At 37.0% G+C, this 57,671-nt stretch carries 41 protein-coding genes; 26 read left to right on the top strand and 15 right to left on the bottom strand.

Translation table 11 applies throughout. The features are described from left to right. Positions 1-156 precede the first annotated feature (156 nt). Complete coding sequence (locus tag QNJ50_RS01845) at positions 157-927, top strand: hypothetical protein (protein ID WP_300631403.1); 771 nt, start codon at positions 157-159, stop codon at positions 925-927. Positions 928-1,527: 600 nt separating this feature from the next. Beyond that, positions 1,528-4,965, top strand: a complete 3,438-nt coding sequence (locus QNJ50_RS01840; protein WP_300631401.1) for an ATP-binding protein — start codon at positions 1,528-1,530, stop codon at positions 4,963-4,965. A 334-nt stretch (positions 4,966-5,299) separates the two neighbouring features. Here the strand turns inward: QNJ50_RS01840 and QNJ50_RS01835 are convergent, their stop codons facing one another. The 3 genes from QNJ50_RS01835 to QNJ50_RS01825 form a co-directional block, all read right to left on the bottom strand. After that, positions 5,300-6,490: a glycosyltransferase family 4 protein gene (locus QNJ50_RS01835; protein WP_300631399.1), complete on the bottom strand. Its 1,191-nt coding sequence runs from the start codon at positions 6,488-6,490 to the stop codon at positions 5,300-5,302. A gap of 711 nt (positions 6,491-7,201) precedes the next feature. Beyond that, positions 7,202-8,806 (bottom strand): DUF2079 domain-containing protein, encoded by a 1,605-nt coding sequence (locus QNJ50_RS01830; RefSeq protein WP_300631397.1) that lies wholly within the window; start codon positions 8,804-8,806, stop codon positions 7,202-7,204. 608 nt (positions 8,807-9,414) lie between these two features. Then, on the bottom strand, positions 9,415-9,783 hold the full coding sequence (locus QNJ50_RS01825) for a group 1 truncated hemoglobin (RefSeq protein WP_300631395.1): 369 nt from the start codon (positions 9,781-9,783) through the stop codon (positions 9,415-9,417). Between the two features lie 829 nt (positions 9,784-10,612). On the opposite strand from QNJ50_RS01825, the gene QNJ50_RS01820 reads away from it, so the two are divergent. Next, positions 10,613-11,338 (top strand): TSUP family transporter, encoded by a 726-nt coding sequence (locus QNJ50_RS01820; RefSeq protein ID WP_300631393.1) that lies wholly within the window; start codon positions 10,613-10,615, stop codon positions 11,336-11,338. Between the two features lie 318 nt (positions 11,339-11,656). On the opposite strand, the gene cysK is transcribed toward QNJ50_RS01820, so the two are convergent. Then, on the bottom strand, positions 11,657-12,616 hold the full coding sequence (gene cysK / locus QNJ50_RS01815) for a cysteine synthase A (RefSeq protein WP_300631392.1): 960 nt from the start codon (positions 12,614-12,616) through the stop codon (positions 11,657-11,659). 1,027 nt (positions 12,617-13,643) lie between these two features. Here cysK and QNJ50_RS01810 point away from each other — a divergent pair. The 6 genes from QNJ50_RS01810 to QNJ50_RS01785 all read left to right on the top strand — a co-directional run bounded on the left by QNJ50_RS01810 (position 13,644) and on the right by QNJ50_RS01785 (position 17,675). After that, positions 13,644-13,976: a hypothetical protein gene (locus QNJ50_RS01810; protein WP_300631390.1), complete on the top strand. Its 333-nt coding sequence runs from the start codon at positions 13,644-13,646 to the stop codon at positions 13,974-13,976. Positions 13,977-14,097: 121 nt separating this feature from the next. Beyond that, positions 14,098-14,388, top strand: coding sequence for a hypothetical protein (locus QNJ50_RS01805; protein WP_300631389.1), 291 nt, complete (start codon positions 14,098-14,100; stop codon positions 14,386-14,388). A 2-nt stretch (positions 14,389-14,390) separates the two neighbouring features. Further along, the gene (locus QNJ50_RS01800) at positions 14,391-14,702 is read left to right on the top strand and encodes a hypothetical protein (RefSeq protein WP_300631387.1); all 312 of its coding nucleotides are present in this window, start codon (positions 14,391-14,393) and stop codon (positions 14,700-14,702) included. A 1,132-nt stretch (positions 14,703-15,834) separates the two neighbouring features. After that, positions 15,835-16,170, top strand: coding sequence for a hypothetical protein (locus QNJ50_RS01795; RefSeq protein WP_300631385.1), 336 nt, complete (start codon positions 15,835-15,837; stop codon positions 16,168-16,170). Positions 16,171-16,191: 21 nt separating this feature from the next. Then, the gene (locus tag QNJ50_RS01790) at positions 16,192-17,193 is read left to right on the top strand and encodes an LLM class flavin-dependent oxidoreductase (RefSeq protein ID WP_300631383.1); all 1,002 of its coding nucleotides are present in this window, start codon (positions 16,192-16,194) and stop codon (positions 17,191-17,193) included. Between the two features lie 113 nt (positions 17,194-17,306). Beyond that, complete coding sequence (locus tag QNJ50_RS01785) at positions 17,307-17,675, top strand: hypothetical protein (protein ID WP_300631381.1); 369 nt, start codon at positions 17,307-17,309, stop codon at positions 17,673-17,675. Between the two features lie 775 nt (positions 17,676-18,450). On the opposite strand, the gene QNJ50_RS01780 is transcribed toward QNJ50_RS01785, so the two are convergent. Both QNJ50_RS01780 and QNJ50_RS01775 read right to left on the bottom strand, forming a co-directional pair. Continuing rightward, positions 18,451-18,591 (bottom strand): alpha/beta hydrolase, encoded by a 141-nt coding sequence (locus QNJ50_RS01780; protein WP_300631379.1) that lies wholly within the window; start codon positions 18,589-18,591, stop codon positions 18,451-18,453. After that, positions 18,584-19,681, bottom strand: a complete 1,098-nt coding sequence (locus QNJ50_RS01775) for a RuBisCO accumulation factor 1 (protein WP_300631378.1) — start codon at positions 19,679-19,681, stop codon at positions 18,584-18,586. The genes QNJ50_RS01780 and QNJ50_RS01775 overlap by 8 nt, the downstream gene beginning before the upstream one ends. Before the next feature lie 318 nt (positions 19,682-19,999). On the opposite strand from QNJ50_RS01775, the gene QNJ50_RS01770 reads away from it, so the two are divergent. The 6 genes from QNJ50_RS01770 to QNJ50_RS01745 all read left to right on the top strand — a co-directional run bounded on the left by QNJ50_RS01770 (position 20,000) and on the right by QNJ50_RS01745 (position 27,937). Beyond that, complete coding sequence (locus QNJ50_RS01770; RefSeq protein WP_300631376.1) at positions 20,000-20,944, top strand: response regulator; 945 nt, start codon at positions 20,000-20,002, stop codon at positions 20,942-20,944. 41 nt (positions 20,945-20,985) lie between these two features. Then, entirely contained in the window at positions 20,986-21,675 is a 690-nt protein-coding gene (gene ubiE, locus QNJ50_RS01765) for a bifunctional demethylmenaquinone methyltransferase/2-methoxy-6-polyprenyl-1,4-benzoquinol methylase UbiE (RefSeq protein ID WP_300631374.1), read from the top strand. A gap of 615 nt (positions 21,676-22,290) precedes the next feature. Beyond that, positions 22,291-23,526, top strand: coding sequence for a DUF445 family protein (locus QNJ50_RS01760; protein ID WP_300631372.1), 1,236 nt, complete (start codon positions 22,291-22,293; stop codon positions 23,524-23,526). Continuing rightward, positions 23,526-23,681: a hypothetical protein gene (locus tag QNJ50_RS01755; protein ID WP_300631370.1), complete on the top strand. Its 156-nt coding sequence runs from the start codon at positions 23,526-23,528 to the stop codon at positions 23,679-23,681. Before QNJ50_RS01760 ends, QNJ50_RS01755 begins: the two co-directional genes overlap by 1 nt. An 888-nt stretch (positions 23,682-24,569) precedes the next feature. Continuing rightward, complete coding sequence (locus tag QNJ50_RS01750; RefSeq protein WP_300631368.1) at positions 24,570-24,854, top strand: hypothetical protein; 285 nt, start codon at positions 24,570-24,572, stop codon at positions 24,852-24,854. Positions 24,855-25,657: 803 nt separating this feature from the next. Continuing rightward, a complete protein-coding gene (locus tag QNJ50_RS01745; protein WP_300631366.1) occupies positions 25,658-27,937 on the top strand; it encodes a filamentous hemagglutinin N-terminal domain-containing protein in 2,280 nt (759 codons plus the stop codon). Between the two features lie 34 nt (positions 27,938-27,971). Here QNJ50_RS01745 and QNJ50_RS01740 read toward each other — a convergent pair whose 3' ends face one another. Beyond that, a complete protein-coding gene (locus QNJ50_RS01740; RefSeq protein WP_300631364.1) occupies positions 27,972-33,074 on the bottom strand; it encodes a chemotaxis protein CheB in 5,103 nt (1,700 codons plus the stop codon). A gap of 184 nt (positions 33,075-33,258) precedes the next feature. On the opposite strand from QNJ50_RS01740, the gene QNJ50_RS01735 reads away from it, so the two are divergent. Together QNJ50_RS01735 and QNJ50_RS01730 are read left to right on the top strand one after the other, a co-directional pair. Continuing rightward, on the top strand, positions 33,259-33,774 hold the full coding sequence (locus tag QNJ50_RS01735; RefSeq protein WP_300631362.1) for a hypothetical protein: 516 nt from the start codon (positions 33,259-33,261) through the stop codon (positions 33,772-33,774). 192 nt (positions 33,775-33,966) lie between these two features. Then, positions 33,967-34,761: an inositol monophosphatase family protein gene (locus QNJ50_RS01730; protein WP_300631360.1), complete on the top strand. Its 795-nt coding sequence runs from the start codon at positions 33,967-33,969 to the stop codon at positions 34,759-34,761. Positions 34,762-35,052: 291 nt separating this feature from the next. On the opposite strand, the gene QNJ50_RS01725 is transcribed toward QNJ50_RS01730, so the two are convergent. Together QNJ50_RS01725 and QNJ50_RS01720 are read right to left on the bottom strand one after the other, a co-directional pair. After that, positions 35,053-35,823: an ABC transporter ATP-binding protein gene (locus QNJ50_RS01725; RefSeq protein WP_300631358.1), complete on the bottom strand. Its 771-nt coding sequence runs from the start codon at positions 35,821-35,823 to the stop codon at positions 35,053-35,055. A gap of 177 nt (positions 35,824-36,000) precedes the next feature. Continuing rightward, complete coding sequence (locus QNJ50_RS01720; RefSeq protein WP_300631356.1) at positions 36,001-37,254, bottom strand: FtsX-like permease family protein; 1,254 nt, start codon at positions 37,252-37,254, stop codon at positions 36,001-36,003. Between the two features lie 209 nt (positions 37,255-37,463). Here QNJ50_RS01720 and QNJ50_RS01715 point away from each other — a divergent pair, with 209 nt between their 5' ends. The 3 genes from QNJ50_RS01715 to QNJ50_RS01705 all read left to right on the top strand — a co-directional run bounded on the left by QNJ50_RS01715 (position 37,464) and on the right by QNJ50_RS01705 (position 41,215). Then, complete coding sequence (locus QNJ50_RS01715) at positions 37,464-39,158, top strand: GH3 auxin-responsive promoter family protein (RefSeq protein WP_300631354.1); 1,695 nt, start codon at positions 37,464-37,466, stop codon at positions 39,156-39,158. A 272-nt stretch (positions 39,159-39,430) separates the two neighbouring features. After that, positions 39,431-40,405: a cupin-like domain-containing protein gene (locus QNJ50_RS01710; protein ID WP_300631352.1), complete on the top strand. Its 975-nt coding sequence runs from the start codon at positions 39,431-39,433 to the stop codon at positions 40,403-40,405. A 72-nt stretch (positions 40,406-40,477) separates the two neighbouring features. Continuing rightward, positions 40,478-41,215, top strand: a complete 738-nt coding sequence (locus QNJ50_RS01705) for an aspartyl/asparaginyl beta-hydroxylase domain-containing protein (protein WP_300631350.1) — start codon at positions 40,478-40,480, stop codon at positions 41,213-41,215. A 193-nt stretch (positions 41,216-41,408) separates the two neighbouring features. Here the strand turns inward: QNJ50_RS01705 and QNJ50_RS01700 are convergent, their stop codons facing one another. The 3 genes from QNJ50_RS01700 to QNJ50_RS01690 form a co-directional block, all read right to left on the bottom strand. Beyond that, a complete protein-coding gene (locus QNJ50_RS01700; RefSeq protein WP_300631348.1) occupies positions 41,409-42,692 on the bottom strand; it encodes a CapA family protein in 1,284 nt (427 codons plus the stop codon). A gap of 115 nt (positions 42,693-42,807) precedes the next feature. Further along, the gene (locus QNJ50_RS01695; protein WP_300631346.1) at positions 42,808-43,482 is read right to left on the bottom strand and encodes a tetratricopeptide repeat protein; all 675 of its coding nucleotides are present in this window, start codon (positions 43,480-43,482) and stop codon (positions 42,808-42,810) included. A 178-nt stretch (positions 43,483-43,660) separates the two neighbouring features. Then, entirely contained in the window at positions 43,661-44,836 is a 1,176-nt protein-coding gene (locus tag QNJ50_RS01690) for an MFS transporter (RefSeq protein WP_300631345.1), read from the bottom strand. A gap of 900 nt (positions 44,837-45,736) precedes the next feature. On the opposite strand from QNJ50_RS01690, the gene QNJ50_RS01685 reads away from it, so the two are divergent. The 6 genes from QNJ50_RS01685 (at position 45,737) to QNJ50_RS01660 (ending at position 53,643) form a co-directional block, all read left to right on the top strand. Then, positions 45,737-46,501 carry a hypothetical protein gene (locus tag QNJ50_RS01685; RefSeq protein ID WP_300631343.1) on the top strand — a complete coding sequence of 255 codons (765 nt, stop codon included), beginning with the start codon at positions 45,737-45,739 and terminating at the stop codon, positions 46,499-46,501. A 217-nt stretch (positions 46,502-46,718) separates the two neighbouring features. Continuing rightward, complete coding sequence (locus QNJ50_RS01680; RefSeq protein ID WP_300631341.1) at positions 46,719-48,005, top strand: aminotransferase class I/II-fold pyridoxal phosphate-dependent enzyme; 1,287 nt, start codon at positions 46,719-46,721, stop codon at positions 48,003-48,005. Positions 48,006-48,383: 378 nt separating this feature from the next. After that, the gene (locus tag QNJ50_RS01675) at positions 48,384-49,523 is read left to right on the top strand and encodes a hypothetical protein (RefSeq protein ID WP_300631339.1); all 1,140 of its coding nucleotides are present in this window, start codon (positions 48,384-48,386) and stop codon (positions 49,521-49,523) included. Between the two features lie 88 nt (positions 49,524-49,611). Next, the gene (locus QNJ50_RS01670) at positions 49,612-50,583 is read left to right on the top strand and encodes an NAD-dependent epimerase/dehydratase family protein (protein ID WP_300631338.1); all 972 of its coding nucleotides are present in this window, start codon (positions 49,612-49,614) and stop codon (positions 50,581-50,583) included. 131 nt (positions 50,584-50,714) lie between these two features. After that, entirely contained in the window at positions 50,715-51,221 is a 507-nt protein-coding gene (locus QNJ50_RS01665; protein ID WP_300631336.1) for a sterol desaturase family protein, read from the top strand. A 1,267-nt stretch (positions 51,222-52,488) separates the two neighbouring features. Beyond that, positions 52,489-53,643 (top strand): tetratricopeptide repeat protein, encoded by a 1,155-nt coding sequence (locus QNJ50_RS01660; RefSeq protein ID WP_300631334.1) that lies wholly within the window; start codon positions 52,489-52,491, stop codon positions 53,641-53,643. An 87-nt stretch (positions 53,644-53,730) separates the two neighbouring features. Here the strand turns inward: QNJ50_RS01660 and QNJ50_RS01655 are convergent, their stop codons facing one another. From QNJ50_RS01655 to psbB, 3 genes are all read right to left on the bottom strand, one after another. Further along, positions 53,731-55,041, bottom strand: a complete 1,311-nt coding sequence (locus QNJ50_RS01655) for a S1 RNA-binding domain-containing protein (RefSeq protein ID WP_300631332.1) — start codon at positions 55,039-55,041, stop codon at positions 53,731-53,733. A gap of 580 nt (positions 55,042-55,621) precedes the next feature. Further along, positions 55,622-55,723: a photosystem II reaction center protein T gene (locus QNJ50_RS01650; protein ID WP_300631330.1), complete on the bottom strand. Its 102-nt coding sequence runs from the start codon at positions 55,721-55,723 to the stop codon at positions 55,622-55,624. A gap of 204 nt (positions 55,724-55,927) precedes the next feature. Beyond that, positions 55,928-57,457 carry a photosystem II chlorophyll-binding protein CP47 gene (gene psbB / locus QNJ50_RS01645; RefSeq protein WP_300631329.1) on the bottom strand — a complete coding sequence of 510 codons (1,530 nt, stop codon included), beginning with the start codon at positions 57,455-57,457 and terminating at the stop codon, positions 55,928-55,930. Positions 57,458-57,671 lie beyond the last annotated feature (214 nt).

The following is a 57,671-nucleotide window of genomic DNA, read 5'->3' as shown; positions in this document are numbered from 1 at the left end:
CTACTGAAAAAGAATAAATTACAGAAGAATAAATTATCAAAGCATATAATGACTGAGCACGCAGTTGAGTATTTACTTGATTATGGTTGTTCAAGGGAGTCCGGCTGGGTGTAAGCTTGTACAAAGTTAAATTGAATTCGTCATAAACAGCGCCTTATGTCGATCATTGCTCTGAGAGGGTGGTATCTTCAAGACTATGAGCCAATTCAAGAGTTGGAAAAACGTCCTCCAGATATTCGTTTGAGCAAGAAAAGTCTTTTGAAATCAGGGTTGAGAGCAGACTTTTTGGAAGATAGCCAGGAAATCAAAAAATCAGCTTGGTTCTGGCGTTATCTGGATGGAGAAAATATAGAATTCTACATTGAGGGTAGTGGTAGTTATTGCGTATCTAATATTGATTTAATTAGTCACGAAATTTATTTTACTAAGCAATCGGTCTTATCACAGTTAGAACCAATTATTTTCTACTCCTCGCAAAATGAGTTTGAAGTAGCAGCTGACTCGCTACGAGATGGATTACTTAAAAGTCTAGAAAAATTGAATTTGCGATCGCGTTTACCAATTTCTTTGGTGGAATCGCCTCGACCAAAAGATAATCCTACAAGACTTAACCGAACCAAGTTACGAAAAATCCGGAAAAGTTTGCTATTTATTGCTGATGTGACGCCAATTACAAAGTTAGAAACACAGGAAAAAGTTCAATTAATTCCTAGTCCTAATGTTTGTATAGAAATTGGTTATGCGATTCAAAGTAAACGTATCGAACAAATCTTAATGGTTCAAATGCAACGTCCAGAATTCTCAGGAAAAATTCCATTTGATTTACCTCAAACTCAGATTCTACAGTTTAAAAATAGTAAGGAATTAAATAAAACTTTGCCAGAAGCCATAGAAACACAATTGATGCGGTTTAAGTTATTTTCTTAACACAATTTTAGTTCGTTATGAGTCGCATTAATTACTGGTGTTAGGACGAAATATATTATTCCAAAGCTATACTTAGTGGTATTAGTAATTAACTTACAACTAAAAATTCAGAGTCCTAACATCAATAATCGAAAATATGCATATAGGTAGATGTAGAACTGGGTGTTACGTAAAATATAATACAGGTGTTAAACGGTAGATATTTACCAAAAACACTTTAGTTTACGGCGATAGATAGATGCGTTAACAAAGATATTTGATGTCACACGCTAATCGCTTGCCTCGACGGAATTCAGATCCTTTCCCTTCGAGAATTACAATTACCCGAACAGCATGCGCCCTAGCGTTCGCTTTTAACTATTTAGGATTTATAGATAACTAATTTGGGTATGCAAGTGTAAGTTTATGATTTGAGATTTATGATTTTAAGTTTATGATTTTAAGTTTGTAATTTTAAATTTTTAATTTTAAATTTTTAATTTAAAGTTTTTAATTTAAAGTTTTTAGTCTTAACTTTGTAAGGTGAAGTTTGTAAGGTGAAGTTTTTAAGTTGAAGCTTAACTTGAAGTTTAAGTTATTCCAAGTGATTGGAGGATGATTATGGTGACAATAAAACAGGATATAGCACTTTGTTTTATGTTGTCCGGTATCTTGCTGTGGCTATCCGTTGTCACCTCCAAGAGTAAACTTACTGTTGATGGGTGGTTATGGGAAACTCCGACAAAGCGAACAATAGGCGGAAAACTCTATTTATCTTTGCTTAAGGTTTCTCGATCGCAGCTATTGTTGAGAAAGATTGCTAGATTTTCTGCCTGTGGAGTTTTAACAATAGCTTTATTTTCTATTGTTCAATATCTGTTTAACCCAACTCAAAGTATTGATTTGCCATGGACATGGGATAAGAGTTTTCAAACTTCATCAACCATGGAACTAACTTTGGCATTAAAATTTACACTTATTGGAATAATTTTAGAGCTTTTAAGTAGAAAAAATCGAAGTAAAAAGAATCAAAACCAAAATTATTGGTATCTCCAAATTTTGGCATTGCTCGCAATAATAGTTTCTTTTTTGGTATTAGTTAGCTATGCATATCAAGTTAAAAGACTTGATGGTAGGGTTGCCTATGCTTCTATGGTATTAGGTACAGTAGTTGGCTTTGCAGTCTTTTGTGCTGGTATTCTCTCAGCCCGTGCAGATTTAGGGATAATGCGGTTAATTACTAAAAATACCGATGAAAGCTCCCTTATACGTAGATTACTCGTACTTACCGCAGTTACTCCGGTTGGTGCTGGGTGGTTAATTTTGCAGGGTTATCATGCCAAAATGTATGAGGCAGAATTTGCCATATCCTTAGTTATTGCAACGATTATATTTGTATTTACTCTATTGATTTGGCAATATGCAATCCAAATCGAAAGAATTATTCATCAATGTGATCTACTTAAAGGAGAGGTGCAAAGCGAGCAAGAAAATAAAGCAAAACTCAAAACTTTGGTTGGTGCTAACATTATGGGTATTTTGTTTAGCGATAGTAATGGCGCTATCGAGCAAGCCAATACAGAGTTTCTGCGGATAATTGGTTATAAGCATTCCGATATAATTGCAGGTACAATTAATTGGCAAAAACTCACACCGCCAGAATACTTAAATTTAGATAGACAAAGGTTGAATGAAGCAAGGGAAAAAGGTGTTTGTACGCCCTATGAGAAAGAATTTATTCGCAAAGATGGGGCTTACATACCTGTCCTTATTAATCATGTACGACAAGGTACAAGTAAAAATAAATTCGTAACTTTTGTTTTTGATTTAAGCGAGAAAAAAAAAGCTCAAGCAACTTTAAAACATAGGCAAAAATGGCTAGAAGATTTATTAAATTTAATGCCTATACCTTTATTATTAATAGAACCGAAAACAGCAAAGATAATTTTTGCGAATCAAGCAGCAGAAAAATTTGTTATTCATGGATTTCTTAACTTTCATTTAAATTCTAAAAATACAAGTGAATATTACTTTACCGATGTATTCGGAAATTCTATTCCTCCAGAAGAAACGCCAGGATTTCAAATAGTTAGTGGTAAAAAATTAGATGGTTTGGAAATTAATTGGCATACGCCAGAAGATATTCAATCATTGATGATTTATGCTGATACTTTACCAGCGATAGATGGTCATAATTCTACAGGAGTAGTATTTATACAAGATATTACTAAGTTTAAACAGACAGAGAAAGCATTATCCTTAGACGACCAAAAACTCAAATTTTTAGCAGAAACTAGCAGTAATTTATTATTTAAGCAAGAACCAAAAGAATTTATCAATCAGTTATTCTTTAAATTGACTGAATTAATAGATTTAGATGCTTATTTTTATTATGCAGTTGATGACAAGTCTCAGATATTACACTTATTATCCCATAGCGGTATTAGCACAGAAATAGCGGAGGAAATTGATAATTTACCAATAGACAGAGGAATTTATGGAACCGTAGCAAAACAACGGGATACAATTGTATTAGATTGCGTGCAAACAGGAACAGAAATAGAAACAGAACAACTGAGGCAAATAGGTATTAAATCTGGTTATATTTATCCTTTAATCATCCAAAATAAATTATTAGGAATACTCGTATTAAGTAGTTACAGTTCCTCCAATTTTCAGCCAGATGAATTAGTAATGATGCAAACCGTATGCGACCAAATTACTGTTGCAATGGAGCGTCTACAATTAATTAATTGCCATCAACAGCAAATCGAACAACTAAAAGCCACCAACCGCTTCAAAGATGATTTTTTAGCTGTTCTTTCCCATGAGTTGCGATCGCCTCTTAACGCTATTCTCGGTTGGGCGCAATTGTTGCGTTCTCGACAACATTTAGATCCGAAGAAAAAAGCACAAGCGTTAGAAATCATTGAGCGTAATGCTAAAACTCAAACCCAACTAGTTGAAGATTTACTTGATGTTTCCCGCGCTCTTAGAGGTAAACTATGTTTGCGGGTAGAAGATTGTAATTTAGTTACTATCATTCAAAGAGTAGTTAAAACCCTAAGTGTTGCTGCTCAGGCGAAGAAAATTCAAGTTAAAACAATACTGGAAGATGATATTAGAACAATTCCAGGAGATTCAGATCGTTTAGAACAAATTATTTGGAATTTGCTTTCCAATGCAATCAAGTTTACCCCTCAAGGTGGTAAGGTGACGATTGAGCTTTCACAAATTAAAGTTTCTGAGTCTCTGGTAATAGGTCAAAAAGATGTCCTAAGTTTCCAGGAAGAAGAATTACCAGTTACCGAATATATCCAAATTCAAGTTATCGATACGGGGATTGGAATTAGTCGGGAACGACTCCCGCACATTTTTGAGTTGTTTTATCAAGGTGATATCTCCATTAGTAGGTCTTACGGAGGTTTAGGCTTAGGTTTAGCAATAGTTCGTCATCTAGTGGAACTGCATGGTGGTGTGATCAATGTGGAAAATCGCAGTGACATCAAAGGTACAATATTCAGTGTAAAATTACCACTACTACCAAGAAAAAAAGACCAAGTTAATGAGCGAGATACATGTATTAGTGATAGATCCTTAGCTGTTACCTACTGCAACTCTTCATTTGTCTCCTCTTACCTCAAAGAACTGAAAGTTTTGGTTGTGGATAGTGAATCTGAGAGTCGCGAATTAATCTACACTATCCTCAGAAAATATCAAGCTATTGTCAGAACTGTTGATTCAGTTTCAGAGGCTGTGCAACTTTTAAGACATTGGCGAGCAGAAGTCCTGGTTAGCGACATTAGAATGATGGATGGGGATGGTCTTACCTTGCTCCAAAAATTACGCGATCGCAAATTGGTTGATAATAATCTTCCTAAAGCTAATGTGGTTTCGGATATACCAGCAGCAGCTTTAACCATGTCTTGTAAGGCTGAAGATAGAATTCGCGCTCTGGAAGAAGGTTATCAGCTACATTTACCTAAACCTGTAGACCCTACTGAGTTAGCTACAGTTGTAGCAACTTTAGCCAAAAGAGCAAAAAATAATAATCGTTAATCTTATATGACGGTGCGTTATGACGCGGTTATAAAGCAATACAGTTCAGTTAAGACTTTTTTGAAAACAAATTGCACTGTAGAGACGCGATATATCGCGTCTCTACCAAGAAATGTAGGCTTATCTGAACCGTATTGGGTTATAAAGGCGAACAAAAAAAGATTTTTTTTTGCGCGCCTAATACACCCTACTTTAGCAACAAATTATATCCTTTCCGTTTACTTTGGAATGATTTAAAAGGTGATTGAAAAAACTCTGAACCTTTGTTCATACAAAATATATAATTCCGATGCTAACGGATTTGATATTACCATTACCAATTACCAATTATTAATTACAACCACTCTACTTCTTTTCTTTCTCCAACTAATTTACAATATACATCTTCAGTTTGTTGGGCGATTTTAGGCCAGTTAAACCGTCTTTCCAAATCCTCATAAGCATTATCTATCAACCATTTCTGATAACCAGGATTTTTCAAAACTTCTAAGATTCCCCAAGCTAAAGAATCTGGATTATTTGTATGGGTGACTATACCTGTTTTGGTGTGTTTGACCACTTCTGGTAAACCACAGGTATCAGATACTACTACAGGTACGCGAGCAGCAAAACTTTCTAATGCAACGATACCAAATGGTTCATAAAGACTGGGAAATACAGCACAATCAGCAATTGTCTGAAATTTATCTAAATATTCATCAGTGATAAAACCAGTGAAGTAGCATTTATGAGAAATACCTAAATTCCAAGCTTGTTGTTTGAGACGATCTGAGTTACCACCACCAATAATCACAAATTTGACGTAACCTCCCATTTCCCATAAAACTTTGGGGGCTGCATCTAATAATACAGATACACCTTTCTCATGGGTCATACGACCGACATAGTAAACTATTTTTTCACCATCTTCAGCAAACTGGCGACGAAAGTCTTGACGATGAAAGGTTTCTTGATGTTGTTTCTTTTCTGGGCGAATTCCGTTGTAAATCACATCCATTTTACCCCAAGGGCTATGGAGCGCTCTTTCTACCTCCCGACGCATGTAGTCGGTACAAACAATAATTCGCCAAGCTTCATGGGCTAATGATTTTTCTTTTCCGTTAATATAACGTTGAGTTGCTGTGTAAATACCGTTATGACGTCCTGCTTCTGTAGCATGAATTGTCACTAGTAAGGGAATTTTAAAATGATATTTGAGAGCAATGGCTGCATCTCCAACAACCCAATCATGGGCATGAATAATATCAAATTGACCTTCTTCGAGGATTACTTTACCACCATGAATACCCATACTCTGGTTCATGTTGTTTACCCAGTGGAAAAAATCATTACCATGAGCAACTGGAACTCGATGTACTTTAATTCCTTCCACCACTTCATACATCGGTGCATGACCAAATTCTGGTGTTATTAAATGAACATCATGTCCCAGCTTGACTATTTCTGGATATAGCTCTGCAACATGACGAGCAATTCCCCCAACAATACGTGGTGGAAACTCCCAAGTAAGTACTAGTATTTTCATATATTTCTTATCCCCTAACTTTCAAGACCTCTCATTCCAAGTCGAATAAATAATTTTTCCAGATAAACTCAAAACAATATCAATACAAACTAAAACAAGATTAGTTGCAAAGCTTGAATATTAAGTTTAAAAACGCCATTAAAAGGTTAAATTTTTAACTTCTATGAAAGCATTTTCTTCCTACGAATAAATAATCTTGCATAACTAAAAGTAGTTTTAACACTACTAAAAGTAATATTCTACTTTTCGCGATCAACGATTTGAGTTTTTTATCAGTTTTGATGGCTTTATTTTTCTAAGAAAACTACCAGTTTCTGTTAAATATGACCTACTTGTTTGTAGTCGAAACTCTCGGAGGTATGTAAAATGATTGCGCGCCCTTTCCTTCGGAACGAGCACGCAATACGGTGTCGGCGTCTTAGAACGCACTTTAGCCCACGCTAAAGCGAACAGTGAACACCACAGGGGGGCATTTTGCGTGTTTATTGACACGCTACGCGAACGCCGGATCCAACTGAAGTTGAAGTATAGCACTACGAAGTTACGTTAGGACATGTATTAACCCTAAAAGCCACACGTATTAGGCTTTTTACTTTTTACTTTTTACTTGCGCGTAGCGCTATAACGTCTAGGCTTAATGCTAGGCGCTAATACGTCTCTAAAATTCCTCAAAACTAATGGGAATAGAAAAATTACTAACAACTTACGTTATTAGACCGATAGTTTTTGACGGAAATCATTCCAAGCAGAGCGTGCTTGCTCGTTATCTACGGTAGCTTTTTTCAGTAAAATAACACCATCTTCAAAGCCAATTACCCCGTATTCCTGATCTGTTGTTACTTGATCAATAAGTTTAACTATTCTTTCTAGTAGATGGCGATCGCCTTTAAATGCTACTTGATATTTCTGCAGTCGCCCAATATCAGCTATGGCATAATCAACCTGTATTACTTTTCGCTCGTCGTTTTCCAGTTTAAGCATAGGTAAGCGTAAAATTTCTCGACGACTGGAAAGATGAGGAACAATATAAGTTGTAGCAGAAACGCTCGCCTCCTCAGGAATTTGCGCCATTAAAGGACGCATAGCAGCTACATGACGCCATTGTTCTGGTAGAGATACATACACCCAAGGTTTAATTGAGTCGGGGATAACAAAATAAAAGGTTTGGTTGGGGTTAGATGTAAAACTAAAAAATATGGATAAGGAAATACAAGCAACCCAAAAACGACGAAATGATGGTTTAAATTTATCTGGATGTTTTGACCACCAAATAATTGCACCATAAAATAAACCCGGAACCACGCTCAAAGCGTAACGAATAGTAATTGCTAATACTGACTGACCTTTACCCAAAAATAGTTTTAGTAATGGAAAACCGGCGATCGCCCAAGCAGGTGGAGATATTGCAGGGATAAAAGCTAAGGGTAACCATTGACCTAGTAAATATCTAATAGTTCTATCAACTGGAGTTACTAGTTCTACAATTAATCGCCAAGGATTACTAACCATTCCCCAGATAATGTCCAGAGTTGATGCTTCTTGAGCATCGGTATATTGTCCAAACCTTTCCAACATGAAGCGTTTGGAAATATCCTCGGAGAATATTGGCATAATTGCATTGGTCAGCAATAACATATAACCAAAACTAAGGGTACAAACAGCTAGTCCAGCACGGGGGAAGCGTTTGCTCAAAACCATGTAAACCCCAACGCCAAATAAGCTCACCCCAGCATCTTCCCGTACAGCCAAAATTAAAATTGCTAGGAGCCAAAACAACCACCAACAACGCTTTTCCATTGCTAGCAATAGGCTAAAAATAAATAGAGGAATCTGGCTAATATCATGGAAATTACATAAGGTCGGACCAATTACCGCGTTTGCAGCATAGTAACTAGCGGTAATCATTCCCGCTAATGGTGGTTCCAAATATTCCCGCGCCAAAAAATATAAAACCACACCCCCAGCAGTAATTAACACAACCAGTAATACTGCTAAGGTTCCTGCTGTGGGAAATAATGCATAAATTGGCCACCAAATCAATAAAGCTGGGGTAAAATGCTGTCCGAGACGATGGTAGTAAACCTTTGCTATTTCCCCAGCATGGACAACATTAGTGGAAAGACTTGAAGAGAGGGAACTCTGAAAAAAGCGACCGTGAAGATTATTCCAAAAAACCTGATTAAAAATTCCCTGATCGAAAGAAGCATAAAAACTGAAATAACGATGCACTGTCAAAATTAAACAGATAATGAAAAATGCGATCGTTGCACCCACCGCGAGTCTCAAACCCGGTGTTTTTTGCCATTTCAACAACATCACTCACACTCACATTTTTATAGCGATCTTGGATTATACAGATTTCATTCGTTAGTAACTATAGACCAGCGCGACATTTTTTAGTATGACAATTTTGGCGCACGGTTAAATCAACAAAAAACAAATAAGCACTTACTGGACAATATATTTTAATATTCAACCTTAATATTCAAGATTTTGTTAAACCAAAATTTATCCGAATCGATGTCGTAGAGAAATACGTATTACAGCAATAGGAGACTTTGAATATACACACCAAAGTACCTAAATTTCAAGCTTTGCTTTCACACTCATCTTTCAAACTTATAAAACATCAAGCTCATAGAATATCTTTTTATAAGTGAATTGTTCGCAAAGCAAATTCAACTCCAATAGAACAAAACTATAAGCTTATTTATATAATATTGAGAATCTATAGCAAGTTTTATTTTTGATGACTTTTCTCCAAATAATCAAGTGATAATGTTATTTTTACAAGTGACAATGTGATATTTAAGAGTAAATATTACTTTTTACTCTCGTTCTATTATTGATTATTTACTCAGCTATTTAATTAGCTTGCTTCTAAATTAATGCAAATATCCCTAAAAATTCTGGTTGAGTAATACTTATCTATTAAGTACGTAGCTTCTAGCTGACTGCAGGTTTTTACCAACCTCTTTAATTAATTCATCTGCTACACTTAACTCTTTTAAGGTTGCAACTAGATGTTCAAATACTAAATCAAAATGTTCATCTTTTAATCCACATTGTTCGACTAATTTTTTATGTGCAGTCCGTAAAGAACGACCTCTATAGTAAGCACTACCACCAAATGCAAAGATTAGGAAAGCTGCCTGATTTTCCCGCTGTTTCTTCATATCTACCCCAGCAAAAAAACGATTGATTCGCTTATCCTCCATAATTTTAAGATAGAATTTATCTACAGTAGCTTCCACTGCAGCTTCACCACCAATCCGTTCAAATAGTGTACTCATGTTATTGGTCAGTTTTTAAAAATCGTATCAAACACAAACGAATCAAACTATTTTACTATTTTTTATTTTTGTATACTATATTTTCTATTAACAGTCATGAATTCTATAATGGGACTGTAAATCACAAATAAGTATTCGGTAAAAACAGCAATATCTGCTTATTTATTAATAAATAAAGCGATTTTACCTTTTCATTATTATGAAAAATTACACCATATAATCTACTTCAAGCATATAAAAGCTCGAAGCTTCAGTTGACGATATAAACTTTTATTTACATTGCTGGAGATACTAATTCTCCAAAGAACATTTTTAGCTTAAGTACTTACTATTATTTATAGTAATACATTTTTAATATGAATCAATCAAAAAAATCAAATTAAATTTTGCACGCATGTTTCAAGGTAAATCCTGAATATTAGCAAACACTTTTAAAATCCACTCATAGATTTATTTTTTATATGTAGCCAGTACTAAGATATGTTTCTGGTATGTAGAAAATATCTGCTAATGATGTGTCATCTACCATCATCAATATTTCTTATTTCTTGATAGGTGTAAATTTATCTGTATAGAGATAATTAAATCTATGGAAATAAAAATATCAACTTCGGGCAATAAAGTATAAAATAGCCTCAAGAGACTTGTTTGACGAATTTGTTTGACAACTAAATTTCCAAAAAAATAATCTTGATAGTCTAGTGGTTTGGAGGAGTTTACTACTATTCTGTCTAGAATTTTTGGCTTATAAATATTATCAAAAAATCTTGATTTATTTGCCAAAGTATGATGGAAAAATTGTAATTTCTATAATTTTCAGAGGGGTTTTATGTTTACAACAGCAATTGTTGTGTTAGTTTTCTCTGCAATTCAATCCTTGTTTGGAATGGGTTTGCTAGTATTTGGTACTCCTACCATGTTGCTATTCGGGAATGACTTTTCATTTACTTTAGCCACTCTTTTACCTCCATCAATTACCATTAGCTCTTTGCAATTGTTTAAAGACCGCGACAACATAGATCGGAAAATGGCAATGAACTTTATAATATTTTGTCTTCCTTTTGTTGCCTTGTCTTTGGGTTATTATTTATACACAAAAATCAAATTAAAGCTAGAATTGGGAGTCGCGATTTTTCTGATTATTTCCTTATTGCTCAGAACAGTACCCTCTTTTGAAAAAAGGATGCAAGAAGTAGTTTTACAATTCCAAAAACCATTTTTGGTCGTGATGGGGGTTGTCCATGGTTTTACTAATATGGGTGGAGCATTACTTTCTGTTTTTTCCAGCAGTCAATATACCAGTAAAGAAAAAGTTCTTAACTGTGTAGCTTTTTGTTATTTATTTTTTGCGCTTTTCCAAATCATTGTCCTTGCAATATTTCAGCCAGAAGTTTTTTCGATTAATACATTATTATTTTCCCTAGCTGCTGCTATTATTTATTTAACTTTGGGAAGATTTTTGTTTAGCAGTACTTCGCAAAGTTTTTATAAGAATTTATTTTCTGGATTTATGTTGATCTACGCCATACTATTAGTTATCAAAGGTTTAGGTTAGTTATCAAAGGTTTAGGATTAATGCCTCATAAATGACTAGGACTGCTGGGCAGAAGTAAAAAGTAAAAAGTAAAAAGTTAGAAGTGCTGTATTATCTAGATTTTAGGCTTGATAAATGGTTGCTTTATTGCCCCAAGCTGCTATGGAACGGGGGAATGAAAAGGAAAAATTAAAAGTAGGAAGAAGATTTAATAAATTTATTTATTATCTACAATCATTAATTTTCTTCTTTTACCTATCTATTTTCCATCCCCCATCAGCAATTAGTAATTCTCAATTCTCAATTACCAATTACCAATTAATAATTACCAATTAATAATTAACCGACTCTAGTAACTTCTTTCCCTAAATCTTGAAACATTGGAGTACTAAGATAACGCTCCCCAAAGGATGGTTGAACCATAACAATCAAACGTCCAGCATTTTCCGGACGCTGACCTATTTTAATAGCTGCACATAAAGCAGCACCAGAAGAAATACCAGATAACAAACCTTCTTCTCGTGCTAGACGTCTACCCATAATCATTGCTTCTTCATCACTAACAGTGACAACTTCATCAATCAAATCTTGACGCAGCACTTCTGGAACAAATCCAGCACCAATACCTTGAATTTTGTGTGGTCCCGGTTGTCCACCGGAAAGTACTGGGCTATTTGTTGGTTCAACTGCAATAACTTTAAAAGTACTTTTGCGTTTTTTGAGTACTTCTGCAACTCCGGTAATTGTACCACCGGTACCGACACCCGCAACAAGAAAGTCTACTTCACCATCTGTATCGCTCCAAATTTCTTCTGCGGTGGTTTCGCGATGAATTTTTGGGTTTGCAGGGTTGCGGAATTGTTGCAAAATAAAAGCATTATCTGTCTTTTCGGCGATTTCTTGGGCTTTATTAATTGCACCGCGCATCCCTTCGCTAGCTGGTGTTAATTCTAGATCTGCTCCATAAGCACGCAGCATCGCTCGTCTTTCTATACTCATGCTTTCCGGCATTGTCAAAATTAAACGGTAACCCCGTGCTGCTGCAACCATCGCGAGTCCAATTCCGGTATTTCCAGATGTTGGTTCGACTAAAATATTTTTTCCTGGTTCAATTAAACCTTCTGCTTCTGCGGCGTTAATCATGCTTGCAGCAATTCTATCTTTGACGGAAGCCGCAGGATTCATACCTTCAAGTTTAATAACAATTCTGGCGACACATCCTTCACTTTGAGGAATTTTTCCTAACTCAACTAAAGGAGTTTTTCCAATTAGTTCTGTTACGTCTTTAGCAATGCGCATTTTTAGAACCCCTTAAATTATAGATTTAATAATCTAACTAATGTTCAAACGATTTTTATTTCATATCATTTTTTACATTACAGCAATTTCTACCAATAATAGAACATGTACAAGTAAGGATTACCTATAGTTTTTGAACATTTAAATTGCTTAACAGTTGACTCTTACCATTTAATCTAAAATATAAAGTACTTTCAATGCATATAAAAATTTGCGATGTCTCTCAGATATATTGGATTTAATATTTTGATTTACACTGTTTTTACTTCCAATATTATTCATATTTAATACTGTAATTTTACCGGAAAATAAAAATATATATTGTATTAAGAATTAGACTAAATACCATAATTCAATATTTTTCATAAAAGTTTAGATGTTTTTACTAATTATAGAGTGTATATTCACAACTTTGATTTATGCAATGAGTACACTTGATTTACGAATATAAAAAATTAGTAAGTATTTAAATAGCATGAGTTAGGTCTATTTAACTAGAGTACAGTAATTCTCAGACTCCCATCCAAAAAAACTAGTACCATAGCGATAAATTACTAGTACCCATACCCCATATTTTTTTTTCCTAGTTATCTAGTCAGAGTTTCCAACTTTGAGTACAAACTTAATAAATTTAATAATTTTAATCTGCCAACTGTAAAAAATTGTATTGTCATGCAGCTGATATAAAAACGTTAGGATTTACGCAGAGATTCCCCTCTACCCCCCTTTACGGGGGGGATTTCTTAATTCTCTTCTATAGTTAAGTTAAATCCTTGCAGGCATGGTTTAAGGCTTATTTATCTCTAAGAAGTCATATATGTTATTGACTAACATACCATTTTTTTGAACAATATAATTATTGTATATTGAATAGCAAGTATGGGCAGCAAGAAGCAGTATTTTAGTTTCATTAATTCTTGTTGTATTCGTATATTTCCAGATATTATATTTCAAGGGAAAATATTACTCATAATATTGCTCTCCATTATCAAGCCTATGAGTAAAAATACTTTGAGGTAGAGTCAGAATGAAATGTAATATTTTACAGCTTCTCAAGGTTGCATTTATCAGTTTTGTGGTGTGTATGCCAGGATTATTAGTATTTTCTGTCGTTTGGCAACAGCACCTCAAACTTGTTGCGAGTAATAGTTTACTTTGCAGTAATACTAATCTTTTAGAGAAGATATTTATGTGCTCGCAATATGCTCAATTTATTAATATTTTAGGATTAGTATTGGGATTTTCTCTACTTTTTTTCGGGATATTAGTATTTTTAGTTGATGGATATTTAGAATATCGTGCGACTGAACGGCAGAAAATAATTGAAAAATTAGAGAGAATTTATCATATTCATTATTAAGTTACTAACGCACATTTTCCAAAATGTAGAAATAGGATAATCAGTCATAATCGCAATTATTTATCTGGTCAATTACTCCATTTCAATTTTGACCCGGTAGTACTATAATGTCCCAAAACAAATGACACAAGAAAATCCAAATCTACAGATACCATCAGAACGTCAAAACGAATATTTTCAATTAATCGATAAATTACTTAAAGCTCCTAATGGTCAAGAACCAGAAGTATTGCAAGCTAATTCAGAATTAATTGATGCTGATTTTATTCGTACAGCCCTAAGAGTAGCCACAATATTTGCTCATGAAGGTAATCAAGAAGGAGCAAAATTTTTAATCCATGTTGCTCGCGAGCTCTCTAAAGAATTGGGGTTATATCCTGATGTTTCCCAAGGTTCTAAAAAAGGTAATTAGTAATGCTATTAAATTCAACTGACGCAGGAAAAATAGCATTAGAGTTTCTGATGTCTGAGTGGAGTATCCCAGAAAAATATCAGGGATGGTTCACCATATTTAGTTCTCGTCTTTTGGGTGTTAGTTGGTATGTTGTCGAGCTTGGAATCGAAGGTTTACCGGACAGGTGGTATTTGCAAGTATACGATACTGGAGAATGCGATCCAAACTATACATTCAATTCTCCTGTACCTGTCACCGAAAATAATACAGACCTTGAAAGCTTACCTGAATTAATTGCGCAAATGTTAGCAGCAGAACGTAATATGCGATAGTCTACAGTGGCTTGAAATTAGGTGAGATATCAAATGTTTTAATTTGGGGAATAGAGAATAGGGAACAGGGAATAACAAGAAAATAAAGTATTATATTAATTCCTTCAATAAATGATGAAATATAGAGCTTTAATTGGTACTTCATTAGATTGTAAATAAGCCTTGTACCTGACTTTCTCTACACAGTTATTTTGAAGCTTTTTATATCTATAATCAGAATAATTAATTAAATATTTTTAAAATTCCTCTTATTTAGGATTACTGTATACAATTTTAAACATCATAAAAGTTATTTTTATAGATATAAAAATATTACTTTTATTTTTGAATAAACTTATATAAGGACTTACGCACTCGTTACCTTAGCATAGCGAGTCCCGAAGGGACTTATTTCCATTAGCGGATCCGTAAGGCGCGTCTCAGGCTCTAGCGTGACCGCAAGGTCATTGGTTTGGGATTGCTATTTTCTTGAGTAAACGCTGAACCTCACCTACGGTGTTTGCACGCGCTTACAGCGTTTGTTGACGCACTCCGTGAATATCTCTGGTGCTCCTTGAACGCGCTTACAGCGAACACATCCGCTAGGATGCTTTCAAACGCCGACGCCACAGGCTCTAACTACGTTACCTTAGCTTCGCTACCTGCGGAACGGATCTGCTGTCGCCGCAGGCTCTGCTGTTTAGGCTTTATGCTAGTCTATTTTTGCAATGACTGTCTTTACGTTGTCAGCGCATAAGTCCTGAAGCTTTTTTAATAAATTCATTGAATAAGTTTAGGTGTTTTAAAGTATGTACCCTTTCATTCTCAAATACCAAAACATTAATAATATTTTTTTGAATTTTTATGTGTGATAAAGATTCACTTTAGTTGTAAAGTGTAAAACATGCAAAAAAAAGCTACATAAATACCATTTAATAGAAGATTTACTATTAACAAAATAGGAATTTAAATAAGAATAAATAATAGGTATTATTAGTTTTTGTTGTCACTTAAAAATTAAAAATAGAACAATTATTATTTAATAAATAATTTAGAAAAAAATAAGCATAAAGACATACTTAACTGTAGAGAAATCAAGATAATAATATGCTATATTAATATTGTGATAGGCGCTACATAAAGATGTTTTGTAATGATTAAAGAAGACATCCTAGCCAAAGAATTCACAAGACTTGTCTATCTGTATTATCCAAAAATTGGTAAGTTACTAGATAGCTGCTATGTGAAAGTAATAACTAGTTATTGGGGCAGACCAAGAAAACGTCTTCAATATATAGGGATTTACTGTTGTGAGGAAATATTACCCTATATAGAAACAAAGAAAAATATTCTCAGAGAAATCGCAGGAAATATGGGATTAGCTCAGGTAGTTTTTTTAAACTCTTCCCGCCTCTTGCGAGATCCAATGTCGAAACTAAAACATGCAGATCCGCGTTTATGGTTCGATTTGCATTTGCTTGAAGTCTAAAAAAAACGGCGATCGCAAATAATGAAAACCGGAATTTTCTGTAACTACGAAAATTATCATCAGGATACCCGTCGTGCCATAGAGGAGCAGGTGTCGCTGGTAAAATATGCCCAAACTCTAGACTTTGAAGAAGCTTGGGTCGCAGAACGTCATTTTAATGACTTTAATCTCAGTCCTTCTATTTTGGTGCTATTGGCTCATTTGGCGGGAATGACATCGACTATCCGGTTAGGCTCAGCAGCAGTGTTGCTAGCGTTTCATAACCCTATTCGTGTCGCCGAAGATATTGCTACTCTTGATAACTTATCCCAAGGAAGATTAGCCCTCGGTATTGCTAAAGGTGGACCTTTCCCCGAGCAATATAAACATTTTGCCACGGATATGAGTGAATCTCGTGCCAAAGCATTAGAAGCAATGGCGCTGGTTCATAAACTTTTATATGAAACTGAAGTAACCTTTAATGGGCAATATTATGAATGCGATCGAGTAACGGTTCATCCAAAACCCATACAAAAACCAATTCCGACCTATATAGCTAGCGGAGACGATCGGGCAATTACTTTTGCTGCAAAATATTCCTTTGGTTTGATGGGGGGACCTCCATTTGCATTGGAGAGATTAAAGCAAACCATCGCCAAGTATCGCAGTATTAATTCTAGTGGTGTGGAAAAATTCATCTTGGCGCGTTTCTTCTTTGTCGCTGAGACTCAAGAGGAAGCATTAAATCAGGCTTTACCTTTTATTCGCTCCTTCAGCAAAAAAATGCAAGCTAATGCTGCAGTAATGCAGCAAAACAACAAGAATCAATCCAAGTTATTCAACCGCAACAATATTTGTTACGACGAGGACTATTTACTTAGTAATTCAATTATTGGTGATGTCTCTCACTGTCGAGACCAAATCAAGAAGCTCAAAGATCAACTGGATCTAGAGACTTTACTGCTTAAACCTTGTTCTGCTAGCTTGCAAAAAAACCTTGAAAGCCTCCAACGCTATAACCAACAGGTACGGACTTATGTTTGATTGGGGACTGGGGACTGGGGACTGGGAAAATGATAGATATCTCGATCCAATTCCTAATCCCTAATCCCTAATCTCCAATTCCTAGTCCCTAACTCTACTAAGGGGTTATCAAGATGGAAAAATCTTTCCTTTCTCCGGACGATCTACCACCAGAGAGTAAGACTCTTAACGACCAACTATTGCGTCGAGAATTAGAAGAATTCACTTCCAAACTGTTCTTGCAAGCTTGCGATCGCATTACGCGAGTTTTGCTATCTCATTGTCGTTGGCGAATTGCAATCAAGTTATTACCTTTGACTCTGATAATTCACTGCCCAGATATGGAAACTTACTGGTATATACTCAACGATATCCCACAATTGGGTAATCGTCTTGAAAGATTTACCAATAAGGCTAAAATCCGAGTTTATCCTCCACAAGGTCAAGGAGCACCATTTGAAATCAAAGTGGATGAAATTCCACTTTATGGAGATTGGCTCTAGTACCGCTGCGCGGAAGTAAAAAGTCAAAATAGCTCCGCTGACAAAAGTCAAAATTACTATTTTTTTCTAGCTTTGACCTTTTAAAAATAGGTGCTTTATTTCCGCTGCGATGTACTGGTTAATTTCTAAGTACGTTTGAGCGTGAGGAGTTTCTAGAGTAACGAGTAAAGAGTAAGAAGTTGGGTTGATACGCGGATGGGTTCAGACTTTGGTGTGTAGGGGTTATTTATTACTGTGCGCAATACCTAGAGCTGCGCTACCTACGGTTAAGCCTTACAGCATGCTGCGCTAACGGCGTAAGCCGCGTGCAATCCAGTACGCTGACGCTATCTACGCTAACATTACTCGTTACTCAATTGAGTATATATATTTAATGTTACATCCTGTATGTCTCAGGGGAGATTTGCTTGGAATCGCTTTAATTTATTATAGGTGTGAGTATTGTTTTGCAAAGTCTTGATTTTAAAGGCTTCGCCCCGCTCTGCTAACATCTGTCAAGACGCGGTCTGTTCTGACTCCTGACTCCTAACTCCTAAAGGATAAAGCTTCTAGGAGAGAATTTTGAGAGAAAAAAAACCCAGTCTGGTGAGACTGGGAAGATGTCTTTGCTGTCCAGGGTTTCCATTCTATTTTAGTTATTTAATTATGCTATTTGTAGTAGTTTATATTACATTAATTACGTAGTTATATTAAAGTAAGGCTATATTTATTTAAACTATTCTTGAAGAAAACATTTTTATATTTCAAAGTTTGTAGATAATGTTTTTTGAAATACTTATTTGTGATTCATGGGTAATTGGTAATTGGTAATGGGTAATTGGTAATGGGTAATGGGTAATGGGTAATGGGTAATTGCTTGGAAATCACCAATACCCAATCTCCAATTCCTAATCCCCAATCCTTGATCGCTACTCATCTATTTGCCAAGCATCTTTGGTAATTTCTTCATCTAAAATTCTCTTAGGACGGATAATCACAACTATACGACCAAGTATCGATACTTCTGGCTGTGTTTCAAACCACTGAAAATCAATTTGTGAATTATCACCTGTAGAATTTTCTACAGCAAAATAACTATTAGCATCCCATTCTGTTTGGGCGCGATCAATTACTACTAGTACTGATTCGGGAGAAGTTTGAGTATCAGTTGGGAGTACATCGCTATTACAAATAATAACTACTGGATCTTGAGCATTTAATATTACTTGCCAACCAGGTAAAGCTACCCAAGTTTGTTCGCCACTAGATTTAACTATCCCAAAAACACCTTCCTCTTTAAATGAGGGAACTGCTTGTAATTCTGAAGGGGATAAAGGTAATTCCCCAACGACAGCGACTAACCGGGGTAAGTCAGATTCCGATTCGGGACGATACAAAGGTAAATGGGGAGCTGGTTTTTTTGGAACAACGGTAAAATCAGTTAATAATTGTTCTACTTGTTTTCTTGCACTATCTGAAGCAGCAAATTTTAAACCTTTAGCAATTAAACGAGAACGTTCTTGTAAATCAGATTTCTGACGAGCTAATTTCCAACATTGGTAAGCTACTGCATCCCCTGGATGTTGGGAAAAACCAACTGGTAACTTTGGTAAACGAGAAAAATCTTTGATTGCTCTAGCAACTTCTCGGGCTGAATCCATATCCAGTTGGTGATGGTGGGTTAACTCAGCTGCTGTTGCTCGCTCTTCTTGGGTAAGCATGCGTAATTCATATAATATATCGCTTCCCCTTTGCCAATAATGCGATCGCACTGCTTCTGATGCGTTCGCTTTTACTATAGAATGATAGACTTGTGCGCCAACAATCACTTGGTTTTGTTGAATTGGTTCAAAACCGGTTGCCTCAAAAATTATTTGGGGACTATAACCTGATTTTTGTAATTTGGCGATTTCTTCCCCCCATTCTACCCAGTTACCTTGTTTTTGCCGCAGTTTTTGCAGCAGTTGTTGAGATTGTGCTTCAGTTAAATTATCTGAATCTTGGGGATTAGGCGGTAGATTTGTCATAGAACCAATTTACAAGTTTTTTCCAATTTACAAGTTGTTTGGTTTTGGTAAAGCTTTGCTGTTTTTGCGATTACCTGTGAGGCTCAAAGCTTGTAGAACTCAAATGTGTAATCCACACCATTTTCTACTACCCGGTACATCGCAAATATTAAATTTTAATTAAGTAGTGACTAATGACATGCTTATAAAATCGGTTATAAAATATGTAACCAATATCTGTAGAGAATATGCTGTAATTCGCAAATTATACTAATTTCAAAGGTAAATTTAGTATGGAATGTCACAACGACAGCATAGATAAGTAAAGATTTATCTTTTATGGATAATTCCCCCGAACTCGATAAAATTAGTCGTCAATTAATGACTTCACCACGACGAAAAAAACAAAAAATACTTGTAGTAGATGATGAACCGGACAATCTCGATCTACTTTATCGAACTTTTAGACGTGATTTTCAGGTCTTAAAGGCTGATAGTGGTATCAGTGCTTTGGATGTTTTAGCTACAGAAGGAGAGGTTGCTGTTATTATCTCTGACCAAAGAATGCCAGAGATGAAGGGAACTGAGTTTCTGAGCAAAACATTACCCCAGTTTCCTGATACTGTCCGGATTATTCTCACTGGTTTTACTGATATTGAAGACTTGGTTGATGCTATTAATGCCGGTCAAGTTTATAAATATATCACTAAGCCTTGGGATCCGGATGAACTCAAAGCGGTGGTGCAGCGTGCTGCAGAAACTTACGATCTACTCAAACAAAGAACGGAAGAGTTACGACGCGCGAATGCTCAAATCGGTTTGCTGAAAAGTTTGGTAGAAATTACCAAGTCTGCAACTAATTTAGATACAACTCTCGATCCCATTGTCCAAGCTTGCGGGAGAAATTTTGCTGCTGATGGTTGTATTTTACAACTTGTAAAAGATAGTAAACTTCTCTCTAGTCAAGCGATCTACTCTCAATTAGGAACTATAAAAAACTGGCTTGATGCAGATCCTCTGACTGCTGAAGCGATCACAACTGGAACAATCCAAGTTTGTGCGAATATCTCGAAGGATGGAAAACTCAGTCAGCTAGAGCATTATGTTGCAACTGGAATCCAAGCTCATTTAATTGTTCCGATTACTTATAAAACCGAAGTTTTAGGCGTTCTTTCCCTACAGTGGAAAAAGCCCTCAAGTTTACCAGAAGAGGAACTCAAAATAATACATATATCAGCTCAACTACTGGCGATTGTTTTCGGTTGTGCTTGCGATCGTAAATAATGTAGACGCAAGTAAATCGCGTCTTTCACAGGTTTTATCGCATGTACGATCAAGTTCACTCTATTTTTGACCGCATTGCTCCAGTTTACGACCAACTTAATGATTGGTTAAGTTTGGGACAACATCGGATTTGGAAAGAAATGACGGTGAAATGGAGTCGCGCTAGTAGGGGAAATACTTGTTTAGATTTGTGTTGTGGTAGCGGTGATTTAGCTTTTCGTCTGGCGCGCCGGGTGGGAAAATCTGGAAAAGTCTATGCTGTTGATTTTTCTGCGCAGTTGCTAGGGATTGCTAAACAACGCTACCAATCTCAGTATCCTCAGCCTTCAATTACTTGGATCGAGGCTGATGTCCTTGATTTACCTTTTGAGGATAATCAATTTGATGCTGCGACCATGGGTTATGGTTTAAGAAATGTAAAGGATATTAGTCTTTGTTTAAAAGAAATTTATCGGGTACTCAAACCGGGTGGGACTGCGGCTATTTTAGATTTTCATCGTCCCCAGAGTCCTTTAATGAGAAGTTTTCAGGAATGGTATCTCAATAATATTGTGGTGAATGTTGCCACCAATATGAACTTAAAGGAAGAATACGCTTATATTAGTCCGAGTTTGGATTGTTTCCCCATTGGGTCGGAACAGGTAAATTTATCCCTTCAAGTTGGTTTTGAGCAAGCTGTCCACTACCCGATCGCAAATGGTGTTATGGGGGTTTTGGTGGTGAGGAAGTAAGGAGTAAGGAGTAAGGAGTAAGGAGTAAAGAGTAAAGAGTAAGAAGTAAAGAAAGAAGCAAGGAGTAATGAGTAGCGATCGCGTAACTTATCTTGTCTTTAACCTGTAATAAATTATTTTTTGTAATACCAATTTAGAAAAATAATGCGAAAAATAAATTTTTTTACAGACGTTCAACTGAACTTCTGAACTTCTCTACCGAGGAATGTGTTGCAATCATTTATTGAATTGGTATAAGTCACTTACTCTCAATTGCTTGCACCATTCTCAACTAGTCCAACGAACCACCTAGGAATAAATTCCCAGTCTCATAGATAAAGTCTGATAAATCAGACTGGGAAAGAGTTATATTCTGTGGACACGGTATGCTGAGAGTGCGTTTTAACGTACGCCGGATTACAGCAAGTTATCAGTTACTTCTTACTCATTACTGTGCGCAATACTTACAGTACGCTTACGCTAGGTCGCACCCCGCTACGCTAACATTACTCATTACTTATTACTCATTACTCCTTATTCTGTTACAGCGATACGTCAGAAGTTTTCCTAAAATAGTGTATATTCATGTGCTTTTTTTTGAGCGCATCTTACGTTTCTAAAAGATCCTGACATATTGTGGATTGGTCTAACATCTGGCTCTATATAACTCCCCCGGTTGCTGGGGGGATTATCGGTTATTTCACTAACGATTTAGCCATAAAAATGCTGTTTCGCCCTTACCGAGCGATTTATATCGGTGGTCGAAGGGTTCCCTTTACTCCCGGTTTAATTCCCCGCAATCAAGAACGGTTGGCGAAAAATATTTCCAACACGATCATGAATTCCCTGCTGACTCCGGATGAAATTCAAAATCTGGCGCGGCGATTATTACAAACAGAACGGGTACAAGCTGCTATTCTTTGGTTGTTAAGAATGGCGCTGGATCAAGTTCAATTAGATAAGGAACAAAAAACAGCCAGAATTGTTGCGGGAATTTTACGGGATTTGTTGGGGGAGTCTTTACCGCGTCTGTTAAAGGTTTTGGCGCGACGTGAAGATTTTTTGGAAGCCCAAATTAACCAGATTTTTGACCAGGTTCTGTTAGAGTTTACCCTGAGTGAGGAACAAGCTGATCGCCTTGCTGATTGGTTGCTTCATGTTGTTTTACCTCCAAATACTATTAGGGTGGCGATCGTCGATTTTTTGACCGATCGCACGATTCAAACCATTGATGACAGCTTTCGGGAAAAAACCAGTGGTACTTATTGGGTGGTTGCAAATTTATTTGGTTTGCGTAATAGTTTGACTCGTTTGCGTACCTATTGTTTGGATGAGAAGGACGCTACCAATAATCGCATCGAGGAATTAGTGAAGGATCTAAAGGTAAGGGAACGTCTGAAGGAATTTTTGCAAAATTTATCTTTACAAAATTTACCGGTAGGTACGGTTCGTCAATTACGAAAAACAACGCGCGATAGCGTTCGTCAATACATGCAAACCCGTGGTAGCGATGTTTTAAAGGGGTTTAGCGATTCTCTTAATTGGGAGCATATTGCGGTTTTGTTGGTGAAGCGTCTGAGTAATTCGGAGGTTGTTAATTCTTCTTTAGAAGTTGTCAGTAAAGAGTTGGCTTTAATTTTAGAAAGATATTTAGAAAAAGATTTAGAAAAAATTGTGATCCAGACAATTCCGATTTTGTCTATCGACCAAGTGATTATCAATCGCGTTAAATCAACTTCTCCTGCTGATTTAGAAAATGCGATCGAGGGAATTGTCAAAAATGAATTGCAAGCAATTGTCACTTTGGGGGGAATTTTAGGTTTGGTGGTTGGATCGATGCAAACCGTTTTATTACTGTTTAGGAATTTTTGATGGGGTTGGGGATTTGGGATTGGCGATTTGGGATTGGTGATTGGGGATTAGGTAGTAACGGATGCGGATTAACAACGGATGGAGGATTAGTAACGGATGGGGTGAAAAATGGATATCTATTTTCCCCTTATCTACAGGAATCAGAAATTAAGTGATAAAGATTTGTCAATTTAGCGAGTAAGTTGGGTTTAAGTGAAGGAACCCAACAAAAAAATCATTATACAGGTTTACACTCCACCAATCCTAGTGATTAACAATCAAACCAGATAAACAATTTCTTCCGATTAACCCAAAGTACAAAAACAAAACCTTACCTCCCTTCCCACCACACTCACATGACGGGGTGATTTTAGCATCTCTGTACACGAAAAATTTCTACACATAATTTTTTCTGGAACGATATTCCGCCAAATACCACTGCATTAATTGCTGTTCACCCCATACAGACTTATTTTCTCTCTTAAATTAATATTTTCTGTCGCAGACAGAATCATAATACTAAAAATAGTAGCTAAATCTAAACTTAGCTAATAATTTATAGTGACAATACACTAGTACTAAAAAATCTGTGAAAATAATTTTGTCAAACTTTCATGACAGAATTTAAATTATTGTATTTCAGCTATTCCGAACGACTAAATGTAGCCTAGAACTCTTGTATATAAAAGCTAAGAGCAATACATTAAGTATCAATCTAACAGATGAATTGCGTTTCGAGTAAAGTAAATTTGCTCGTGGTAGATAAATGTATGAATTATTGGTGCATAAGTTAATTATGGTCATACCTATTAATTATTGAAGGGACAAAAAACAATTGAAACCTAGTTTTCATAGGTTATATATTCAACTAATTCAAATAGTATTTGAAGTTGTAATTTGCTTTAACGCATATTTACAGTGATAAATTATCCTACTTGTTAATAGTGGGTTTGTTTTAAGTTGGGTATTTATTGTTTTATTTTTGTCTTATTGCTATTAGCCAATTTTATATAAATTGGTGCAATTTAAGTTTTCCAATAAGATTAATTCAAGGAGCAAATATTATGGATAATGCAACTTTAGAGCAATTCAGACAAGAAATGGTGGTTTTAATGGAGGATACTCTTAGTCAAGCTGAGTTCAGTGCTTTATACAAAAAATATGGATTTTCAGGTGAAGAATTAGAAATTCCAGTAGTAATTAATGTTGACAAAATCAACAAGATAAATAATACACAAGAATTGTCTACAAGTAGTGTTTCACAAACATTTATTGGAGAGGAAATAACTCTATTAGTTTGTTGTATTATGAATGGTCAATTATGTTGTAAGCCCAAGTCATATTGTTAGTAAGATTCTTATTATATAGGAATCATATTTGAATTTTGAAAATATACTGAGACTCAAAAGCTTATGTTGCAAGCCTAAAGCCTAAAAACTCTTTCAAGAATCAAACCGGATTCCTATATATTTGATTATGATATAAGGACCTTTATAAAATTCATACTGTTTAGCAAGCCCTATGTTCTAAATTAATTGGGCTTGATTTATTTAGGGAAATTATTTTTATTTGATATAAACAAGTTAGGCTCTTCGGTACTTAGTATGCTAAAAAGTTAATTTAAAAATCTGAAAACTAGGCTGTACAAGGAAAATTGACTATAAAAGCTAACATTTTAACCTTTTGACACGATTTCGGTATTTAAACCTTTATTTTGAAGTCTATCTATGATTTTTAACTAATAGTTTGGCATAACAGGTACTGAAGAACCACAAGTTATCATTTTTCGCTTTCTAGTAAGATTTATGTAAGACATTCACTCAAATGCATTAGTCCACTAAAATAGAATAAACCTTGTATTACAATTAGGTATGTCTATTAAATATGTGAGCCCAAAACACAAAACACTTGGCTATTTATTTACTTCTTGTAAAGCTAAGTATGCGTGCATGTGTACAATGTTTTTGATGATTGTCAAACGAAAAATTTTGTGTATTAATCTAGATTTGACAGTAATAGAATTAATGGAAAACTTCGTTATCTAACATTAATTTTTGATAAAGGTTAAATCTAAACTACTGATGTGAATATACTTTAGTACAAGTGTGGTTTATAGCCACTGCATTTTCCCTACAGGGATATAATATTCGAGATGAATACTTTTTGGAACTGGTTTCAAGACTTAGGAATTACAATTAGTAGTGTAATGCTAAGCGAGCTATTGATTGTTGCTTTTTATGCAAACTCTGCAAGTGCTCAAATCATACCAGACACGACTCTACCCAATAACTCTCGTGTTACACGACAGGGAAATGTCAGGATTATTGAAGGTGGAACCAATCTAGGAAGTAACCTATTTCACAGTTTTGAAGAATTTTCCATATCTAACGGTGTGACAGCAGACTTTAAAAATGCTATCAATATTCAAAATATTATTACTAGAGTTACAGGAAATTCTGTTTCTAATATTGATGGTAAACTTCGTGCCAATGGCACGGCAAATTTGTTTTTAATCAATCCCAACGGAATCATTTTTGGTCCTAATGCTTCTCTAAACATTGGCGGTTCATTTGTCGGGAGTACAGCTAGTAGTATCAATTTCGCTAAAGATATCGAATTTAGCGCTACGGAACCTAAAACTAAATCCTTGCTAACGGTCAATGTTCCTATAGGCTTACAATTCGGAGCAAAAGCTGCACCCATTGACAATCAATCTCAAGCAAGTCCTGATGGCGCAATTAATATTTTCGAAAAGCCTGTTGGTTTACAAGTACCCACCAGTGAAACTTTAGCACTTTTAGGAGGTGATATCACTCTACAAGGAGGAAATCTAACTGCATCAGAGGGGCGAATTGAATTAGGAAGTGTAGCTGAGAATAGTTTAGTAAGTCTGGACCTGACAAATCAAGGTTGGGTTTTCGAGTATGAAGGCGTGCAAGAATTTAAGAAAATTAGATTTATTCGACGAAATTTTGATGGATCTTTGATTTCATCTATTGTTGATGTCAGTGGTCAAGGAGGTGGTAATATCCGGTTACAAGGTCATTCTATAGAACTTATTGGTGAGGATGTATTGTTATTAAGTGGTACTACGGGTAATAAAGATGGTGGAGATTTAAAGATAACCGCTAAACAATTAATTATTCGGGATGGCGCACAAGTAAACTCATTTAATTTAGGAGAAGGAAAAGGAGGAAATGTAATTGTAAATTCTTCTGAGTCTGTAGCATTGATTAATACTACAACTAACCGCAGCACTGTACTATCTGCTGCAAGTTTTGCTACTGGAGATGCAGGTAATCTTACTATTAATACTACCAAATTGCTTGTCCAAGACGGAGCTGTAATTACAGTAAACTCTGGAGGAAAACGTGATTCTAGAGATACCCCATTTATACAAGGTACAGGCAGAGGAGGAAACTTGATCATAAATGCCTCTGAGTCTGTGGTGTTAATTGGAACTTCAGCAGATGGTTTTTCAGCTAGTCGCTTACTTACTTCAACTCAAGGTTCTGGAGGTGCTGGAAACTTGAAAATAAACACAAAGGAATTGATTGTTAGGGATGGGGCTGAAATCAATCTAAACAGTCAGATACCAGATCCCGAAAATGTTGTTTTAGGGGAAATAGAAAGTTTTGGAGAAGCAGGTTCTTTTACAGTTGACGCTAACTCTATCCTTTTAGATAAAGGAAAAATCAGTGCTAACACCGTAGGAGGCGGAGGAAATATCACCCTCAATTCACCACTTTCAATCCTACGCAATAACAGCAGCATTACCACCAACGCTGAGGGAACTAATATCCCTGGTGGTAACATCACAATTAATGCTAAAAATGGCTTTATCATTGGCAGTGGAAATAGCGATATAACAGCAAATTCCCGAGATTTTCGTGGTGGTAATATCAGAATCTTCAATAGCCAAGGTATTTTTGGAATTGAACCTCGAGATCGAGAAAACCCAAACACCAGTGATATCACTGCAACAGGAGCAACCGATCGCGAAAGTGGAACCATCACAATTGATAACGCTGATGCAGAACCCGACCAAAATCTACTCAAGGTAAATGATAATTTGGTCGATGTGAGTCAATTAATTAACCGGGATTTCTGTGCTCTCAGAGGTAAGAGTCACTTCATAATTATTGGAAGGGGCGGTTTACCACCTTCACCCAACACAGTGTTAGATCGTCAAAACCTATGGGAAGATTGGCGACTCAACTCAGTACCCAGGGAAACCGCGCAACGCAAAGGTAAAGAAGAGATTATAGAAAATAATATTGAAAATAATATTACTGTTAGTGAAACTGTTAATAAACCCATTAATAAAATAGTCCAAGCCCAGAGAGCGGTAATCAACAAAGCGGGAGAAGTGATGCTTGTTGCTGATGCAGCAACACCGCCAAGTTTTCAGGCTTCAGGGCGTTGTGAGTGATGGGAATTGGGGATTAGCAGCGATTGGCTAGAGTCTAAATTCTACTTCTAACGAACTCTTTAAGCTTTTTCAACTGACAAGCTTCTGCTAGTTGACGGATTTGTTGTAAAAAGGGAACTAATTCTGGTTCTTCCTGTTCCCAAAAATCTATCTGGGATAAAACTCCCCGGATGTCTCCCTGCATTACCAGTTTTAAAATTTGATTTAATTGTGCTGGTGATGGGGTTATTAAAGATATATTTTCACCATTGCTTTCTGTTGGTACTGGTGTTGATTTTTGATTCAGCAGGGAATGAGTTGAACCATTTTGAGTGACCCATTCTAGATCTAGATACTCTTCTAAAATCTGCAGCAATTTCTCAAAATTTAGGGGTTTTGCAAGAAATCCATTTGCTCCCACTTCATAACACTGGGATTCATCGGCTGGAAGTGTGCTAGCTGAAACAATTATAATTGGTAAATCTTGAAAACCTGCTTCTTGTCTTAAGATTCGGGTAACTTCCCAACCATTCATCTCTGGCATCACTAAATCTAGTACGATTAGATCTGGCTGATGTTGTCGAGTTTGGGCGATCGCTCCTGCTCCCGAACTAGCTTCAATGATTTCAAAGCCAAGGGGTGCAAGGAAACTAACTAAAACTTCCCGATTATTATCTAAATCATCTATTACTAAAATTTGACGTTTTTGTCCCGTATAACCAGTAATGTCAAGATTGGAATCTTTACTTGGAATAATCGCTACGGGGGTTTCTACAGTGGGAAAATCTAGATCGAACCAAAATATACTACCCTCACCCAAAATACTATGAACTTGAATTTGACTACCCATCTGTTCGACGAGATTTTGGCTGATAGTTAAACCCAGTCCAGTTCCTTCTTGGGGAGATTGATGACGATCTAACTGGTAGAAGGGTAGAAAGATTTCTTTTAATTTATCTATAGGAATACCTATTCCTGTATCTTCAATTTGGAAACGGATTTTATCTGCAACCGCTTCTTCCAAATGCTTTGCTGTTGACTCAAATGTGTTTTCGCCAGGAAAATTTTTCCTATAGCCAACTTTAAAAGTAACCTTACCTGTAGGAGTGAATTTGACTGCATTACTAAGGAGATTAAGTAATAATTGGCGTAGACGAGTTTCATCTCCCCGTACTATTGTCGGTAAGTCGGACAGAACTTGATATTGGAATTCTATTCCTTTCTGTTGACAACGTACTCGAATAATGGCTACTAAACTATCTAAGAATGAAGGTAAAATAAAATCTCTTAATTCTAGGGTAAGTTTACCTGCTTCAATTTTGGCAATGTAAAGAATATCATTAATCAGGGTTAGCAAATGCTGACCAGACTGTTGAATTACATCAATCCCCCGTTGTTGATTTGGAGTATTACTTGGTTCTCGCTTGAGAAGCTGGGCAAATCCTAAAATGGCATTAAGGGGTGTTCTTAATTCGTGACTGGTGTGAGCGATAAAAGCACTTTTGGCTTGATTTGCAGTTTCTGCAGCTTCCTTTGCTTGTTGTAGTTGCAAAGATTGGTTTTGAATTTGGGTAAATAAGTCAACTTGGGCGATGGATATACCTAATTGAATTCCAGTTTGGCTTAGTAAGCGAACTTCTCCTTCTTTCCATTCCCGAGGAAGTTCATTTTGGTAAGCAGCGAGTAACCCCCATAACTTATCCCCTTGAAAAATTGGGGTGATACAAAAAGCTCTGACCTGAATCTGTTCGTACATTTCGCGGTGACAGTCACTCAAATCCGCAGTCTGAATATCATTTACGGTAAAAGCTTCATGCTGATTACAGCGACCACCTCGAGTTTCCTGCAAACAAGTATCTTTCCAACCCGTTTGCATCGTATTTCTCAACAGTGGTTCCCAACCTTCAACTACAGATTCAGCGACAAATTCACCACTCCAATCGGAGTTAAAAGAGTAAAGAACTAGGCGATCGCATTTTAAAGTTTTCCGCAATTCATCGGTAGTATCTTGGAAAATTTCTTGTAAATTTAAGCTTTTGCGGATTTTTTCTACGACCTTACGAATTGCTCTTTCCCGTTCGGCGCTTTCCCTAAGTTCGACTTCAGTTCGTTTCTGTTGGCTGATATCGGTTGAAATCCCACAAATAGCATAAACTTCACCATTAGCATCGAGCAGAGGTGCTTTGGTGGCAATATAGGTGTGAAGGCTACCGTCGGAGATGGGAAGTTGTTCTTCAAATATTAAAACTGATTTAGTTTCTAAAACCTGGCGATCGTTAGCGATTAAAGCTTCAGCAATGTGTTGAGGAAAAATATCCCGAGTGTTCTTACCTAATAATTCAGTTTCAGTTACACGAAATAGTTCTGTATACTGCTTATTAACTAAAAGATAACGCCCTTCAAGGTCTTTAAGATAAATTAGTGAGGAAGTTGTTTCTAAAATTGCCCTCAGTCTAGTTTCCGATTGCTGCAGAGCTAAGGTACGTTCTTCTACCCTGGCTTCCAATTCCTGATTTAGTTGTTGTAATTGAGACTGAGATTGTTGCAGGTCTTGATTGACCAAACGAATTTGTTCTTGGATTGTTTTAAGTTCGTGGATATCAACAAAAGTAATTACTAATCCATCCAATCTACCGTCTTCTAGTAAATAGGGATTAATCCGCATCAACAGGTGAAAATCCTGTTTGACTAACTTAACTTCCTGATCTAATAATTTTTGGCTGTCAATTACCGAGCGCAGTAATTCGATCAGGTTGTGGCAATCTAAGTTGTGGGTAATATGTTCTAATGGGCGATCAATATCCGCTTCCACTAGGTTAATTGCAACTGTTGCTGCAGGAGTAAATTTACGAATTTTTAGATGTCGATCTAAAAAGACGACGCCAATTTCCGTACTCCGCAACAAGTTATCAATGTCATTATTTAATTCGGTTAACTCTTCAATTTTTGATTGATATTCGGCATTTACAGTGTATAGTTCTTCATTAACTGAATGTAGTTCTTCGTTAGTACTTTGTAACTCCTCATTGGAAGCTGTTAACTCTTCATTAGTTGCTTGTTGTTCTTCATTGGTAGTTTCAAGTTCTTCAATTACAGCTTGGAGATTTTCACGGGTTTGCTGTAGCTCATACTCCAATTCCATAATTCTTTGTGATGCTTCGGCATCGGCTTCAAAGCGCTCCCCTGAAAACTGTTGTGGAGTCTCATCTTCTTGGATAAAAATCGTAAAGAAATCATCTGCTAATTTATTACTTTCATGATAGATAACTTCAAGTTTTACATTATTAACCGTTTGTTTTCCCGATTTATCTAATTGGTCTAATTCATTTAATTTTATACCGGTATAAGAGACTGCAGAGCGCTCTCTTTTTGCACGGTGAAGGGCAGTAATTAAAGGTAATTGTAAACTGGGAATGATTAGTTTTGTAATTTCTGTAGTCGTTCGACCTGAAGGTACTTTTATAACTTCAATTCCATCATTAAAAGTGTGAAAAAGTTTATGTTCTCGATCTACTAATAAACAGGTCGCTTTATATTTAGCTAAAAAAGCAATAAATGCTTTATCTAGCATTGGCTCGAGACGATTCTCATTTGGATTTTTAGGTAGGGAATAGGGAAGAAATTGACGAGAATTTTTCTCTATCCCCTTAATAGGCATAGTTAATCTAATATCTCTGCGTTTTTGGTAGATTTTACCTTTTTTATGGAGTGGTTTAAATTCAGGTTCAATTCGACCGAGAGTTTCTGCTTCTCCTAAGAATAAAACACCCTTAGAAACTAAAGAAAAATGAAGATTTCGTAGTACTTGTTGTTGCAAATCTGATTGTAAATAAATCAAAACATTGCGACAAGTAATTAAATTCATGCGGGTAAAACCAGCATCTTTAGTTAGATCGTGGGGGGCAAACAATAGCTTTTCTCGCAGCTTGCGCACCACTTGCAAAGAATTATCTTTGCGAACAAAATAACGTTCTAAACGTTGGGAACTAACGTCATTGGCGATGGTTTGGGGATAAATCCCTTGGGTTGCTTTTTCCAAAGCCACTTTGTCAATATCTGTGGCAAAAATTTTAAATCTTACCGGTTTGTCTGATTTGGCTACGGCTTCATCTAATAGGATAGCTAAGGAATATGCTTCTTCTCCTGTGGCGCAAGCAGTCACCCAACAGCGTAACTCCTCCTTCGGCTGAGTTTGAGCAATTAGTTGGGGAATTACATCAGTTTCTAAGAAATCCCAAGCAAGGCGATCGCGAAAGAATTGGGTAACACTAATTAGCAAATCATGACGGAGAATCGCCCGCTCTTCAGGAGAGGTTTCTAACAAGCAAATAAAATCATTGAGATGATTGCAACCGCTAATTAGATAACGGCGATGAATGCGCCGCGACAAAGTGCTAGTTTTGTAGTGGGAAAAATCAATTTGTTCGTGTTGGGCGAGAATTGTGGCAATCCGTTGTAAGTTGTAGGAATTAAGAAATGTAACTGGATCTTGGTTCGATTCGTTTGGGGATTTTGGGATTAACCCTGGAGGGTTTGCATAAACCGATCGCACCAATTGATTGATCACTTGGGCTAGCTCCTTGGGAGATAAAACTCGGTCTACTACTCCCGTTGCGATCGCAGTACGGGGCATTCCATCAAATTCGGCTGTGGCTGGGTCTTGTACCATTGCAAAGCCACCAGCTTCATTAATGGTTCGCAAACCGTTGGTTCCATCGCTACCAGTACCAGATAAAATCACTCCGATGGAGCGATCCACATAATTTTTTGCGAGAGATTCAAAAAAGATATCGATGGGAAAGTTAAGTCCGTGGCGATTTCTTTCCTCTTGTTCGAGTAAATGTAGTTTTTGATTTTCTACCACCAGGTTTTTACCTGGAGGGATTAAATATACTGAATTTGGTTCCAACTCCATCCCTTCTGTGACCCGATATATTGCCATACGGGTGCGTCGTTCCAGGAGTTCCTTCATCAGGCTTTTGAAATCTGGGGATAGATGCTGAATTACGACAAAAGCAGCCCCACTGTCGGTGGGCATATTTTCGAAGAACTCCTCCAAAGCCCGGAGTCCCCCTGCCGATGCACCAATACCAACAACAAAGAAGTTATACTCCCGTTCGGGAATGGAGCGACCGAAACCAGATTCACTTTTTGACATATAAGAAATGGGGCTGCATTATTTCTAATTTAATTGTTTATTAGCAACTATGGATGCTACAAAGCATAAATATAGCGGACTTAATATTAGTTATTTTAAACTAGCTAACACCTAGAGAACAGAGAGTTTTATATGCTGGTTATCTGATGCATGCAAATATTTTAGAAGAGGTTAAAATTAGCCCGTGGCAGTATTAAATATTTCTTATGAATTAATTGCCGATAACGAAGAAATAGCTCGAAGAAAAGCCTTACCTAAGTTAAGACAGTTGTGCGAAAAAGTAGAAAGTGCTACTAAATTTGTAGAACAAGACTGCTTAACACGATTTCCTAGTTTCTTATTTGAGATTAACTTCTGGCTTGATTGTGTAGATGTGGATGAGTTGGAAAAGCTTGAGGAAGGTATTATTTGGGAGTTCCATTGTTACGGAGAAGCTAAAACAATAGATCCAGATAAAGAAATCACAGAATACCAAGATAAAAGTTTTAACGAGTACGATATTTGGCATAAATTAGGTGAGCCAAAATATCAAGATATTTGTGAACCGTTGTATTACTGCGATTGGTCAGCCGTGCAGCCCTTATGTGATGGGACTATTGAAAGCACGGGTTGTACTATTTCTGTGGAATTCTCCGGGATTAAAGCAGTTGACAGCTACCACGGTGGAATTCATTTTTATCATAATCCTAGGTGGCTTTGAGGTCGAATATTGATTTTTTTGGAGGTAAGGAAAAAATTCAAATGATTCATCTGTGGTTTGCACAAGCCTGGCGTTAACCACAAACAAATAATTGTGAAGGTTTATATTACATTACGATTGTCGAATCTTCTTACTTTTGAGTCTAAACGCTACAAAGTTTATCCAATATCATAATTTCCCATTATTTAGCACATGACTGATTTTTGGACTACGGTTGTTGAATTTTCTCAAAAAACTGCTTTGAGAGTCGGTAAGCAGTTAATGCAAGATTTCGGTCGAGTACAAGCTGATGCCAAAGCTGATGGTAGCTTAGTTACTAAAGCTGATAAATGGGCAGATCGAGAAATTGTCAGTGCGATCGCCAATACTTTTCCCGATCATGGCATCCTTTCTGAAGAAGGAGAAAAAGTTTTCCCTTCCAAACAATGGTGTTGGGTAATCGATCCATTAGACGGAACGACTAATTTCACACGCGGTCTTCCAATGTGGGCAATTTCTTTAGGTTTACTGTATGAAGGAACACCTGTTTTTGGATACGTGTATGTACCAACTTTAGACCAAGCATTTTATGGATTTTGGCAAGGTTCGTCTGGTTTAGATATACCGATTGGAGCATTTCGCAACGGAGAAAAAATTCATACAAGTCCTGATGAACCTAGTAGCCAACATTTTTTTAATCTTTGTTCCCGCAGTACTTCAGTACTCAAAAAAGATTTTCCTTGTAAAATTCGTATGTTGGGTGTTGCTAGCTATAACTTTTTAACAGTAGCTAATGGAGCGGTTTTAGGTGGAGTTGAAGCGACACCAAAAGTGTGGGACATTGCTGCTGTGTGGGTAATTGTTCAAGCTGCTGGTGGAAGCTGGGTATCTTTAAAATCAGAGCCTTTTCCTCTGTCCGTAGGTACAGATTATAGCGATTGCTCATTTTCAACTTTAGTTACGAGTCGCAAAGATTTAGTACCTGTGTTTAAAGATTTTTTAGAATAAAAATAAAAATTAGAACCTGGAACAAAATCAAAGTTAGAACTTGGAACAAAAATAAAAATTAGAGCCTGGAACAAAATAAAAGTTAGAACTTGGAACAAAAATAAAAATTAGAGCCTGGAACAAAAATAAAAATTAGAGATACAAAATTAGAGTTTTTAGAGTTTTGAATCGAGCCACAAATAGCAATAGCTAATTTAATGATGAAAATCAAGATAAAAGTTAATTAAAAATGGTTAAAGAGCGGACATTGTGTGTGAGGTAGCAATTGAAAATAGAAGCGAAATATGAAAGCTAAAGTTCGCCGGGAACTATTTCGCCATCTTCGAGAAAAGTAATATTGTCTGCAAAAGCTTTAATCCGTGGGTCATGAGTGACAATTACAACTGTAGTTCCTCCTTCCTTTGCTAACTGACACAACAATTCAATTACAGCTTGTCCGTTATGAGAATCTAAAGCCGCAGTCGGTTCGTCAGCCATAATAATTTGGGGATTACCAGCCAGAGCTCTTGCGATCGCTACTCTTTGTTTTTGTCCCCCCGATAAATCGCGGGGAAGTAATTGTGCTTTAGCCGCCAAACCGACCTGGGAAAGCAACTCCAAAGACTGTTGGCGAGCTATTTTTCCTTTTATACCTTTGATATTAAGAGCTAATTCTACATTTTCTGCAGCGGTTAAAGCGGGGAATAAATTAAAACCTTGAAAAATAAAACCGATATGATCGCGACGGAATCTAGATAATTGCTTGCGGGACATTTTTGTAATTTCTTTGCCCAACAAATGCACTTTGCCATTAGTTGGTGTTAGAATACCGGCTAAAATTGATAACAGAGTAGTTTTCCCAGAACCAGATGGTCCCATCAATAATTGAATTACACCTTTAGATATTTGTAAGTCAATTCCTTTAAGAGCGACAAAGCGCTCTTTACCAGATTGATAAGTCATTTCTATCCCTTCGGCAAAGATACCGCAGGATTTCTCCGGATAAATATTTATTGGGTTAGGTCTAGACCAACCGTTAATTATAGAATTCCCAATAAATTCAAATTGTTTGGAAATAGTCATTCCTTTTAATTGAGGATATGGATATTTAGTACTCAGACGCTAAGTAGTGATACAAATTCATTTATTTATAAATCTTCTGTATAATATAAAGATTAGATGAACACAATATGAGTCCTGGCTGAGATAACATTAAGACAATACCAGACCAAAGATTTTAAACAACGCCTTAAAATTAAATTACGCTTTAAAAACAATAGCCGGATCCACGTGACTGACTTTTTGAATTGCAAATAGTGCTGAACCAACACACATCAGAACAGTAACTCCAAAAACACCAACAGCAGTGACTGGCGTGATTAAAATCACAATACCTTGAGTGGCCAAAGTCCAGTTTCCTAGCCCCCAACAAAGCAGCATACCTGGAACATATCCGATAACTGCCATCCACAACGATTGTTCAACAATTACTCCATAGATTACCCTATTTGACGCCCCCATAGCCTTAAGGGTTCCAAATTCTTTAATGTGATCGGATACAGAAGAATAAAGGATTTGACCCACTATAGCTACACCAACTATCATACCCACTACTGCACCTAAACCTAAAATAAATCCAATTCCAGTACGTTTTTGCCAGTAGTCACGTATTTTTTGAGACAGTTCCTCGCGAGTATAAGCACGTATCTCAGGTAAGGCTGCTTCTAAATCTTGTTTCAGCTTTTGGAGGTCTTGTCCGGGTTTTGCTTTAATTAATATAAAAGATACGGGAGTATTAAGGCTTATGGGTTGAGCTTCGGGAACAGAAGAGCTACCTGTATCCTGGGAATCTTTTGCCCTTTCGTAAACGTTGGTACACTTAAATTCTCCTGATACTAATTTACAATCTACCCTGGAAGAAACACTACTGTTGTTGTACGCATTGACCGTTTTCAAGGAAGCGAACAAAAATGCGCTAGAAAGTACAGATTGAGTATCTTGAGCAATTCCAACTAAATTTGCTGGCAATGAACCAATTTTCCCCTGATCGCCAAGTTTCTTCATTCGTAAAGACCTTAAATCGCTACGATCGACAAGGATTGTATAGGGTTTTTGTAAAGCACTTACACTACCCTTTTGAACAGACCCTGGAACAAATAATTGCCCTTGAGGGTCGAATCCCCACAACTTGACTACAGTTAACTGACCTTTGGGAACTTGCCATCTTGATACTCCCGTCATCAATGCTTCAGCACGGGAGACACCATTTACTTTTCTAGACCTGACAACATGGTCAAACAAAATAGATTCTGTAAGCTCCAAATGCACCATCCGCTTTGATGAAACCCAAATATCAGCGCGAGAATTATCAACTAACAGTGATGTTGAGCGAATGACACCATTGAATATACCTGTTTGAATTGTGACAAGACTAACAGCAAACATAATACCTGCTTGCGCCACTAAAAAGCGAGGTATGTCTTCAAACAAATTTTTACGGGCAATAGAAACCATTTAAAAATGCCATTAGAAAAACAAATAAAAGAAATAAGAGAAACTGTATAAAATTTTGTTTTGCTTCATTTTTATACCAATCTATTAATGTTTTTAAATTACTCTGATATGGCACAGGAGCACCCATTACTGTAATGAGTTTTAATTAATTTAGCAAATAGCTATAAACTCCCTGAATATTCTAGACAACAAATTAGTGTGAGGATTGAATGACGAACTTATTTTTATCAATAATTACTGCGGCAACGAAAGTTACTAAAGCAAATTTTGTTACTAAAACTCGTCAAGTTGAGGCTGTCCAAGAGGAATTTTTGCTTTCGTTACTAAAAGCTTATCAAAACACAGAATTTGCGAAAAAATACAAACTTCAAGAAATTAAAAATGTCGAACAGTTTCGCAACCTTATACCGATATTAGCTTACAGCAGTTATGAAGTTTTTGTTGAACGAATTACCAAAGGTGAAAACAATATTCTCACACCTGATCCGGTAGTTCACCTCAATCGTAGTAGTGGTTCTACTGGTAAGCAAAAGTTAATCCCCGTAACCAAGCGATCGCGTCAAATTTTAAATCGAATTAACCAAGTAGCCACTGGATTTTCAACTGAAGCAATTCATAAACGCGGAAATTCAATGGGTGAAATGCTGATGACTACTTCAACGTTAATTAGCGGACGTACAAGTAGTGGAATTCCCTATGGAACTTCTAGTAGTGGTGTTTTGCGTTTGAATAGATTTACTAAATGTATTTACAAGCAAGTTTTTGCCCAACCCCCTGAAGCTCTAGAAGTCTTAGATTCAGTATCTCGTAACTATATTTGTTTGTTATTCGCTCTCCAAAATCCGAATTTGAAAATTATTGGAGCAACTTTTCCCGTTCTTGCACTACAAATAGCCAACGATCTTGAATTGTATTCTGAAGAGTTAATTCATAATCTTAAAAATGGAGAATTAGCTCCTTGGCTTAAAATCAAACCTGAATTGCGTCATACAATAGAAAAGCAATTTTTCCCCAATTCCAAGCGAGCCACTCAACTCCAAGAAATTCTTCGTAGTGAAGGTAAACTTACTCCTTTGTTAGCATGGCAAAATCTTGCTGTTATCGCTACAGCTCGTGGTGGAACATCGGATTTTTATTTTGAAAAATTTCCAGCCTATTTTGGTGATACTCCCATATTTGGGGGAATTTATGCTTCATCTGAAGCGACTTTTGGTGCTTGTTACGATCTAAATACTGATGGAGCCATTTTAGCTATTGACAGCGGTTTTTTTGAGTTTATTCCCCAAAAAGAATGGGATGCAGAACAACCAAAAACACTTTTGGCGTCCGAAGTTCAAGCTGGGGGATATTATCGAATTTTGGTCACTAACTATAACGGATTGTATCGCTACAATATCGGTGATGTAGTGGAAGTGGTGGGTTTTTACGAACAAGCTCCCATAATCGTTTTCCGTCACCGTGTGGGTGGCTTATTATCTGCTACCAGTGAAAAAACAAGTGAATTTCATGTTATTCAGGCTGTTAAGAAAGTTCAAGAAGAGTTTAACTCACCCCTAGAAAATTTTTGTGTCACCCTTTCCGAAAATGAATTTCCACCTCGCTACTTATTAAATATAGAATTATCCCCTAGTTGTTCGCTCGCCGAGCCAGAGAAATTTTTGGCAAAATTCGATCAGGCTTTACAGAAACTAAATGTTTCCTATGAAGAAAAACGACAACATGAAGTATTACCATCACCCCATTTGCGAATTTTGGCTAGTGGTAGTTTTAGCACACTTCGACAGCGACTGTTAGATAAGGGAATACCCGAATCCCATTTGAAATTTCCCCATATTAGTGAAGATAGACAACTCCTTGCAGGATTAGTAATCGAGCGCGAAGTCAATTTATCAGGCGAACACTAGTAAAAATATAGTAATTTTTAAGACTTTTTTATCACTCTTAGTTTAATAATGGGGATGAAATTCCCCTTTGATTTAAATTTCGATTTAAATTTCAAATATTAACAACTTTCAATTTCAAATATTCATGCTTAAGTATTAAATGTAACTAAAAACTACAAATTTCCTACCCGTAGCTAGATTCTCCAAACCCAAATGGAGAAAATAATCGAACTCAAATCAAAACCAATATTCCCTTTAATTCGTAACTAGGATTAGCAAACAAGTACAGACTTATGCAACAATCGCTCGAAGAAAATAATTCGTTACCAAAAAATTATTCTTTCCATCAAGTTACGCGCATCGATAAAACTTCCCTAACTCCGGAGAAATTTTTCCAAAAACATCAAAAAAATGGCACTCCAGTTGTTGTGACTGGATTACTTGATTCTATACCTGTTTGGGATTTAGACTTTCTCTGTGAGAAATTAGGAGACCGAAAATATCCCGTTCGTTTCAACGGTTGGGAAAGATATAAAAAAGAAAAAAATCAGTGGGATAACATCGGTAGTGGCGTTGAGTCTCGCAGTATGCCATTTCGTGAATATGCTCAAATGGTACGTAGTGAAGAGGCTTACAACAAAGATATTTATTTAGGTAGATGTGCTCTCAAAAATACACCCCTTGAAGATACACCTATACTTCGGCAAGCAGAAGTAGCCATGGGTTTGAAAATGCCGGCGACTAGTCCTAATCTCTGGGTTTGTCCCGATACCCATGTTACCCCCCTGCACTACGACCCGATGGACGGAACTTTAGTACAGTTATATGGTTCAAAGCGGCTGGTGTTATTTCCACCTTCTCAAACTTATAACCTCTACCCATTATCATTATTTAATTATTTGCGTTATGGCTTGAAGCTGCGGGCTAATTACTCCCAGGTTTATCCCGAACGTCCCAATCTAGTAAAATTCCCTAGATTTGAGCAAGCACTCGCCCATCGTTACGAAGTTGTACTCAATCCAGGTGAAATTCTCTTTATCCCTTGTGGATGGTGGCATGAGGTAACATCTCTAGGCGATAGTGTTGTTTGTTCCATTAATCGCTTCTGGCATATTTTTCCCCTATTCCGGGCGATGACTACTTGGAACAAATGGCGGTTACATTCTGGAGCTTTAATGGCTGCACCTCATATTGCAAGTGCTTGGTTAGCTGCGATCGCCAGTAAAGATAGAGAACAAAAATTGCGTCATTTGATACAAAGGCTGTAGTTTACTTGTAATCTTAAGTGTTAACTTTTAAGTCTTAAGTTTTAAGTTTCAGATATCTTAAATTTGCTAAATATGAAGGGTTTATTGGACATAATTGTCAAAAAGCTAGAGAAATTGGTCACTAAGGATTCATGGTTAGAAAACTTGGTCGCCAAAAATTCTTTGGTGGGAGATTCAATATTTTTCGACGTGGAACAGTTTCCTTGGGCTAAGGAATTAGAAGCTAATTCGGGGATAATTCGCCAAGAACTAAAACAAGTCTTGGAACGGGTAGACGACCTACCAAACTTTCAAGATATTTCCAAACGTCAATCCCGCATCGCCAATGACAACCGTTGGAAAACCTACTTTTTCTATGCTTTTGGTTTTAAAGCTACTAAAAATTGCGATCGCTGTCCAGAAACTACAAAATTACTCGAAAAAATACCGGGTATGAAGGTTGCATTTTTTTCTATTCTTGCTCCTGGAAAACATATTCCCAGACATCGCGGTAAACACAAAGGTGTAATTCGCTATCATTTGGGATTAATTGTTCCCCAACCCAAGGAAAATTGTCGAATTCAGGTTGAAGACCAAGTCAGATATTGGGAAGAAGGTAAAAGCTTGATTTTTGATGACACTTTTTATCATGAGGTCTGGAATGATACTGACGGTTACCGTGTAGTCTTATTTTTAGATATTGTTCGTCCTTTAAAGTTTCCCTTATCCTTGGTTAATTGGTTGGGAAATAAACTCATAACAGCTTCACCAGTGATTCAAGAAGCAAAAGCTAGTCACAATGCGTGGGAAGAAAAGTTTGAGAAAAATTAGGCTTAGAAGGAGTAATGAGTAATGAGTAATGAGTAATGAGTAATGAGTAATGAGTAATGAGTAATGAGTAATGAGTAAAAATTAATGAATCAGAATTAAATTAAATACAAAAGTAGGGTGCTGTTAGCAAAGCGTAACGCACCATTCCCAATTTTAGAATCACCAAAAATTTCGGTTTAAATTCTCATTCCTATCAAGTAGAGAAGCGTTTTTGCTTTCGTCTGCGGCGTCTGCGCATAAATCTTGATATCACAAACCAGATAACGGCTCCAAGACTTAATATTGCGGCTAAAAGCATCCATAATTGCTTGGGTAGCAATAGATCGTAAATGATGTCATCAAATATGGTTTTTGGTATTTGGGCTGTTGCAGGATTGATGACACCAATGTCTCCGACTATGTTCATATTAGTTTTGAGGTCTAAAGTCTGCTGTTTTACTACCTCTAAAAGTTTGCGGCTTCTTTCCCCATCCAGAATAAAAGGTTGTGCTAGGTCTTGATTCTCTCCAGCGACAGGTAAGATCTCAATTTTTTTGATTTCCTTGGGGGTCAGGGTTAACCTAGCCAAAAAGTTATCAGTCCAAATTGGATGATTGTGACCAAAAATAAAATTACCTAGAGAATAAATTATAGGTTTGCCGTTATATACTTCAATGCCATGGGGATAGTGGGGATGATGACCCAATATAATATCAGCACCAGCATCAATGGATTTATGGGCTAAATGGCGAACCCAAAAAGGTGGTTTTTCTCCGTTATTAAGACCCCAATGAAATGACAATATTACATAATCAACTTGCTGACGCAGCTTCTGAATATCTTCCTGAATCAAAGAAAAATCTGTTGACATTACACCAGGACGATTTGGTTGAGCGTAGCTCGCATCACCAGAATTTTCTGACATTGTGTAAGCTAAAAACCCTAACCGCACACCATTTTTGTTGAAGATAAATGGATGCCTTGCTAAATCTAGATTTTCACCTCCTCCAATTGCAGGTAAATTCTTTTGTTTCAAGCTGTTTAAAGTATCTTTAAGACCCTCAACCCCAGCGTCAAGGGCGTGATTATTTGCAACTGAAACTACATCAATTCCCGACCACTTCAGTCCTTCAGTAAATGAAGTTGGAGCAAGAAAAGCACCTACTCTCTTGGCTTTATCTGATAGGGGACTTTCCAAATTCGCAAAAGTTAGGTCAGCACTTTCCAACAAAGATTTAATTTTGATAAATGGGTAACGCGCTTCTTCCTGTTTCGATTCAAACTTAAGTGGATATCGAATAATATCTCGATGAAATAAATTCCACCTCGCCATTCGCGACCACTCTACATCTCCACCAGCAAGGAACGTTAATTCTTGGTTGTAAGTTGTTTGAGCGAGAGCGATTTGTGAATAACTGAAAAATGTGATCGCTACAATTAAAACCAATTTGATAGAAAAAAATCTGATAGGGCTATCGGTTGTTTTAGAAATTTTCACTGGGAAATGAGCTATTGAACAAACAAATGATATAGCACTCAGAAATTTGTTTTACCTTCCCTATTTCCTGGTTCCCTGTTCCCTATTCTCTAAATAACATTTACTTGTTTTGTTATCACTGAATTTGTTCGAGATAAGCTATTGTCTTTTGATACCCTGCATTGTCACCTTGTTGCTGAAATAACTTAGCAGCTATTTGTAAATCATCAACAGCGCTATCCTTATCTCCCAAAGCATATTCTGCTAATCCTCTACTACCATATGCATTAGCCAAATCTGGCTCAATCTGAATTGCTTGACTAAATTGTGATATTGCTTGCTTGTGATTCCCTTGCTGGAAATACGCCAGACCTAAATTGTAGTAACCGCCAACAGACTTTGGATCTACCTTGATAGTATTTTGGAAATCAGCGATCGCATTTTCGATTTTACCCAGTTGCGCGTAAATATTTCCCCTACCGTTATAAGCATCAGCATGATTAGGATTAAGTTTTAAAGCTTGACTGTAGTCAGCTATCGCAGCTTGAAAATTTCCCAATTGTGATTTTGCTAATCCCCTCAAGCAAAAACCTTCATAATACCCGGGCTTTAATTGTACTAACCGATCAAAATTTGCAATTGCACCCTTAAAATCACCACTTTCGAGGTTTTCCACTCCTTGGCGATAATAATTCCGAAAGTCGAACTTTTGCAAGCTGGGTTGTGCTCCATATACCCAACCAGCACTAGGAAAGACACTTAGAATACTTAAGATTCCTGCGATCGCAATACTCCGCTTAATATGATTCATTGTTTTTGTCCTATGGGCTTTTTTGTGCGCGTTACAGCTGTGCTATTTTGCAAGCTACACTGAATCCCCCCTAATTTACTATCAGTTAACAGTTTATGGCTTGCGCCACGCCCTTACGGGCTACAGTTAACAGTTATCATTTACTTATTACTCATGACTTATTACTCATTGCTTATTACTAACGAAATGCTTTACTTTGTTTGACACTTAAGATGGCGGTTACTAAAGATACTAAAGCGCCTACATAAAAAACACTTGTACCACCATATTTCCAAACAGGTCCTAAAAATAGTGGGGAGAGAAATTGTCCCAAATTACTCGCACCCGTACCAATAGCCAAAACACTTGAACGTACTTCCTTAGAATTCAGTTTGGATAGGGCATCGTAGAGATTAGGCATAACAATACCAAAGCCCATACCAAATATTACTGCTGTTGGTAAAATCAAGTAAAATTGCAACAAAAATGGAATTGTAATTAATGATAATCCCATGAGGGTGAATCCCAAGCCGATGGCTTTGGCACTTCCTAGTTTTTTTGCTAGACGGCTGGCACCTGTAGCAGAAATCACTGCCGCTCCAACTGCCCGAGAAGCTAAAATTGCCCCATTAAAAGTTGTACCCGCACCAATTGCAGCTTTGAAGTGTAAGGGAGCATAAACAATTACTACGTAAAAAATAGCTGATGTTAAACCTAAGGCTAAAAATAAAGTTAGAACGCTGGGCTGTTTCAAGCTTTGAATTAACTTTTGACTTTGGCTCATATCAACCATGGAAGATTTATGAGGTTCTTCCCGCAATACAAAGGCTGCGCTTAACGCTACCGGAAAACCTAAGCCGTATATAAAAAATGCATACTGCCAGTTACTCGAACCAACTAATCCTCCTAAAAGAGGAAAAATAATACTACTGATAGCTAAAGCACTTGTGGCATAACCCAAAATTTTTGTCCGTGCTTCCCCATCATACATACTACTAATAATTCCAATACTGGCTGCTGCAACCCCACCACTAGCAGCTCCGACCAAAGCCCGGGATACTAACAAAGAATGAAAATTCTGCGCCCACGCTCCTGACATCCCAAATATTGCGTAAAAAATCAGTGATGGGATAAGTACCCGCAATTTACCAAATTTATCAGCTAAAATGCCTGAGATTGGACTAAACAGGGCTATGGTCAAACAATGCATTCCCACTAGCGTACCCGCCCATTGGGGGTCTATTTGCAGTTGTTCCCTTACTTCTGGCATGACAGGAGAAACTACACCTCCAGTCATCGCAGTCAAGCTGCCTGCTGCCAACAACACGGATAATGTGGGAATTTGTTTGCGGAACTTTTTACCAACAGGCAACATAGACTGTAATTATAAGTTACTAAGGATTTTTTTGAGATCAGACGTATTCTTAGGAGATTTAGTTTACCAGCACAGCAAATTTTTGTATGACAGATAAGAACCAGTAGTATTAAACCTTATGGTAATAAAACCCCCATGGCAAGATAAGCTGAAGCCCTAGTTTGTGACAATGTGCTGCAGTTTACTCATACTTGCAGGGCAAATTTATCGCAATACATGGTAGTCAAGTAGCATAGATTATTTGTGTTTTTTAGTAAATTCTAAACATCGATCTGGAGACTGATATACAGGCGCTGAACTACCAGTTATTGACAAAGGATTAACTTCAAAGCCCTAAAAATCGCTCTTAGCGCCTAGCAAAGCGTAACGGATCTGCCGTCGCCGCAGGCTCTAGTTATTGCGTGGCGTTAGCCATAACCTAGATATATCAAGAAAACAACTCATTCGACTTGAAACCATTGATGTATAAAGATTTGAGGCTGTTTGTTAAGCAAAAAATGTCTAAGTCCCGCTAATCAATGCGTTCGCTACAAATGGGTGACAGTATTACACACTTCTAAAATCATCTATTGCTAATTGACCTCCTCAAATATTTTGAACGGCTGATAATTAGCAATTAAACCTAATTTAGAGACATTTTTTTGTTTTTGTTCTAGTTATAATTACTTAAGCTTTAGCCTGAAGGTCAAAAATATTTGTGGTTAAAATGAGTTGAAAGTTTATCAAAAGGTCAAAACTAAGATATTCTCCACAAATAGTGGGAACCTTCAGGGTCACCCAAAAGACAATTATCTCTATATCATTCTTTCCGTGTAACAATGAATTCTTGCCTAATTTCTTAGTAATTTGTAAATTTCTTATAAGATTATCGGAGAGTACTCTGGGATTGAGATTAGCTCTGTGTTGTATCTACCGCTCAAGACAATGTGGGATGGGATGGAACTGACTACAAACTTGAAAAGCCAGACTGCTCAAAATCCAATCGGAGAAGTAAGCATCGATCTAAATTATTGGTTTTCAGTAGCTTGGAGTAACGGGTTAAAACTCTATGAGTTGATATCTGTTCAGCTTTGGAAACAAATGTGGCAAAAAAGCATTGTTGATTTACAAGGATATTTTGACAAGAAAATTGGTAAACTCCATACCAAACTCCATAACTCCAAGAATGCTTTTTCTGATGCTTTTTCTCGTAAAGGTGATGAATTGAAGCAAGGTGAAATTCGAGTTCGTCATTTGGTAAATCCCGATCGCATTCTGAGATTTAATGAAGAGAAAGTTACAACCGGTACTACCTCATTTAAAGATGACTATCCATACGATCGCAGTTTTCTAGAAGGTATCTTGTCCCCGTTGTTGATAAAGTTATCTCTGGGACTACAAGAAATATATTCTTTCTTTCTGTTGTTGTTGAAAATTCTTCTTCCTCAGTGTTTGTTTAAACCAATTCAAGGACAATTTATGCCATTGATTTGGAGTTTATTTTGTAAATTCCAGTTCCAGTTCTCATCTAAATCAAAATTTTCTTCTAAAAAGTTTTTTGACCTAGATGTTTACCTAGATATTGAAATGGTTGAAATCGAACAATGTACTTACTTAAAAAATTCTCATAGATGCTATGTAGAAATTAATCCGCCTATCATTGCTCTACAAAGGGCGATTATCTAATCAATATGAAAAATTTATGCAACAATCTAAACAATTATCGGATAGTACTAATGGAAATTATCAAAAATCATTTCTTCCAAAAGAGGCATTAGCCAAAAAATAATTTTGACAACCTGGCCTGCAAAGGTTAATTAAGGTTAATTGAGGAAGGTATTTTTTTCAATTCCATGAACCAATAACCAGTTGGCAATACATCAAAAGGTGAGAGGAGCAGACAGTGGAAGTCGTAGAAGAATATATGCAGAGACTGAATGAAAGCGGTCTCTATCCAGATAAGTTCATTTGTCATCACAAGCAGGGAAACATTGTTGAAATTGAAAATCCAGCAAATGGTAAGAGATACAAGCTTCTGACCTTTTGCACAAATGATGTTTTGGGTTTGGTTCAATCAGAATCTGTAAAACAAGCAGCAATTGATGCTATTTTGCAGTACGGCACATCCAATAGTTCTTGTTCGGTACTGAGCGGTCGCATCGACCTTCACCGCCAGCTAGAAGAAGAAATCTCGGAGTTTAAACATCTGCCTCATACCCATTTGTTTCTCAATGCTTGGATGGCAATGCAAGCCTTGATAGATGGCTTTTGTCATTTGGCGATTAACATTCCGGGTTTTCGTAATACCAGAGAAACTTTAATTCTCACAGATGTTCTTAACCACGGCTGTATAGTATCTGCTGTCGCCAATGCTGGAAATCGTTCCGGAAAGATGTTCAGCCACAGCCCCAATGTCCGAGTCAAGGCATATCGTCATTGTGATGTCAATGACCTAGCACGTAAATTACGGCGTTATGCTCAGCCTGACGATCGGATTCTGGTAGTTTCTGATGCTGTTTTTTCAATGGATGGCGATATTGCCCCATTACCGGAAATGCTTAATGTTTTAGAAAACTACCCAGGTAGTGTCATAGTCATGGATGAAGCCCATGCAAGTGGTGCAATCGGCTTAAAGGGAGGCGGTATATACGACCACTTTGGAATTTCGCCTTCTCAAGTTTTGGATCGGGGTATGGTTCCTTTAATCATGACCACATTTTCCAAATTTGCAGCATCTGCGGGTGCGGCAATCAGTAGTCATTCCCGTGAAATGATTGAATTATTGGATGTTTGCCCTACTTCCATCGGTACAATTTCTTTACCTGCGCCAACAACGGCTGCAGCGCTTGAGAGTATCCGTCAAGTGCGCCAGAATCCTCAACTTGTAGCAACACTACAGGCTAATACCCGTTATTTGCGCTCCCGTCTGGAAGAAGCAGGTTTCGCTGCAATTGGCGAAACAAATGTAATTCCTGTTGTTTTACCGGCAGAACTAAATCCAAAGGTCTTTGCCAATAGTTTGATGGAAAATTACGGTATTTGGGTTTCACCAATTTGGTTTATAGCTAAACCTCGTCTCCGGATTACTGCTAACGCTCTCCATACCAAAGAAGACATGGATCGTTTGGTGGAAGCAATGGTGACAGTACGAGATGAGTTGTATAAGCCTACTACTGTTGCTACTGCCTAGGTTTAATTCAGTAATTAGGATTGGAACTTTTGCCTAATTATAGAGACGTAAAGCGCCCAGATTTTTCCCTAGCTTAACAGTGTTTACTTTAGCGTGTGGTCTTAGCGCAGCTTTTTGTAACAAAGTGGCGCGGTTCTCAGGGTTAGTATTGATATTCTCTGAGTCGCGCTACTAAAAATATCTGTCTAATGGGTATGTATTAATTACAATTTTGTGATTATTGTAATTTTACTCTCATATCGGTGCTGTGGGTATTTGCGTATCTAAAGGCTATTTAAGGGATAAATAATTTAAATTATTGTGCAATTAACATTGCGTAATTTTTGTAAAATTTTTATCCTAACTAATCCTAATTACTCAAAATATTTAATTTCATATATGTTGACTCAAACAAAAAATTTTCAGGTTAAAGCAGTTAGCAGTGACAAAGATCGGGAAATATTTTTGGATGTCCCACATATAGTTTATAAAAATGACGCTAATTGGGTTCCACCTTTCCGGAGTAGCATTGCTAAACAACTAGCCCCAGAAAATGCCTTTCGACAACATGGGGAATTACAACAATTTATTGCCCTTTCGGAAACAGGAAAACCTTTAGGAAGAATTGTTGCAGCGATCAATCACAGACTGATTGAAAGTGAGGGCAAAAATATTGGTATTTTTGGTTACTTCGAATGTATCGAAGATTTTGAAGTTGCCCAAGCATTATTAGAGGCTGCATGTCAATGGTTGTGCGAACATAATATGGAATCTGTGCGGGGTCCAATAGATTTATCTACCCACAATAGGTGTTTATTTCAGGTGGATAGATTTGATTTACCGCCAATGATTATGACACCTTACAACCCGTCCTATTATCCTGAGTTTATTGAAAAGGCTGGTTGGGAAAAAGGTAATGATGCCTATATTTATAATTTTCCTTTGGATAAACCTTTAGATCCAAAATTTGAAAAAGCTTATCGAATTGCTTGTAAATCAGGAATTACTTTTCGTGCCCTCCGCACTAAGGGTGAAGAATTCGAGCAAGATTGCCAGAATATGTATAACCTGATGAGTGAAGCTTTTGCCAAAAACTATAGTTATATTTACCGCACCCAGGAAGAATTTATGGCACAAGCCAGGGAATTGCAACAAATGGCAGATCCTGATGTTTTTCCCATTGCGGAACATAACGGTGAAATGATTGGTTTTTGGATGGGTTTACCCGATTACAATATTGTTTTAAAACACCTTAACGGTAAGTTTGACTGGTGGGGAATGATTAAATTCCTCTGGTATCGTCGCCAGATTGATCAGGGAGTCGTACCTGTTATTGTTTCTTTACCTGAATACCGTCGTAAAATGGTGCCTTTAGCCTTAATTTACCTTGGCATGCAAGGAGGAATAAAAAAAGGTAAGCCTTATAAAAGAGCTGAATTGGGTTGGGTGTGGGAAACTAATTCGCCTTCACGCAAACTGATAGAAGCATCTGGTGGTAAAATTTACAAAACCTATCGAATGTACGAGAAAGCTTTGTGATTGAAGCTTTGTAGTTGAAGCTTTTTAGTTAAAGCTTTTTAGTTAAAGCTTTGCAGTTAAAGAATTTTAATTAAAGCATTGTGATTTTATGAAAGCTTTGGTGACGGGTGCAAATGGTTTCACCGGTTCTCATTTAGTTAAAGCCCTCGAAAAATGCGGTGATCGAGTGGTTGGTTTAGTCCGTAAATCTAGTAATTTAGCCCGCCTCGACGACACTCAAATACAGTTAGTTTATGGCGACATTACCGATCGCAATGCTTTGCGTAAAGCAATGCAGGAAGTAGATACAGTTTTCCATACTGCTGCATACGTGGAACTGGGTTTAGTGGACGAGCAGCAAATGGAACGGGTAAATGTTGATGGTACCCAAGCTGTTTTAGAAATTGCGAAAGAAATAGGTGTTTCCAAAATTGTTTACTGTAGCACCATTGGTGTTTATGGTGATACCCAAGGTAAAGTTGTCAATGAGACATTCCGTCGCACGCAACAAGATTTTTCTTCAGCTTACGATCGCACCAAATACCAAGCACAAAAGTTGGTAGATAAATTTGCTGCTGATGGGTTATCTATTATTAGCATCATGCCTTCCGGTATTTTAGGTGTGGATGACCCCCATTTTGGCCCAGTATTCAAATTATTTTTAAAAGGTTGGTTGAAACTGTGGTTAGGGGGCGATCGCATGACCGGTATCGTCCATGTTGACGATCTAGTTAATGCCATGATTTTGGCTGCAGAGCGCGGTCAATCCGGGGAACATTACATCATTTCTGCTGGCGATCTACCCACTCGGGAAATGTTTGAGATAATTTCCCAAGAAACTGATATTAATGTTCCTATAGAAGTTCCCCAACCTATAGTCCGTTTTGTAGCGAGTTTACTCGACCCTATTGGTAAATTACTTAATTGGAATCCTCCCATTGGTCGAGAAAGAGTACATTATTTATACGAACGTTGCGTACGAGTAGATGCAACAAAGGCACGAAAAGAATTAGGCTGGAAACATCAGCCGGTAAATGAAATTTTAAAAGAAATTGTCAAACAACTACAAATTAGTAATTGATTTTTAAGTTTGAGTTTTTAACTTAAATTTAATACTCAGATTTTAAATTTAAGTTTTAAATTTGAGTTTTAAATTTAGTACCTCTTGCCATTTGTTACGATTGTCAGGAAAAACAGAGAGTTAGAAAAAATATGAATCCTTTTTTACTAAGCTCATTCAGAGTAATGATTTGTTTTGCGATCGCATTTATTTTGGCAAGTTTAGTAGAATACTGGCTACATCGCCTAATGCACGTTTCACGTCGGATTGGCGAACGCCACCGCGACCACCATCGTCGTAATGAAGGACAGGGAGTGGTATGGGAGTTTCGCGATTATATCCGGGGTAGTTTTATTGTTATGTGTTTGATGTTTTTCTACTCCGTAGATGCTGGTACTGGCTGGTTTTTAGGTGCATTAACTTATGCTGCTTTTTCAGCCTATGCACACCAACTACAGCATGAAAATCCAACCAAGTGTTTTTGGATGAAAATGCCGGTTCACTACGTACATCACAAATATGGGATGTGGGAACATAATTTTGGGCTGGCTGTAGATTGGTGGGACCACATATTTGGTACCTATAAATCCGTTGAGTGGCTAACAGAAAAAGAATTAAACCAGCCAGAAAGAGGTTATTTGCAACTCAAGTGGTGGTAATTACCGCTGTAACCTTTAATTTAAACATAAGGCTAAATTAAATTTATTTTTTTCAAATACCCGATTTCTTTAAGGAATCGGGTTTGTTAGTTTATTTCTGCTAGAATAATTTTTTATTTGTATTACGAAATTTAAAAATAGTCGCTTTGTAATAATTAGATATTTTCTCTATTTTTGAGCTAAATACTATGAGAATCAGAGATAATTAGTATTATTAATTACCTCTTTTTAAAGGATTGAATTAGAATTTAAATCTTCAAGCAATAAATCCTGAAATTTTCCAATTTATACGAACGATTTAATATAGTTAAAAATAGATATTATTTGGAAATACTTTACTAAACACCATAAAAATTTAAATTTTTGCTATCCTTCTATCCAATATATGAAAAATTAATTTCTGATGAATGAGGGATAAATTATCAAATAAGTAGGTGAGTAAGAAAAATCATAACTTGTTTGTAATAGCGCTTTAGCGCTAAAGCACTACTACGAGCCAAATACGAGTATTTTATATTTCTTTACATACTTTAATTTTTTCTTGCCTACTTACTTAAAATTTCAAATTAAATCACTATCAAAATTTTTATAACAATAGTAATTATGCACAAATAAATATAAAGTTTGAACGAACAAAATAACCATAATTATTATGGAATACTACATAACTCTGTAAATGTATCATATCAATAACATATTAATGTCTTCTGGTTCGTTAAAATAGAATAAATCAGATTGATAATTCATCAATCAAGTAGTCATATATGTATTTAGCTTCATTTTTTGATTTTATTGTTGGAGTTAATTGAAGTTAAAAAATCTATTACATAAGCCATTGAAAATATATTTTGAAAATCATAGAGTGAAAAATAAAAACATTTAAAACTAGCTATTTTGGCTTATATCTGATAAGAAATAAAATACTATTTTGAGATAATAAGTATTTTTTTGATTTTTTATTGCGAATAAAAATAGGTTTTTCGTAAAAAGTTGCAAGTATTACTTTTCTCCACAGATAACACTTAAGTAACCAACTAGAGTTAATACATTTAAGATTTTTCCAGCGCATCTATCCTCCGAGAATCTAGATAAAAATTGACGATTCGCTAACAAAACATTCAAAACTAGTAATGACATTTAATTCATTCAAGGGAAGTTTTACTAAAAGACAAAAATAGATCGCGAAGGAAATTTAGATTTGAGTAAAAGTTACTTTTATTACCTAGGAGTAAATAGCTTATGTTGACAAGAAGTTGCGTTTTACAATATGGGTAGTTGTAAATCTCGACTAGATCGACTTGACAAAGTAATTGAGTGTTTTATTCAATTACTTCAACTTGCTTCCCAAGCAAGTAATCGATTGGTAGAAATTTTAGGTATTGGGGAACAGAAAAATAAATATCGACATTTAGGACAATACGAACAAGCTCGAGACTTCTTTCAAAAACAGCTAGAAATTGGCTGTGAAATGAATGACTTAAATTATCAACAAAGTTCTCTAACCTCTTTAGGAAACTTGTATCAGCTGATTGGTGACTACCAAAAAGCGTTAGAATTTGAAAAACAAGCACTCTCAATTGCTCGCAAACTTAGAGATGTCCAAGCAGAAGCAAATTCTCTTGCAAATTTAGGTGGTATTTACTTTCAGTTAGGTGAATATCAAGAGACAATTAAACTGTGTAATCAATCTTTGTTCATTGCTCAAAATATCAATAATCGATTGCTTTCACTCATGAGTCTCGATCGCATAGGTCAAGCGTACAAAGAAATTGAGGAATACGAAAAAGCAAGCAATTTTTTCGAATCAGGATTGAAAATTTCCTCCGAAATTGGGGAAATGAAAATCAGAAGTGCAATCTTGCAAGGGTTAAGTGATATATATTACAAAACTAATGATTTAGAAAAGGCGATCGAATATAATATCCAATCATTGGATATTAGCCACCTTATTGGTAATCGTTTTGGTGAAGCTGCAGCATTATCTCGAATTGCTAACATCTATAAACATCTAAGCAGTTATACGAAAGCACTGAAATATTATAAAGATGCTCTACGGATTTTTCAGAAAATAGAAGCCAAAGATGGACAACAAAAAATACTATTTAATATTGGTTGCACTTACTACCAACAAAAAGAATATTCTTCAGCACTAAAGTCCTTACAAACCGCATTATTTTTTGCACAAGATATAAACAATACTCTTGCGCAAGCAGGAACTAGCTTTCTTTTGGCTGCGACTTGCGACCAATTAAATTATTACCCAGAAGCCAAATCCTATTATTTTGAAGCAAAAGAAATTTACAATCAGCTAAATAATAATACTCAGATGCAAGAAATAGCGGAGCAATTGAATATAGCTTTATCATTCGAGGAAACCATTAACATAAAAAAGGGGGATAATCCCCCTTTTCCAAGTATTTAATCATCCAAAGCAATGTTACAATAAGATACTTTTTTGCTAACTTTTTGCCAACAAATATGTAGATTTTTGTAAATTGACTACTTTTAATTAAGCTTCAGATACTGATGAAACTTCTTCTGTTAATTTTTCTTCAGTTTCAGGTGTTGCTTCTGCTACTGATTCAACTGCTTCTGCTACTGGTTCAGCGACTTCTGCTACTGGTTCAGCAGTTTCTACTGCTGGTTCAGCAGTTTCTACTGCTGGTTCAGCGACTTCTGCTACTGGTTCAACAGTTTCTGCTACTGGTTCAGCAGTTTCTGCTACTGGTTCCACGCTTTCCGCTACTGGCTCAGTCTCTGCTGTAGTAGCTTCAGCTTCTTCAGCTTCAGTTGCAGGAACTTCTGGTTCTTCAGTCGCTGCAGGAACTTCTGGTTCCTCAGTTGCTGATGGTATATCTTCTAATTCTGCTGCTGTAGCCTCTGCTGATTCAGTGGTTTCAAGTGTTAAACCTTGCTGCTTAGCGAGCATTTGTTCTCTATACTTCGCAGCCATTTCTTCTGCTTTGTCAAATACCACATCCCGGTTCTTGATCATGTCACCAGGTTCTGGCTCCAATTGCTTGGTAGACAGAGAAATTCGACCTCTTTCTGCATCCAAGTCAATAATCATGACTTTCAGTTCATCATTGACGTTGAATACACTATGAGGTGTATCGATATGCTCGTGGGAGATCTCCGAAATGTGCAACAGACCACTTACACCACCAATATCAATAAACGCACCGTAGGGCTTAATACCGCGAACAGTACCAATTACTACTTCGCCTACCTCTAAACGGTTCATCTTACGCTCAACCAGCGCTCGGCGGTGGGAAAGAACTAGGCGGTTGCGCTCTTCGTCTACCTCCAAGAATTTCAGCGGTAATTCTTCACCAACCAAATCTTCTTTCGGCTTACGAGTGCTAATATGGGAGCCAGGAATAAAACCACGCAATCCTTCAATTCTTACCAACGCACCACCACGATTAGTCGCAAATACGCCAGAACGTACTGTGGCATCTTCCGCTTGTAATTGACGAACTCTCTCCCACGCGCGCATGTATTCGATACGGCGGATAGAAAGCGTCAACTGACCATCTTCATTTTCGTCGGTCAGAATAAAGAATTCTCGTGTTTCGTTTGACTGTAGTACTTCTTCCGGATTATCCACCCGGTTGATGGACATTTCTTGTATAGGTATAAAGGCTGCTGTCTTGGCTCCTATGTCAATCAGAGCGCCCCGAGGCTCTATACTAAATACTGTACCTGGAACGATATCACCTGGACTGAAATGATAATCGTATTTATCAAGTAAAGCTGCAAATTCCTCGTGAGTGAATCCTATATCTGTCACAGTTGTTTTCTGATTGACATTTACCATGCTTGCTGTTTCCTAGGTTTATTCTCCGTAAAATTTTGCCTCCTAGCTGATGTATATGCAAGCGCCATTTTGGGGCAGTCTACACCTACATCCTATTTCATCCTAGCGTAGAAAAGCTAATATCTACAGGTATCGACTTACAGATATTAAATTATATCAGATATAAATATAATTCAATCAAAATGTTGATTCTCATTTCTCATTATTGACCCAGAGTATGGGAATAATAATAGCTATGGTTTAAATTCACACCCTGGTTGAATTCACACCCTGGTTGAACTAAACAGCACCCCAGACTTAACTTGAGTTATTAACAAAAATTAATACTTAGGATATTTTCTACTACCTATATCCACTTAGCCCTTCGAGCTATGGGTTTTGGGTAGGGGAAAATTTTTTAAATGTGTTTATTCTTTGAATGTGTTTATTAAAAGTGATAGTAAATAAAACTCAAAGAAGCTGCCAATACCGATATTGGTAATAGCAGCATCTTTATTCGCTATATTTTTGTTCGCTATATATTTTTATTAAATCGAAATATATTGGCGAAATTTGGCGATGAAAATTTGACAGAAAAGGCTCAATCTTCTTTTTCAATGCGGGGTGGTTCGCGAAATGCGATCGCAAAGAACAGAATTCCTAGAGCTACTGCCAAAATAAAAACGTATGCAATTGCTTCCATATCACAAGCTCCTATATATCTAGCCTGCTGTTAATTATTGTACCAAAGTACTGTCAGGGAATATCTGAAGAAATTGGGGATAGGTGATTAGATTTTGGATCGTAGTTAAAAATCTACTAGCCGATTTCTAACGTCCAATCCCCAGTTTCAAGAAAAGTCTTCTAAACAATTATTAACATTTTGTTATATAAGGTTTAGAAAAGTTTAGAGAGCTTCCTTCCGGCGAGTAGATTTGTCACCCACTTTCTGGAATAGACCCCATTCCACTTGCTCTTCGAGATCCGCATCAACACCGGCAAATACATCTCTGTAAATGGTTCTAGAACCATGCCAGATATGACCGAAGAAGAACAATAGTGCAAATACTGCGTGTCCAAAGGTAAACCAACCTCTGGGACTACTGCGGAATACACCGTCAGAGTTCAAGGTTTCTCTGTCGAAGTCAAAGACTTCTCCACCTTGTGCTTTACGCGCCCACTTCTTCACTTCAGCAGGATCGGTAAAGGTTTGTCCGTTCAGGTCGCCACCGTAGAAGCTAACGGTAACACCAGTTTGTTCGAAGCTATATTGAGATTCCGCACGTCGGAAAGGAATATCAGCGCGAACAATTCCGTCTGAGTCGGTTAGAACTACAGGGAAGGTTTCAAAGAAGTTAGGTAGACGACGAACAGTTAACTCCCTACCTTCGCCATCTGTAAATACTGCATGACCAGCCCATGATTGAGCAATACCATCGCCCTGAACCATAGGACCAACGCGGAATAAACCACCTTTTGCGGGGCTATTACCAACATAGTCATAGAAAGCAAGTTTTTCAGGAATTTCTGACCAAGCTTCCGAAAGAGATGCGCCATCAGCAACACTTGCTTGAACGCGACGGTCAATTTCCTGTTTGAAGTAACCTTGATCCCATTGATAACGGGTAGGACCAAATAATTCAATTGGACTGGTCGCGCTACCGTACCACATGGTTCCGGCAACTACAAATGCTGCGAAGAAAACAGCCGCGATACTGCTTGATAGTACAGTTTCGATGTTACCCATTCTTAAGGCTCGATACAGCCTTTCAGGTGGTCTAACTGATAAGTGGAATAAACCAGCGATAATGCCAACAACACCAGCAGCAATGTGGTGAGCGACGATTCCCCCTGGGTTATATGGGTTAAAGCCCCCCGGTCCCCACTCTGGTGCGACTCCTTGTATGTGTCCCGTTATGCCATAAGCATCGGAAACCCACATTCCAGGACCCCAAAGTCCGGTGAGGTGGAATGCACCAAAACCGAAGCAAAGTAAGCCAGACAAGAACAAGTGGATGCCAAACATTTTTGGCAAGTCAAGAGCGGGTTCGCCAGTACGAGGATCGGTAAATAATTCCAAATCCCAATAAACCCAGTGCCAAACAGCAGCTAGGAATAATAAACCAGAAAGAACGATATGGGCTGCTGCAACGCCTTCAAAAGACCAGAACCCAGGGTCGTTTCCAACTGCGCCGGTAACATCCCAACCGCCCCAAGAACCTGTAACCCCTAAACGTGCCATGAAGGGTAGCACGAACATGCCTTGACGCCACATTGGGTTAAGTACTGGGTCGCTGGGGTCAAAAATTGCTAGTTCGTAAAGAGCCATCGAACCAGCCCAGCCTGCTACCAATGCTGTGTGCATTAGATGTACAGAAATAAGTCGCCCCGGATCGTTCAGAACGACTGTATGTACTCGGTACCAAGGTAGTCCCATCGACTACGCCCCTCCTAGAAGAGTTAATTTTTGCAAAAATGAGTTTTTAGTGTTTTTATTGCTACTTTTTTGCTGAGATTACTGCTTTGCTTAATTTTTATAAACATTACAGCTATCTAGTTAAACCCTTAACAATACTAGGTTGTAGCCTTAGTAGAGTTGGATTAACATTCAGCAGCAAAAATGAGAATGTTTTAAAAAGTGTAACTATTCG

Origin of the sequence: Mastigocoleus sp. MO_188.B34 (assembly GCF_030065675.1) — a bacterium.
Lineage (GTDB): Bacteria > Cyanobacteriota > Cyanobacteriia > Cyanobacteriales > Nostocaceae > Mastigocoleus.
This window is presented reverse-complemented; position numbering and strand designations above follow the sequence as displayed.

Bases quoted from the DNA above. Each gene is read 5' to 3' on its own strand.
- QNJ50_RS01775 (WP_300631378.1), bottom strand. From the start codon at position 19,681: ATGACAAATCTACCGCCTAATCCCCAAGATTCAGATAATTTAACTGAA.
- QNJ50_RS01725 (WP_300631358.1), bottom strand. From the start codon at position 35,823: ATGACTATTTCCAAACAATTTGAATTTATTGGGAATTCTATAATTAAC.
- QNJ50_RS01715 (WP_300631354.1), top strand. From the start codon at position 37,464: ATGACGAACTTATTTTTATCAATAATTACTGCGGCAACGAAAGTTACT.
- QNJ50_RS01825 (WP_300631395.1), bottom strand. From the start codon at position 9,783: ATGAGTACACTATTTGAACGGATTGGTGGTGAAGCTGCAGTGGAAGCT.
- QNJ50_RS01795 (WP_300631385.1), top strand. From the start codon at position 15,835: ATGATTAAAGAAGACATCCTAGCCAAAGAATTCACAAGACTTGTCTAT.
- QNJ50_RS01810 (WP_300631390.1), top strand. From the start codon at position 13,644: ATGAAATGTAATATTTTACAGCTTCTCAAGGTTGCATTTATCAGTTTT.
- QNJ50_RS01780 (WP_300631379.1), bottom strand. From the start codon at position 18,591: ATGAGTAGCGATCAAGGATTGGGGATTAGGAATTGGAGATTGGGTATT.
- QNJ50_RS01660 (WP_300631334.1), top strand. From the start codon at position 52,489: ATGGGTAGTTGTAAATCTCGACTAGATCGACTTGACAAAGTAATTGAG.
- QNJ50_RS01820 (WP_300631393.1), top strand. From the start codon at position 10,613: ATGTTTACAACAGCAATTGTTGTGTTAGTTTTCTCTGCAATTCAATCC.
- QNJ50_RS01705 (WP_300631350.1), top strand. From the start codon at position 40,478: ATGAAGGGTTTATTGGACATAATTGTCAAAAAGCTAGAGAAATTGGTC.
- QNJ50_RS01770 (WP_300631376.1), top strand. From the start codon at position 20,000: ATGGATAATTCCCCCGAACTCGATAAAATTAGTCGTCAATTAATGACT.
- QNJ50_RS01845 (WP_300631403.1), top strand. From the start codon at position 157: ATGTCGATCATTGCTCTGAGAGGGTGGTATCTTCAAGACTATGAGCCA.
- QNJ50_RS01805 (WP_300631389.1), top strand. From the start codon at position 14,098: ATGACACAAGAAAATCCAAATCTACAGATACCATCAGAACGTCAAAAC.
- cysK (WP_300631392.1), bottom strand. From the start codon at position 12,616: ATGCGCATTGCTAAAGACGTAACAGAACTAATTGGAAAAACTCCTTTA.
- QNJ50_RS01750 (WP_300631368.1), top strand. From the start codon at position 24,570: ATGGATAATGCAACTTTAGAGCAATTCAGACAAGAAATGGTGGTTTTA.
- QNJ50_RS01695 (WP_300631346.1), bottom strand. From the start codon at position 43,482: ATGAATCATATTAAGCGGAGTATTGCGATCGCAGGAATCTTAAGTATT.
- QNJ50_RS01690 (WP_300631345.1), bottom strand. From the start codon at position 44,836: ATGTTGCCTGTTGGTAAAAAGTTCCGCAAACAAATTCCCACATTATCC.
- psbB (WP_300631329.1), bottom strand. From the start codon at position 57,457: ATGGGACTACCTTGGTACCGAGTACATACAGTCGTTCTGAACGATCCG.
- QNJ50_RS01755 (WP_300631370.1), top strand. From the start codon at position 23,526: ATGGGGTTGGGGATTTGGGATTGGCGATTTGGGATTGGTGATTGGGGA.
- QNJ50_RS01665 (WP_300631336.1), top strand. From the start codon at position 50,715: ATGAATCCTTTTTTACTAAGCTCATTCAGAGTAATGATTTGTTTTGCG.
- QNJ50_RS01830 (WP_300631397.1), bottom strand. From the start codon at position 8,806: ATGTTGTTGAAATGGCAAAAAACACCGGGTTTGAGACTCGCGGTGGGT.
- ubiE (WP_300631374.1), top strand. From the start codon at position 20,986: ATGTACGATCAAGTTCACTCTATTTTTGACCGCATTGCTCCAGTTTAC.
- QNJ50_RS01650 (WP_300631330.1), bottom strand. From the start codon at position 55,723: ATGGAAGCAATTGCATACGTTTTTATTTTGGCAGTAGCTCTAGGAATT.
- QNJ50_RS01835 (WP_300631399.1), bottom strand. From the start codon at position 6,490: ATGAAAATACTAGTACTTACTTGGGAGTTTCCACCACGTATTGTTGGG.
- QNJ50_RS01785 (WP_300631381.1), top strand. From the start codon at position 17,307: ATGGAAAAATCTTTCCTTTCTCCGGACGATCTACCACCAGAGAGTAAG.
- QNJ50_RS01740 (WP_300631364.1), bottom strand. From the start codon at position 33,074: ATGTCAAAAAGTGAATCTGGTTTCGGTCGCTCCATTCCCGAACGGGAG.
- QNJ50_RS01730 (WP_300631360.1), top strand. From the start codon at position 33,967: ATGACTGATTTTTGGACTACGGTTGTTGAATTTTCTCAAAAAACTGCT.
- QNJ50_RS01670 (WP_300631338.1), top strand. From the start codon at position 49,612: ATGAAAGCTTTGGTGACGGGTGCAAATGGTTTCACCGGTTCTCATTTA.
- QNJ50_RS01720 (WP_300631356.1), bottom strand. From the start codon at position 37,254: ATGGTTTCTATTGCCCGTAAAAATTTGTTTGAAGACATACCTCGCTTT.
- QNJ50_RS01790 (WP_300631383.1), top strand. From the start codon at position 16,192: ATGAAAACCGGAATTTTCTGTAACTACGAAAATTATCATCAGGATACC.
- QNJ50_RS01745 (WP_300631366.1), top strand. From the start codon at position 25,658: ATGAATACTTTTTGGAACTGGTTTCAAGACTTAGGAATTACAATTAGT.
- QNJ50_RS01800 (WP_300631387.1), top strand. From the start codon at position 14,391: ATGCTATTAAATTCAACTGACGCAGGAAAAATAGCATTAGAGTTTCTG.
- QNJ50_RS01655 (WP_300631332.1), bottom strand. From the start codon at position 55,041: ATGGTAAATGTCAATCAGAAAACAACTGTGACAGATATAGGATTCACT.
- QNJ50_RS01675 (WP_300631339.1), top strand. From the start codon at position 48,384: ATGTTGACTCAAACAAAAAATTTTCAGGTTAAAGCAGTTAGCAGTGAC.
- QNJ50_RS01710 (WP_300631352.1), top strand. From the start codon at position 39,431: ATGCAACAATCGCTCGAAGAAAATAATTCGTTACCAAAAAATTATTCT.
- QNJ50_RS01840 (WP_300631401.1), top strand. From the start codon at position 1,528: ATGGTGACAATAAAACAGGATATAGCACTTTGTTTTATGTTGTCCGGT.